Source organism: Rhodanobacter sp. UC4451_H18, from assembly GCF_052978225.1.
This window is the reverse complement of sequence record NZ_CM129663.1, coordinates 3,234,984-3,292,654: the sequence shown is the minus strand read 5'-3', so window position 1 is coordinate 3,292,654 and position 57,671 is coordinate 3,234,984. Positions and strand designations below refer to the sequence as shown.

Here is a 57,671-nt window from a genome sequence, read left to right as displayed (position 1 = left end):
CGGACATCCTCACCATCGGCAACTTCGAGATCCAGTCGCGCGCCTACATCGGCCGCTTCAACTTCAAGGGCACCGACCAGCAGAAGATCGTCGGCAGCCTGTCCGGCGGCGAGCGCGGTCGCCTGCACATGGCCAAGACCCTGCTGCAGGGCGGCAACGTGCTGCTGCTCGACGAGCCGTCCAACGATCTGGACGTGGAAACCCTGCGCGCGCTGGAAGATGCCCTGCTGGAATTCCCCGGCTCGGCGATCGTGATCTCGCATGACCGCTGGTTCCTCGACCGCATCGCCACCCACATCATCGCGTTCGAGGGCGACTCGCACGTGGAGTTCTTCCCCGGCAACTACAACGAGTACGAGGCCGACAAGAAGCGCCGCCTCGGCGAGGAAGGCGCGCGGCCGCACCGCGTGAAGTACAAGAAGCTGGCCTGAGAGCAGGAGTGAGTGGAGAGGAGTGAGAAAAGAGAGATAAAGCGTCGACGAACCCGCCTTCTCTCGTTTCTCACTCTTCTTCACTTGTTTCTCGAACGGAGATCCCGATGCACTTCATGCAGTCACTGCAGCAAGCCTGGACCCGCAACGACTCGCTGGTCTGCGTCGGCCTCGATCCGGAACCGGCGAAATTCCCCGCACATCTGCGCGACACGCCCGACGCGGTGTTCGATTTCTGCCGCGCCATCGTCGACGCCACCGCCGACCTGGTCTGCGCGTTCAAGCCGCAGATCGCGCATTTCGCCGCGCTGCGTGCGGAGGAAACGCTGGAACGGCTGATCGCGCACATCCACGATCGTCATCCCGGCGTGCCGGTGATCCTGGACGCCAAGCGCGGCGACATCGGCAGTACCGCGCAGCATTACGCGACCGAGGCGTTCGAGCGCTACCGGGCCGATGCGGTGACGCTGAACCCGTACCTCGGCCGCGACTCGATCCAGCCGTTCCTCGATCATGCCGACAAGGGCGTGATCCTGCTCTGCCGCACCTCCAACCCCGGCGGCGCGGATTTCCAGGCACTGGATTGCGGCGGCCAGCCGCTGTATCTGCGCGTGGCCGAGACGGTCGCCCGCGAGTGGAACGCCAACGGCAACTGCGCGCTGGTGACCGGCGCCACCTGGCCCGAGGAAATCCGCCAGGTACGTGCACTGGTCGGCGACATGCCATTGCTGGTGCCGGGTATCGGCGCGCAGGGCGGCGACATCGAGGCGGTGATGCACGCGGGCCGCACCCGCGAGGGCCTCGGCCTGATGATCAACTCCTCGCGCGGCATCATCTACGCCGGCTCCGGCGAGGACTTCGCCGCCGCCGCGCGCGCCGCCGCCAGCGAGCTGCGCGGGGCGATCAACCGCTGCCGCTGAGCGGCGTCACTCTCGCATCGGGACGCGAAGCGACCGGCAACCAGCGAAGAAAAGCGCCGGGACGCCGGTCAGCCGGTCGCCATCTTCGCCGCCTGCAGCGCCTTCGCCTTCAGGTCGAGCGTATCGGCCGCATCCAGCAACGCCCGCGCAAAGCTGCGCACCTCGGCCGGACGCAGGGCGTACCAGCTGCCGCCCGTGCTGGCCTCGCCCACGTTGCGTCCCGCGCGCGACACACAATGCGGCCGGAAAATCACCATGCCGGTCAGCGGCTCCGAACTGATGTCCGCAGACACGATCTGCAGGTGTGTGTCGTCTTCTTTCTTCACCGAAGCTCTCCCGGACGGATAGCCGTCTTCCGGACACCTTACGCCGCCGGGCATTCAGGGATTGTTGGCCGCCCCGCCAGCGAACCGAACCGACGGGAACCGGCGTCGACAGGCGCTGCCATATCCGGCGCGGCGTGGGCGCGCGCCGGTCGGACCGGCGCATGTGCCATGGGCGCTCCCGCAACCGGTTGCCGAGCTGGCCGCACTGGCGGCCATGAGCGAACGCAGCTTCATGCGCCACTTCAAGCAGGCCACCGGCACGAGTCCGGCGCATTGGCTGATCTGTGCGCGGGTGGATCGTGCGCGCGAATTGCTGGAAAGCTCGACGCTCTCCATCGACGCGATTGCCGTGCACTGCGGCCTCGGCAGCGCGATCACTTGCGCCATCATTTCCGGCGCAGGCTGGCGATCAGTCCGACGGCTTGTCGGTCGCGCTTCGCGCAGACTCGCCGCGGCTGATCGGTCGCAGGCACCGCCCCCGCACGTTTCAGCGCACGTGCACCCAGTACACGCGGGTGCCGTTGGCACGATCCTCCGCACGGTGACCTTCGCGACCTTCCACCACGGTGCCCCAGTTTGAGCGCAGCGAACCCAGCACGATGCGGTCGATGCGCAGCTTCTCGCCGGCCTGGATGAGAAAGTTCGCCTCGATCACCATCACGCCCTCGCGCTCGAACACCAGGGTGGCGCCGCGCACCGCGCCCGCGCCCCAGCCGATGTGCAGCTCGCACGGTACCGGCGAGAACACACCGCGGTTGTCGAGGCTCCAGCCTTCGGTCTTGCCCAGCAGCGATTGCAGCTCCGGGTGGCTCCAATCGACGTTGTTGCCCGATGGGGGCTTGGCGTGATGGTTCATGAGCATGGCTCCTCGCACGCGTGGGCAGCCACCGGGAAGGCGAGGCTTCCCGGCCGGTCGGTTCCGCCATGCAGATGGCCAAAGCGTGGGCTCATGGCCTCGGTAACGGCAGGCCCGCCCGCCACTTGAGCGGCGCGTTCAGGCATCTGCTGGCGGCTGACCCGGAAACAGCACGTCGGTGTAGCCGAACTTGCTGAAATCGGTGATGCGCGAGGGGTAGAGGCGACCGATCAGGTGGTCGCATTCGTGCTGCACCACGCGCGCGTGGAAACCCTCGGCGGTGCGTTCGATGCGCTGGCCGCGCGGGTCGAGGCCCTGGTAGCGGATCAGCGAAAAACGGCTCACCGCGCCGTTCAGCCCGGGCACGGACAGGCAGCCCTCCCAGCCCACCTCCATGTCCTGCGACAGCGGGGTGATCACCGGATTGAGCAGGATCGTCTGCGGCACCTCGGGGGCGTCGGGATAGCGCTCGGAATGCTCGAAGCCGAAGATCACCAGCTGCAGGTCCACGCCGATCTGCGGCGCGGCCAGGCCCACGCCGTCGGCAGCGCGCATGGTCTCGAACATGTCCTTGATCAGCATGTCGAGCTCCGCGCTGCCGAGCATCGCCGGGGGCACCGGCGGCGCGATGCGCAGCAGCCGGGGGTCACCCATCTTGAGGATCTCGTGGATCATGCCTGCCTCGCTTTCGCCATGCCGACCATCCTGCCCGCGTCCACGTGAACGCGGCATGTGTTGCCGCGGTCGCGGCTGCCGTCAGCGGCCGAACACTTTCTTCAGCAGGTCAGTGGTGCGCGCGCCGGGGTTGGTCCGGATGGATTGCTCCTGCGCGCCGATCTCGGTGAACAGGCCATCGAGGGTCTTCGCGGTGACGTAATCGTCCAGGTCCAGCGCCGTGCCGCCGTGCGCCGACTTGTCATGGTCGAGCGCACCCAGCAGGCCGCCCAGCGCACCGCTGCTGCTGCCGGACATGAACGCCTTGTATTTCTGGGTGACGCCGACGCTGTCGGTGGCCTTGGCGACGATCGGATGGATGCGCGCCGTCAGCGCCTCGCCGGCGACGCGGCGGAAGTAATCGGTGGCTGCGTGGTCGCCGCCAGTGAGGATGCCGCGTGCGTCGTCGAGCGTCATCTTGCGGATGGCGTCGCCGAAGATCTCGGCCACCTGCGGCACCGCCTTTTCCGCCGCGCGGTTCATGCTCAGCTCGAACGCGTCCACCTTGGCGCCCTGGCCGAGCTGGCGCGCCAGCTTGCCAGCCTGCTCCAGCTTGCCCGGGAGCGGGATGCGCACCTTGGCGTTGTTCCAGAAACCGCCGTCGCGGCCGAGGTTGTTGATCGCGCTGGTGGTGCCCTTGGCCAGCGCCTCCTTGAGGCCGGCGGCGATGTCGCTGCTCGGCAGGTTGCTGCCCTTCGCCGGCGTGGCGTGGGTGGATTGCCTGGCCTTGTTCAACAGGTCCTTGAACTGGCTGGCGTTGGCCGCGGGGGTGCCCGCGGCGAGGAGGAATACGGCCAGGAAACTGCAATGTGCCAGGACGCGCATGACGAACTCCTCGCAATCGACAGGGCGGCCAGTGTAGCGCCGCCATGCCTCCCGCAACGAAGCCGGGCGCGCCTGCCATTCGACCAATGGCTAATGCCGGCGCGCGGCTTCCGGGATTGACCCCCGCCGCCGGCAGGACGATTCTTGCGGCATTGCCGAGGAGAACCGCCATGCAAGTCGCCGTGCGCAGATCCGGTGTCGCCAGCAAGCTGGTATGGACCGTCGTCGCCATCATCGGTGCAACCTGCCTCGGCGTGGTGGCGCTCAGGCGCGGCGAACCGGTCAACGCGATCTGGCTGGTGGCCGCGGCCATCGCGGTGTTCTCGATCGGCTTTCGCTTCTACGGCAAGTTCGTCGAGCACTCGGTGCTGCGGCTGGACCCGACGCGCGCGCCGCCCTCGGTACTGCGCAATGACGGGCTCGACTACGTGCCCACCGACAAGTGGGTGGTGTTCGGCCATCACTTCGCCGCGATCGCCGGCGCCGGCCCGCTGGTCGGACCGGTGCTGGCCGCGCAGATGGGCTATCTGCCCGGCACCTTGTGGATCCTGTTCGGCGTGGTGTTCGCCGGCGCGGTGCAGGACTTCATGATCCTCGGCCTCTCGCTGCGCCGGGACGCCCGCTCGCTCGGCCACATGCTGCGCGAGGAACTCGGCCCGTTGCCCGGCCTGGTGGCAATGATCGGCGTGCTGGTGCTGATGATGATCGTGCTGGCGGTGCTGGCGCTGGTGGTGGTCAAGGCGCTCACGCACAGCCCGTGGGGCACCTTCACCGTGGCCTGCACCATCCCGATCGCCTTCCTGATGGGCGGCTACATGCGCTGGTTCCGGCCGGGACGCATTCTCGAAGTGTCGATCATCGGCCTGATCCTGCTGCTGCTCTCGATCTGGGCCGGCAAGTTCGTGGCGGACTCGGCCACGCTGGCACCGCTGTTCGACATGGATGCCAAGGCGCTGGCCTGGTGGCTGATCGGCTACGGCTTCGTCGCCTCGGTGCTGCCGGTGTGGCTGCTGCTGGCACCGCGCGATTACCTTTCCACCTTCCTCAAGATCGGCACCATCGCGCTGCTGGCGCTGGCCATCCTGATCACCGCACCGGACCTGCAGATGCCGGCGGTGACGCGTTTCATCGACGGCACCGGCCCGGTGTTCGCCGGCGACCTGTTCCCGTTCCTGTTCATCACCATCGCCTGCGGTGCGGTGTCGGGCTGGCACTCGATCATAGCCTCGGGCACCACGCCCAAGCTGCTGGCCAACGAGGGCCAGGCGCGCATGGTCGGCTACGGCGGCATGCTGATGGAGGCGTTCGTGGCGATCATGGCGCTGATCGCCGCCACCTACCTGCACCCGGGCGTGTACTTCGCGATGAACTCGCCGAGCGCGATCATCGGCAGCACGGTGCAGGACGCGGCCACCACGATCAGCCAGTGGGGCTTCGTGGTGACGCCGGAGCAGTTGCTGCAGACCGCGAAAGACATCGGCGAAAACAGCATCCTCAGCCGCGCCGGCGGCGCCCCCACGCTGGCGGTGGGCATGGCGCAGCTGCTGCACAACATCATGCCCTCCGGCGGCCTGATGGCGTTCTGGTACCACTACGCGATCCTGTTCGAGGCGCTGTTCATCCTCACCACGGTGGACGCCGGCACGCGCGTGGGCCGCTTCATGATCCAGGAGATCGCCGGCCTGATCCACAAGCCGCTGCAGGAAACCGATTCGTGGGCCGGCAACCTGCTGGCCACCGCGATCTGCGTGCTCATCTGGGGCTACTTCCTGTACCAGGGTGCGGTCGACCCGCTGGGCGGCATCAACACCTTGTGGCCGCTGTTCGGCATCGCCAACCAGATGCTCGCCGCGATCGCGCTGATGCTGGCCACCGTGGTGGTGGTGAAACTCAAGCGCGAGCGCTACGTGTGGGTGCCCGGCATCCCCGCGCTGTGGCTGATCGTCTGCACGCTCACCGCCGGCTACCAGAAACTGGTCGGCCCGATCAGCTTCACCGCGGCGGCCAACAAGTACGCCGACGCCATGCAGCAGGGCCAGTTGCTGGCGCCGGCCAAGACCACCGCCGCCATGCAGCAGATCGTCACCAACAACTACGTCGACATGGTGCTCACCGGCCTGTTCATGGCGCTGGTCGTGGTGATGGTGCTGTTCTCCCTGCGCTCGCTGGTCAAGGCCTGGCGCACCAACCACCCGACCGCGCACGAGGAACCCTACGTGGCGCTGAGCAGCGTGGCCGGCTGAGATGAACGCGACGTTCCGGTCCGTGCGCAAGTGGGCGGTGCAAACCGCCCGCCTGTGCTGCGGCATCCCCGACTACGACGGCTACGTCAAGCACCTGCGCGAACACCATCCCGAACGCAAGGTGCCGAGCTACGGCGAGTTCTTCCGCGAGCGCCAGGAAGCGCGCTACAAGGGTGGCGGCGGGCGCTGTTGCTGAGCGTCCGCGCGGCACGGCGTGCCGGCTTCAGGGTTTGCGCGCCACGACGATCTGGCTGATCGGCATGAACTCGTCCAGCTGCTGCTTGAGCTGCGCGCCCTGCGGCATATCCAGCAGCGCCTGCCAGGCCGCGGTCCAGTGATCGAGTACCGGATGCGCGGGGTCATGCAGCTCCACCCGGCAACCCCAGAACAGCGCCCACCAGATCGACCAGAAAAAGCCGTGCTGGGTGTGCTCCACCACCACCAGGCCAGCCTCGCCGATCCATTGCGCGAACTCGTCGCGTCCGATCACCCGCAGTGCGCCACCGGGCAGCTCGCGGTACTCCGGCGGCAACACCTTTTCCTGCAGCGTCTCCTGCAGCGCGCCGGGCACGCTGAGCAGGTAGATGGCGCCGGATGCGCCGACACGGAACAGCTCGGCCAGCACCTGACGCGGGTCGTCGACGTGCTGCAACACCTCGGTGCAGATCACCCGCGTGGCGATGCCGTCGTCCAGCGGCAGCGGGTTTGCGTCGCTGACCAGCGCGGTCTGCGTGCCGCGGCCCTCGACGCTCAGCCGGGCGCGCACCTCGCGGATCACCTGCGGCTCGCGGTCGATGGCGTAGACGCGGGCACCGTGGCGCGCGCAGAACACGCTGTTGACGCCGGCGCCGCAGCCGACGTCCACCACCACGTCACCGGCGCCGATCGGCACGCCGCGGAACAGCTCGCCGCTGTCCTCGCGATACCAGCCGCCGAGTTTCGCGTCGCGCAGGCCGACCGCCGACGGGCCATGCGGCGCGGGCTCGTCCACGGCGGTGGAATGCTCGACGGGATGGGGCATGGCTGGCCTCCGGAACGGGTAAACGAAGAGTGGAGCGCGCGCGCACATCCTCCACGAACGAACCCGGTGCGCCACCCGGTCCGCGCAGTGTGGCACTGCGAAGCGTGCAAGGCATGCCGCCGGCACGCGCCGGACCGGCGACAATTCCGGCCGCTCCCCCCGCTGCCACCCGATCTCCGCCTGGCCACGGCGAGTTCTTCCGCGAGCGCAAGGAAGCGCGCTGCAAGGGCGACGGCGGGCGCTGTTGCTGGAGGAAGAACCCAGTCGGGTCCCTTGTGCCGGAAACCCCGGCAGACCCGGCACCTATTCCGACTCGCGTCAGCGGAACAGGACTCCGGGCGTATCGAACGATGCCGCCCTGCGCTGGATCAACTCCGTCTTGATGACCCGCTCCAGGTCATCCGCAAACCCGCGCATGGCACTCTCGCTGCCGAAGGAGGCGGTCATGGCGTTTCTACGGGTGCCGGGCCCGCCGGCCAGCGCTTTCGCCACCACGACGCTTCCGACATACGCGTTGAACTCCTGCTCAAGCCAGCGGCACACGATCGCCGTTTCCTTGGCCTGGATATAGTCATTGGCGACGTCAATACGCGCCGATGATCGCCCCGACCATTTCGGCGACGGCGGATACAGCCCCTCGACCGCGGCGCTCCCCGGGCGCGCCATGCTCCTCGCAGTTCGTTGGTCGCGCCCGGCTTGCCGGTTGACCCAGGCTGCGGGTGCAGTGTCGTTGGCCGTGTTGGTCTCCCCACTCCAGGCAGGGTCGCCCAGACGGGACGGATGGACGAACGCACGCTGGAAAGTGAAGTGCTTGCCATGTGCCGTTGGAGTCGGTGCCTGGTACTCCGTCCCCATCAGGTCGAGCATCATCAGTCCCATCATCCAGGCACGGGCATTGCGCATCGGCTCGGCTATGAACATGACGGCAGACAGCAGCGGCAAGGCCGAGATGGTGTCAGCCGCACCAGCTGTCTGCGGGGCCGAGGCCTTCTGCGGAGCCTTGCGTTTCAACTCGTCGGGGTTCATGTCGACTGTCCAGCGCGTACCCTTCGCCTGGAGTCCGCCGCCGGTTCTGGGGGCGGTTCCCTTGAGCACGCCGCGCAAGGACGCCGCGATACGCTGCGACCAGACGACGCCTTCCATGCCGGAGACCGTATTGCCTTCGTGCATGAACTTGCCGAACTCGCGATAGCTCGCACCATCGGCCCGATTCCAGATGGTGCCGGCGCGGGCGTCGGTGCCCGAATAGCCGACATCACACATGTAACACCCATCGGCGAAGCCGCCACTGCGCCCATCCTTGATCTTGTGGATCAGGCGACCGGCGATGGAAAAGTACAGGTCCTGCGACCGACGGCTTGCCGCGGCCTGCCAAGCGCCGGCGTAACTGCCGTACCCGCCAAGGACGTAGGGATCAGCCTGGGAGCCGCTCCCCGGAGGTGCGCTGGCACCGGCCTGCACGGCACGGGCAGCGGCATCCACCCACTCCAGCAGCGTCGAGCCGGGAATGTACAGGCTGTGCTGTTGTCGGCGTCCGGTGCTCCAGTCGGCCAGGTAGTCCACGTCGATAGCGAGATGGTCGAACATCCGTTTGTCTCCCTTTTGTCGTTCCAACAGGTGCCGGCAAGCATGCTCCGGAACTCGCATGGACTGCTCGAGTCAGAGCGGCTCCGGTCCGGGGTTGCCGGGCGCTTGTCCGTTCGTGCCGGGCTGAGTCGGCGCCGCCATGCTTCCCCCGAAGCGGCAGCCAGCGACGACCGTAGCCAATCACGACCAGCACCGACATCCGCCCGCTCAATGCCACACATCCCAAGCTCGACCGGAAAAAAGACAGGCCGACCCGAGGCGCCACGTGACCTCGGCAAGCGACCGCCCCATCGGGGGTGAGCAAGTGCTACAGGGTTGGATGATCCTCGTCGGCTGTCAAGATCGCACACAGCTCCATTTCCGCGAACTCGTGCCATCACGCACAGGCGGCACCACGCCTGATCGGCGAGAATGTCTGCTGCCCATGTCTTCTCCGCCCATGCCCAACTCCGAATCCGGCGACGCAGCCACCCCCGCGGCAACCGCACGCGGCCAGCACCACGCCGGCCTGCGCGTCATCGCGATCTACGAGATCATCAAGACCGCGTGCCTGCTGCTGGTGGCGCTGGCGGCGTTCCACTTCTATCGGCAGCAGAACTTCGAGCAGCTGGTGCACTGGCTGGAGCACCTGTCGCTGGCCGACAGCAACGGCCTGCGCTGGAAACTGGTGGAACTGCTGCACCAGCTCGGCCCCGGCAAGTTCGAGGCGGTGGGGCTGGTGGCGCTCGGCTACGCGGTGCTGTTCGGCATCGAGGGCGTGGGCCTGTGGCTGGGCAAGCACTGGGCCGAGTGGTTCACCGTGATCGCCACCGGCTCGCTGATCCCGCTGGAACTGTACGAGACGCTGTACCACTTCGGCTGGATCAAGCTGGCCACCCTGGTCGGCAACGTGGCGATCATCGTCTACCTGGTACGCATCGCGCTGCAGCCGGGTGTCGCCCCGCCCGCAGGGGAACGCCCTCACACCTCGTGATGCACCGCCTCGGCCGGCAGCTCGTCGCGCCGCGGCATCAGCTCCACCAGGTACATCGCTGCCAGCACCAGGCCGCCGCCGGCAAGCATGCGCCAGGTCAGCGCATCGACGCCCAGCAGTACGGCGAAGGCGGCGGCGAACACCGGCTCGGTGGTCATCACGATGGCGGCACGTGCCGCCGGCAGATGCGATTGCGCCCAGGTCTGCATCACCATCGCGCCGGCGCCGGCGATCAGCGCCATGTACAGCACGACGAACCAGGCGCCGGGGTCCGGCGGCAACATCGGACCGTGCGGCAAGGTGGCCAGCGAGCAGACCCCGGCGATCGCCACCATCTGCACGGCCGACAGGCCGAACGCCTCGCCGCGGCGGGACCACTGCCCAAGCAGCACGATGTGCAGCGCGTAGCACGCCGCCGACGCCAGGGTCAGCCACACGCCCAGGTTGATCTCGAAACCGTCGAGCGTGAGCAAGGCCAGGCCCGCGGTGGCCACGGCGATGGCCAGCCACACGCTGGCCGCGACGCGCTGGCGCAGCACCAGCAGCGCAAGGATCGGGGTGAACACCACGTACATGCCGGTGGCGAAGCCGCTGACGCTGGGCGAGATCAGCGCCAGTCCCCAGGTCTGCACCAGCTGGCCGACACCGTAGATCACGCCGAGCAGCAGGCCGCGCCGGATCTGCAAAGCGCCGAGCCGCCACGCCTGCCGCCCGAACAGGAGCACCATCGCCAGCGCCGCCATGACGAAACGCACGGCCAGGAAATCGGCCACCGGCATGCGCCCGAGCACGTCCTTGATCAGCACGAAGGTCGAGCCCCACACCGCCGTCATCGCGATCAGGCCGAGAGTGGCGAGGATGGTCAGGGTGCGTGGGGTCATCGGCGAGAAGTGCGTGGAGAGGAGTGAGGAGTGAGAGAACGACAGCGGCGCGACGAGGCGATGTTGCCTCTGGCTTTCCTCACTTGCTTCTCGTTTTCAGCCGCCACCACTGGCCGGGGACCTGCAGCACGAAGTGCGTCCAGATGCCCAGCCACACCACCGCCGACACGAACGGGTTGCGCGCGGCCGGATCATGCTGGCGGAACCAGCGCCACATGCCGCGGTGCTTGTGCCGGCTGACGAACACCGGGCGATGGCGGCTGGAGCTGCCCTTGCCATGGGCCACGCGCACGTCGCCGGCAAGCAGCACCTGGTAGCCGATGTCGCGCACGCGGCGGCACAGATCCAGATCTTCGCAATGCAGGAAGTATTTCTCGTCGAAGCCGCCGAGGCGCTCGAACATCTGGCGAGTCAGCAGCATCAGCGCACCGGAAACCGCCTCGCACTCGATCAGCTCGGCGGGAATCTCGCCGCCGACTTCCACCGTCTCGCCGGGCCGGCCGAGCAGTGTGTTGAGCGACCGGCGCAACAGCGGATCGCGCCGCCGCGAAGCCGGGTCGGGCCGACCCTCCGCGTCGCACACCACCGCGCCGATCAGGCCGGCCTTCGGATGCGCGGCCTGCACCGCCAGCAACCGCCTGAGGTCGTCCTCGCCGATCAGGCAATCGGGGTTGAGGATCAGCAGCGCGCGGCCGCCGGCCTGCTTCGCGCCCAAGTTCACCGCCGGGCCGAAGCCGATGTTGCGATGGCTGTAGATCAGCTTGAGCCGCTCGTCGTGCTCGTACGCCCGCGCGATCGCGGGCGGCACGCCATCGTGCGAAGCGTTGTCGACCAGGATCAGTTCCAGCGGCAGCCGGCAGGCCAGCACCTGGCGCACGCAATCGCGCAGATCCGGGCCGCTGTCGGCCGCCACTACGATCACGCTGAGCGCCGGCGAGGACGAGGACGGAGGAATGGCAGGCATGTTCACCGCGCGAAGTATGCGCGGAGACGCGCAGCACGTGAACCTCCGGTTCCCCGCGCGCAGGAGCCCGCTTGCGGGCGATGCCCTTGGACCGGGAATGGGGAATCGCAAAAGCAAGAGCGAAAGCATCGCCCGCGAGCGGGCTCCTACGGGGTGTGGGGAGGGTCTGGTGGTTCGTCGGCGTCGTGGCCCAGCACGGCGGCCAGCGCCAGCGGCATGGTGCCTTCGCGGCGGCTGAGCCAGGGTTGCTCGCGGTGCCAGCCGCACAGTTGCCAGCCGCGCAGGCGGTGCCGTCGATCGCGCTGGCGATCCCACAGCAGCACGCCGCGCTTGCCGCTGCAGGCGACAAACCAGCGACCGGCGGGACTGAAGGCGATGCGGGTGACGCCGTCCCGCATTTCGACGCGGGTGCCATCGTCGAAACGACAGCCGCCGGGCTCGCCATGCACCGCCCCGCCGAGGGGGTCGGGCAGCTCGCCACGCGCTTCATGCCATTGCGGCGGCGACAGCTCGATGATCTCGGCCGGCGGTCCGATCGGTGCGTGGGCGAGTTCGGGCCATTCCGCGGCGGGCGGCCCGGCGGGCGCACGGCGCAAGTCCCGATCAAGCCAGGCTTCCAGCCCGGCCAGCAAGGTGTAACCGACCAGCGCGCCGAGCAGGGCCGCGCCCCAGGCGAAGGCATCGCCACCCAGGATACGTTGCAGGGCAAACAACACGCCCGGCAGGCCCCAGCGCAAGGCGCTCCGGATCAGCGCGGCATGCGCAGTTGCCAGCCGATGCTGCAGCAGCAAGACCGCCGCGGCGAGCGCCAGCAGGATCGGCAACCCCAACCACCACGGCAGCAACGCCAGCAGCACCACCCACAGCGCGGTGCAGCCGGCGAACATCCACGCGGGGCGACGCCGAGTCATCGCTGACGCCAGCGCCACATGCCGTCGATCAGCCGCACCACACGCGTGCGTTGCGGAACATCCGCATCCACGGCGAATCCTCGCCCCACGACTCCGGGTGCCAGCTCATCTGCACGCTGCGGAACACCCGCTCCGGGTGCGGCATCATGATCGTCACGCGGCCGGCGGCGGCGGTGAAGCCCGCCAGGCCGCCGGGCGAACCGTTGGTGTTGAGCGGGAAGTTCTCGGTCGGCTTGCCGCGGTTGTCGACGAAGCGCACCGCGCCATGCGATTTCGACGGGCTGCACGCCTGCGGAAAACTCACCCGCCCCTCGCCGTGCGCCACCGCCACCGGGATGCGCGAGCCGGCCATGCCCTGGAAGAAGATGCTGGGCGAATCGAGCACCTCCAGCGTGGCCACGCGCGACTCGTACTGCTCCGACGCATTGCGCAGGAACTTCGGCCAGTGCTGCGCGCCGGGGATGATCTTCTTCAGTTGCGACAGCATCTGGCAACCGTTGCACACGCCCAGCGCGAACTTCGTCTCGTCGGCGAAGAACGCCTCGAACTGCGCACGCAGCATGTCGTTGTAGAGGATCGACGTGGCCCAGCCGCGACCGGCGCCGAGCACGTCGCCGTAGGAGAATCCGCCGCAGGCGGCGAAGCCGCGGAAGTCGGCCAGCTTCACTCGGCCGCTGGCGAGATCGGACATGTGCACGTCGACCGCCTCGAAACCGGCACGCGTGAACGCGGCGGCCATCTCGACCTGGCCGTTGACGCCCTGCTCGCGCAGGATCGCCACGCGCGGCCGCGGGCCCTTGGCGATGAACGCGGCGGCCACGTCCTCGGCCGGGTCGAACGCCAGCCTGGGGCTGATGCCGGGATCGGCGTCATCCATCCGCCACTCCAGCTCGGCATCGGCGCTCTGCGGGTTGTCGCGCAGGCGCTGCATGGCGTGGCTGGTTTCGTTCCACGCCTTGTACAACTTGCTCCAGTTCCACTTGACGAAGACTTCGTCGCCGAGGAACAGCTTGATGCCTAGCTTCTCCTTCGGCCGGCCGACGCGATGGCTGATGCCGGCCAGGCCGAACTTCACCAGCAGCGACTCGAATGCCTCGCGGTTGGCCTCGGCCACCTGCACCACGGCGCCCAGTTCCTCGCTGAACAGCGCGCGCAAGGTGGCTTCGGCCCAGCCGTCGAGATGCAGCTCCAGGCCGCAGTGGCCGGCGAAGGCCATCTCCAGCAAGGTGGTGATCACGCCGCCGTCGGAGCGGTCGTGGTAGGCCAGCAGCAGGCCATTCGCATTGGCCTGCTGAACCAGTTCGAACAGCGCCTTGAGGCGCTTGGCATCGTCCAGGTTGGGCGGGATGCCGCCGGAGCGATTGAACACCTGGGTCAGCGCCGAGCAACCGAGGCGATCGCGCCCGGCACCCAGATCGATCAGCCACAGGTCGGTAGCGCCGCGGTCGAGCTTGAGTTGCGGCGTCAGCGTGCGGCGCGCGTCGCCGACGCGGGCGAAGCCGGTGATCACCAGCGACACCGGCGACACCGTGCGCTGCTCCTGCGCGCCGTCCTTCCACACCGCCTGCATCGACAGCGAATCCTTGCCGACCGGGATCGAGATCTGCAATTGCGGACACAGTTCCATGCCCACCGCCTTCACCGCGTCGAACAACGCGGCGTCCTCGCCCGGATGATTCACCGCGGCCATCCAGTTGGCCGACAGGCGCACCTCGCCGAGGCTGGCAATCGGTGCGGCAGCCAGGTTGGTGATCGCCTCGCCCACCGCCAGGCGCGCCGCGTCGGCGCTGTCGAGCACGGCCACCGGCGCGCGCTCGGCCATCGCCATCGCCTCGCCGGCATAGCCCTCGAAATCGGCGAGCGTCACCGCGCAATCGGCTACCGGCACCTGCCACGGACCGACCATCGGGTCGCGGTGGTTGAGCCCGCCGACGGTGCGGTCGCCGATCGTGATCAGGAAGCTCTTGCTGCCCACGGTGGGCAGGCGCAGCACGCGCAGCAGCGCCTCGTCCAGGTCGATGCCGGTGAGGTCAGGCAGCAGGTCCACCCGCGGCGTTACCCGCACGGCGTCGCGATGCATGCGTGGCGGCTTGCCGAACAGCACGTCCATCGGCAGGTCGATGACGGTCAGCTCGCGGCGCGGATCGGTCAGCAGCAGGCGGCGCTCGCGCGTGGCCTCGCCCACCACGGCGTACGGGCAGCGTTCGCGGATGCACATGGCCTCGAATTCGGCGAGGTTCTCCTGCGCGATGGCGAGGACGTAACGCTCCTGCGATTCGTTGCTCCACACTTGCATCGGCGACAGCGAGGGGTCGTCGCAGGGGATTTTCGACAGGTCGATCACGCCGCCGACGCCGGCGTCGTTGAGCAGCTCGGGGATCGCGTTGGAGAGGCCGCCGGCGCCGACGTCGTGCACGCTGACGATCGGGTTGTGCTCGCCGCGCGCCCAGCAGGCGTCGATCACTTCCTGGCAGCGCCGCTCCATCTCGGCGTTGTCGCGCTGCACCGAGGCGAAGTCCAGCTCCGCGCTCGACGCGCCGCCGGCCACCGACGAGGCGGCGCCGCCGCCCAGCCCGATCAGCATCGCCGGCCCGCCCAGCACGATCACCGCGTGGCCGGGCTGCACCGCGCGCTTCAGCACATGGTCGGGACGCAGGTTGGCGAGGCCGCCGGCGAGCATGATCGGCTTGTCGTAGCCGCGGCGGACACCGGCCTGGCCCGGCACTTCGCTTTCCCAGGCGCGGAAATAGCCGCCCAGGCAGGGCCGGCCGAACTCGTTGTTGAACGCGGCCGCGCCCAGCGGGCCGTCGCGCATGATCTCGAACGCGCTGGCCATGCGCGGCGGCAGCGGGCGGTCCACTTCCCACGGCTGCGGCGCGCCCGGGATGCGCAGGTCGGACACCGAGAAGCCGGTGAGCCCGGCCTTGGGCTTGCCGCCGCGGCCGGTGGCGCCCTCGTCGCGGATCTCGCCGCCGGCGCCGGTGGCCGCGCCGGGCCAGGGCGCGATCGCGGTGGGATGGTTGTGCGTCTCCACCTTGATCGCGTAGTCGATGCGCTCCTCGTGCCCGCGCCACACGCGGTCGGCGGGGTCGGCGAAGAAGCGCTTGCCCGTGCTGCCCTCGATCACCGCGGCGTTGTCGCTGTAGGCAGACAGGGTATGTGCGGGCGACTGCTGGTGGGTGTGCTTGATCATGCCGAACAGGGTCTTGTCCTGTTCCTCGCCGTCCACCGTCCAGCTGGCGTTGAACACCTTGTGCCGGCAATGCTCGGAGTTGGCCTGGGCGAACATGAAAAGTTCGGCGTCGGTGGGGTCGCGACCCAGCTCGGCGTAGCGTTCGACCAGGTATTCGATCTCGTCCTCGGCCAGCGCCAGGCCCAGGCGCCGGTTCGCCGCGGCGAGCGCCGCCTGCGGATCGGCGCCCAGCGCCACGTGCACCAGGTCGCCCGGCGTGCCGGCCAGGAACAGGCCTTGCGCATCGTCCAGGCGGGCCAGCACCGATTGCGTCATCGCGTCATGCAGCACACCCATGATCGCCGCATGATCCGGCGCGCCGGGTTCGGGCAGACCGCTGAGCTGCCACGCCAGCCCGCGCTCGACGCGGCGCACGTCGAAACCCGCGCCATGCAGGATGTCGGTGGCCTTGCTCGACCACGGCGAGATCGTGCCCAGCCGCGGCACCACCCACAACGTGGCCGGCTGCGGCGCGGCGTCCTTCGCCTCCAGCACGGCCAGCAGGCGTTCGCGCAGTGTGCCCTCTGGCGCCGCGTCCATGTCGAGCACGAACACATGCCAGGCGGATTGCACGCGCACGCCCCGGTGCACGGCGTCGAGTCGTGCATTGAGTCGTTCGAGGCGGAACGGCGAGAGGGCGCTTTGCCCGTCGAATGCGATCATGCGGGAAGGGGGCGCTGTGCGGAGGAAACGCCCATTCTACCCCAATGCTGCAATACGGCATAAGGCAACGCCAAGCCGCTGCCGGAAGGCCGGTTCACGGCGATGCATGTGCACGAACGCACCGCCTCCGGTCTCGGGTCGAGGCGCGGACAAGTCGTTTCGCCGCGGCGTGGCTGCCCGGCAACCGCCACGCCATGCGGATTGTTCCTGGCACCGCTATCGTTCCTTATTTGTTGCATTCTTGCAGGGCAATTGACGCAACCGCCGCCGTCCCTCGACATGCCGCAGCCATGACCGACCAGCCCACCCTCGAGCACCTGACCGCCCTGTTCAATCAGCGTGCATGGCCGCAAGCGCTGGCCCTGGCCAGGACACTGAAGGCCGACTTGCCGCCGCACCCGATGCTGTACTACATCGCAGGCATCGCCAGCCTCGAGATGCAACAGCTTCCCGAAGCCATCGACAGCCTTGGCCGGGCCGCGACGATGGCGCCCGACAATGCCGAATTCGCGGTACACCACGCCAAGGCATTGGTCCTGGCACGCCGCACGCGGGACGCGCGGCAGGAAGCCGATCGCGCGCTCGCGCTCGCGCCCGGGCGCGCGCAGACGCTGGATACGCTGGGCGTGGTCTATACGCAGATCGCAGCCCATGGCCAGGCCGTCGAGGTATTTCGCCAGGCCGCATCCAGCGCGCCCGGTCACGCGGTCTACCACTACAACCTGGCCACCGCGATGGTTGCCGTCGGCGACATCGATGGCGCCGAGCGCGAGATTGAAGCCTGCCTTGCACTGGAACCGCGCTACTGGCGGGCGCATCTGACGCTGGCCCAACTGCGGCGCCAGACCCCCGTGGCCAACCACGTGGCGCGCTTGGAAGCGGTGCTGGGCGAGGTTGGCCCCGACGCGGGGCAAACGCAGGCCCAGGTGTGCCTGAACATGGCGCTGGCCAAGGAGCTGGAAGATCTGGGCGAGTACGCCCGGGCGCTCGACCACATGGCCAGGGGCAAGGCTGCCGCAGGCAAGGGCCGCGATTACCGGATCGCGCGCGATGAACAGCTTTTCTCCGCGCTGCAGGCACGGTTTCCGGAACCGCCCCCGCCGAGCCGAGGGTGCGCCAGCGAGGAGCCCATTTTCGTCGTGGGGATGCCCCGCACCGGCACCACCCTGGTCGAGCGCATCATATCCAGCCATCCGGACGTCCATTCGGCGGGCGAGATGCTGAACTTCGGCATGGCGCTGAAGTTCATGTCCGGCACCCACACCCGCTCGCTGCTGGATATCGAGACCGTCGCCGGTACCCGTCACGTTGATTTCCGCACGCTGGGGCAGACCTACCTGGACAGCACCCGGCCGGCCACGGGCAGAACGCCGCACTTCGTGGACAAGCTGCCGCACAACTTTCTCTACGTGGGCTATATCGCCCAGGCATTGCCCAACGCGAAGATCGTGTGTCTGCGCCGCAACCCGATGGACACCTGCCTGAGCAATTTTCGGCAGTTGTTCGCGCCCAATTCGCCGTATTTCGATTACTCCTTCGACCTGCTCGATACGGGCCGCTACTACATCCTTTTCGACGCGATGATGCGCCACTGGCAGCGCGTGTTTCCCGGGCGGGTGCTCGAGGTGGATTACGAGGCCCTGGTGGACGACCAGGAGCGCATGTCCCGTCGCATCATCGAGTTCTGCGCTCTGCCGTGGCACGAGGACTGCCTGCGATTCGAGGCCAATCCGTCGCCGGTGGCCACCGCCAGTGCCGTGCAGGTGCGTGCTCCGATCTATCGCAGCGCGCTGCAGCGCTGGCGGAAGTACGGCGAGGCGCTGGCGCCGCTGCGCGAGTTGCTGGTCGGCGCGGGCATCGAGGTCTAGCGCCCCCCCCGCTGCCCGAAAAAAAACGGCCCCGCCAGGGCGGGGCCGTCGCGTTTTGCATCCGGGTGCGGCTATCGGCCGAACTTGTAGCTCGCCTCGACGTAGATCGCGCGCCCGAACACGTTGTAGTTGAAGATGTTGTACGGCTCGGCGGTGAGGCCGCTGTAGCTGGTGTCCCTGGGCGGCATCTTGTCGAACAGGTTGTTCACCATCAGGGACAGCCCAAGCGCCTTGGTCGGGTTGAATGTGACGCTCGCGTTGTACAGCGTCCACGGCCCCAGCCGGCCGGTGCCCGGGGAGGTGTAGTTGTCGAGCGAACTGGCCAGGTAGTTCGGCGTGCTTCCGAACCGGTTCGCGTACAGCGTGGTGCTCCACTTCGCGTTCGACCAGGTGATCGAGCCGTTGGCCTTGGACTTGAAATCCGTGCTCCAGTTGGGGTGGCGCAGCAGATCCACCGGCTCGTCGGTCGGGTAGTCCTGGTAGGTGTGCTTGAACATGTCCGAGTAGGACAGGTTCAGTGCCAGCTGGCCGAAGCGGCCGATGTCCTGCACGTAGTTCACGCCGGCGGTGAGTGCGTTGACCTTCTCGTTCGCCACGTTCTGTTTCGGCGTGGCGATCGAAATGATGTGGCCCAGCAGATTGCCCTGGCCCGGCCCGCGGGTAACCAGGCTGAATGCCATGCTGCAGGTGGTCGAGTTCATGTCCAGCGTGCCGATATCACACAGGTACTGGGTGTTCGACAGCTGGTCCGCACTGACTTGGGCGACCTCGTTGCTGATGTCCCAATGCAGATAGTCGACGTTGAAGGACAGCTTTGGAGTGGGAGCCCACACGAAGCCGTAGGTCCACACCTTGGCGGTGATCGGCTTCAGCGCCGGGTTGCCGGAGGTGTGGCCGTTGAACTGCTCGTTGTCGTAGGGCGTCGGGCATTGGTCGATGTTTGCCCCGGAGAAGCCGAGGCGACCACAGTTGAGATAGTCGGTGACGCTGCTGTAGTAGCCGCTGAGGCCCTGGAATTCGTCGCTCAGGGTGGGCACCTTGAAGGCGGTGCCGTAGCGGCCGCGCAGCAGCAGGGTTTCGAACGGCCGGTATTCGATGCCGAAGTTGTAGGTCTTGTGGCTCACGCGGCTGGACGCCACCTTGTAGCTGTCGTAGCGACCCGAAACATCGAGCGTGAGCTGGCTCAGCACCGGCAGGCGAAGCTCGGTGGTGGCCGCGTAGCGCGAGCGGTGGCCGGCACCCGGCGTGGCGCTCCAACCCCAGACATACGGAACCTGGTTGCCGTTGTAGTCGATGTCCTGCAGCAGCCGGGGGTCCGGGGTGCTGTCCCAGCCTTCGTTGCCACCCTCCAGCACCATGGCAATGCCTGCGTCGCCGCCGGGGAGGGAGAATAACGACCCGTTGGTCAGCTGGGCGCGCAGCAGGTTGTCCCAGGTCTTCGCGTTGTCTTCGGTGTAGCCGGTGAAGGCGCGGAAGTCGGCATTGGAGACGGGATGGTAGAGCGCCTCGTAGTCCGGCTGGAACACGGGATAGCCGTAGTAGGTACCCATCTGCGGCCCCATCACGTGGGAGGCGAAGTAATCCTCTATCGGCTTGGTGAAGCGCTGGAATACGCGACTCTGCAGCTTGTCGTCCGAATGCATGAAGGACAGTTCGTAGTCCCAGGCGGACTGGCCGAGCGTGCCCTTGGCGCCGAGCGTGAGCATGTAGGAATTTTCGGTGTCCTTGCTCATGATGTTCTTGTAACCGCCAACTTCTTCCGGGGAGAAGTTGCGCTGCACCAGCATGTAGTCACCGATGCGCGGATCCCAGAAGTAGCCGCCACCCGCAGCGGCGGTCACCACGTTGGTACCCCACCAGGTGTAGTCGGCGCCGTTGGTGTATTTCTGCTCCTGGTAGTTGTAGAGCAGGTCGCCGTACAACTGCAGGTTGTCGTTCACGTCGAACGTCGCATGCGTGTAGAAGTTCGCCTGCTTGTTGTCGGTGGTCAGCGTCGCGTAGCCGGGGCTGGTGAAGGAGCCGCAGTAATCGCCCTTGCCGGCGCGGTGCCGCTTGCCCTCGTTGCCGTACCACTGGTCGGTCAGGCCGCTGCAGTTGTCGGGGTCGAAAAAATGGTAGCCGGTGAAGTAGCCCAGTACCAGGTAGTCGCGTGACGCCACCGCGGGACTGGTGCCGTGGGTGTAGTAGTGGGCGGTCAGGTCGCGATCGCGGCGCCAGATCGGCTGGGTGCTCTCGAACTGGCCGCCGACCAGCAGGTTGAAACGGCCTGCGCTGAAGTTGTCCGCCACGCTGATGCGACGGCTCGCCCCGCCGCCGTCGCTGTGCCAGCCGTAGCGCGCATCGACGACCGGCCCGCCATCCAGGTGCTTCTTGAGGATGATGTTGACCACGCCGGCGATCGCGTCCGAGCCGTACAGCGAGGATTGTCCGCCCGGCAGGATCTCGATGCGATCGACCATCTCGGTCGGGATGCCGCTGAGGTTGTTGAAGACATCGCTGCCGTTGTAGAGGCCCGGGAAGTTGCCCATCGGGCGCCCGTCGATGAGGTACTTCACGAAGCCTACCGGCATGCCGAACATGCTCAGGGTCTGCGCCGTCGGCGTAAAACCCGCCGAGAACTGCGAACCCTGCACCGAGCCGGTCGCGAACGAGGACTGCTGCAGGGCTTCCGCCACCGTGGTGAAACCACGAGCCTTGATGTCTGCGGCCGTGATGGTGGTGATCGGTGTGGCGGTCTCGATCTCGGTCTGCGGGATCAGCGAACCGGTCACCGTGACTGCTTCGAGCTTCTTGGCCTTGGTGCTGTCCGGCGTTGGATGATTGCCGTCATCGGCGGACTGCATGTTGTCCTGCTGCACGCCGGACGTGCCTGCTTGTCCCGTCGCATCATGCGCGTCGCGCCCATGTGCGAACGCTGCGCACGGCCCGAAGCTCAACGCGACCAGCACGGCGGCCGCGAGTTTGGTCTTAAGCATGGATTTTCCTCCCCGTGTCATTTTCGAAAGACGACCGCCCGGTACCACCGGGCTTCCCCTGCGGCCAAGGCTTGCCTGGCCGGGTACGGCTGCGCGCTCCGGCAGGTACCTCGCCGGACGTGGAGGTTCATTGGCGGCTTTCTTTACGTCTCGAACCGTTGGCGCGGACACGTGCCAACAATGGGCGGGCGGATCAAATCCACTCATTCCTCGCGCCACGCCACGCTCTGTGGTCGTGGAGCGCCCCCGGGAACAGCCAACGGACCCCTCTGTCACCGCCATGATGGGCGGGAATTTCCGCGACGGTCTTGTCTTTTGACGACGCGAGGGGTGCGGATTCAAGCACAATCACGCAAACGCCGGTCGATCACTCGATCCGGCGCCACGACCCCGCACACCATCGGCTATCGACTGCCGCCTATTTGAAGGATCGGAAGCCGTCTGCGGGAGACTGTTTCAGCGGTGCCCCAAGCCGCCGCGGGGGATCAACCGCCCGCTTGCAGCGCCTGCAGCAGTTGCTCCGGCGTCACGTAGCCGCCCAGCACGCTGCCGTCCGGCCCGATGATCGTGGGCGTGCCGCTCACGCCCAGCTTCACGCCCAGGTCGAATTGCTGCTTCACCGGGTTGGTACAGGTCGCCGCCGGGGGCGCGTGGCCCTTGGTGGCGGCAGTGAGCGCGGCCTTGGGGTCCTTCGCGCACCATACCGAGACCATTTCCTTGTAGGTCGGGGTGAGGTTTCCGGCGGTGGTGGTCACGCCCTCGCGCGGCCAGGCCAGGTATTCCACCGCGATGCCCGCCTTGTTGAACGCGGCGATGTGCTCGTGCAGCGCGCGGCAGAAGCCGCAGTTGACGTCGGTGAACACGGTCACCGTGTACTTCGGCTGCGCCGGCGCGAACACCAGCCGCTGCGACGCCGGCACCTTGGCCAGCGCGGCCACGCGGAACTTCGCCCAGGCATCGTCGCTGAGGTTCTCGCGGCGACTCAAGTCGACCACGTCGCCGTGCATCAGGTACTTGCCGTCGGTGCTGATGTAGACCATCTGACCCGACGCGATCACCTGGTAGAAACCCGGCAGCGGTGCCGGCTGGATCGAGTCGACCACCACCTTCGACGACAGCTTGGCGATGGCCTGCTGCACCATCTGCACCGCCGCCGGCGTGATCGTGGGGCCGACCACCGGCGCGTTCGCCGGCGCGGTGGCGGCCAGCACCTGGCCGGCCCAGGCCAGCCCACCCAACAACAGCAGCTTCTTCAACATCCGACGGCCTCGGCACGTTCAGCATCGCCCGCAGGACGCGTGCGACAACGCGGCATTCTCGCACGGCGCATGGGCCGCCTTGCCCAACTGCGGCGAAACGGCGCGTACGATGGTTCAGTAGCGCAGCAAACTGTGCAGCGGGCCACGTTCCGCCCAGCGTGCGCGTCCCGCCAGGGCGTCAAGCTCGATCACCACGCCGGCGCCGACCAGCGTCGCGCCGGCCCGCTCGATCAACTCCGCCGCCGCGCACAGCGTGCCGCCGGTGGCCAGCACGTCGTCCACCAGCAGCACGCGCTGCGCCGGCTGCAACAAGCCATCGCGGATCTCCAGCCGATCCTCGCCGTACTCCAGCCGGTAATCCACCGCCTGCACCGGCGGCGGCAACTTGCCCGGCTTGCGCAGGGGCACAAAGCCGGCCTCGAGCCGCAGCGCCAGTGCCGCACCGAAGATGAAACCGCGTGCCTCCACGCCGCCCACCACCTGCACGCCGCTGTCCCGCCACGGTGCGGCCAGCGCCTCGATGCAGCGCGCGAAACCGTCGGCGTTGGCCAGCAGCGGGCTGACGTCGCGAAACATCACCCCGGCTCGGGGGAAATCGGGCACGTCGCGAATCAGCTCGGCCAGGTCTCGCATGCACGCCTCCGGGAATCGCCATCGAGGCACCCACAGTAGCAAGCGCACCGCCGGCTCGCGCTTGACCGCAGCGCAACGGGCCCGCAAGGCTGACCGCCCTGCCGCCCGCGAAGGAGAACCCCATGCACCGCAGCCGCCTGTGCAGCCTCATGATCGACTGCCACGCCGACGACCTCGACGAAGCCGCCCGCTTCTGGTCGCGGGCACTGGGCCGCCCCATCAAGGAAGGCGCCGATCCCGCGCAGGAGAAATACGTCGGCCTGGTCACCCACGACGACGAGCCCGTCATCGAACTGCAGAAAGTCACCCACCCCAGCCGCGTGCATCTGGACATCGAGAGCGACGACATCGAGGCCGAAGTGCACCGCCTGGAAGCCCTCGGTGCGAGGAAGGTCGAAGCGATCCGCACCTGGGTGGTGATGGAAGCCCCCACCGGTCACCGCTTCTGCGTGGTGCGGCCGCAGCGCGGGGAGATGGGGGCGCATGCGAACGAGTGGCCGTGAGCGGCCGATGGCTCAGCGCAAGCTGGACTTGCGCACCATCAGCTTCACCGGCAGCACCTCGCTTTCCACCGATTCGCCGCGGATCAGGCCGAGCAGGCTGTCGACCAGGACCGCGCCGGCCTGGCCGGTGTCCTGCAGCACGGTGGTCAACGGCGGGTTGACGAAGCTGGCGGTGGCGATGTCGTCGAAGCCGGCCAGGGCGACGTCCTGCGGCACGCGCAGCCCGTGGTCGCTGAGCGCGCGCATGGCGCCGATCGCGATGAGGTCGCTGGCGGCGAACACGGCATCGAAGCCGGCTTCCTGCAGGATCAGCCGGCGCATGGCCTCGTAGCCGGAGTGTTCGGTGCTCTCGGCGTTCTCCTGCAGCGCGGGGTCGACCTCGACGCCGGCGGCGGTGAGTGCGTCGACGTAGCCGTTGTAACGGCCGAAGAACTCCGGGTAATGGCTGGAGGCGTCGCCGAGGAAGGCGATGCGCCGGCAGCCGCGTTCGAGCAGGTGCTCGGCCACCTGCCGCCCGCCGTAGACGTTGTCGCTGCCGAACGACACCCCGGGCTGGTCCGGCAGCACCGCGCCCCAGCGCACGAAGCGGGTGCCCTGCGCGACGAGCTTTTCCAGCTTGTCGCGGTAGGCGAGGTAGTCGCCGTAGCCGAGCAGGATCAGCCCATCGGCCTTCTTGCTGTCGGCGAAGTCGGCGTGCCAGTCGTCGGACAGCTGCTGGAACGAGATCAGCAGGTCGTGGCCCTGCAGGGCGCAGGCGCGGGTGATCGAGCCGAGCATCGACAGGAAGAACGGGTTGATGTGCGACTCGTCGGCAGTCGGGTCCTCGAAGAACAGCAGCGCCAGCGTGCCGGTATGCATCCGGCGCAGGTTCGAGGCGTTCTTGTCGAGCTTGTAGTTGAGCTGCTCGGCGGCGGCCTGCACGCGCCGCCGGGTTTCCTCATTGACCAGCGGGCTGCCGCACAGGGCGCGCGAGACCGTGGCCTGGGACACTCCGGCCAGGTGTGCAATGTCGATCGATGTGGCCTTGCCCTTCATCCGCGACCCGATCCGTCAGCATCTCGTTCAATCGCGCGCGATGAACCGTGGCCGGGCCATCGCCGTTGCCGCATCGTAGCTGCTTTGCGCGCCGCGCGTCGTAGACCGCCCGGCGCGCTTCCACGCCGAGGCAGGCGCTGGCCGGCGGCCGCGCGCCGGTACCGCCGCTGAAGCCGTGCTCCATGATCCTCATGCCTGCATGTCCTCCAGTTCCACGCCCTTGGTCTCGCGCACCGCGCGCAACACGAACACCAGCGACAGCACGGCGAACGCCGCGTACAGGCCGTAGGCAAAGGTCAGGCCCAGTTCGGCCAGTGCCGGGAAAGTGCTGGTGATGGCGAAGTTGGCCAGCCACTGCGCGGAGGCGGCCACTGCCAGCGCGGTGGCACGGATGCGGTTGGGGAACATTTCGCCGAGCAACACCCACACCACCGGCCCCCAGCTCACGCCGAAGAACACCACGTAGGCGTTCGCCGCGACCAGCGCCACCATGCCGACCGCGCCGGGCAGGCTCAGTTCCGCGCCGCTGCCGACCGCCTGCGAGAAGCACCACGCCATCACGCCCAGGGTGATCGCCATGCCGGCCGAGCCGACCACCAGCAGCGGCTTGCGCCCGATCTTGTCGACCAGCGCGATCGCCACCAGCGTGACCAGCACGTTGACGATCGAGGTGACCACGGTGATGGTGAACGAATCGGCCTCGCTGAAGCCCACCGAGTGCCACAGGGTGGCCGAGTAGTAGAAGATCACGTTGATGCCGACGAACTGCTGGAACACCGACAACGCGATGCCGATCCAGACCACCGGCAGCAAACCCGTGCCCTTGCTGCACAGGTCGCGCAGGCGCGGCTTGTGTTCCGAGCGCAGGCTGGCCTCGATGTCGCCGAGTTTCTTGTCCAGCGCCGCGGTGCTGTGCATCGACAGCACCTTCTGCAGCACCACCCGCGCATCGGCCAAGCGGCCCTTGGCCACCAGGTGGCGCGGCGACTCGGGCACGCCCAGCACCAGCAGGCCGTAGATCAGCGCCGGGGTGACCGCGGCGAGGAACATCCAGCGCCACGCCGGCAGGCCCAGCCACAGCACCTCGGCTGCGCCGCCGGCCGCACCGGCCAGCCATGCATCGCTCAGCAGCGCGGCGAAGATGCCCAGCACGATCGCCAATTGCTGCATCGAGCCGAGCCGCCCACGAATCCGCGCCGGCGCCACCTCGGCGATGTAGGTCGGCGCGATCACCGAAGCCACGCCCACACCGATGCCGCCGACCAGCCGCCACAGGACCAGGTCCCACACCGCCATCGCCAGGCCCGAACCGGCGGCAGCAGCCACCAGCAGCACCGCGGCCACCTGCATCGTGCGCACGCGGCCGAAGCGGTTGGCCAGCATGCCGGCGTACCACGCCCCCAACGCCGAACCGAGCAGCGCGCAGGACACGGTGATGCCGATCTCGCCCGCATTCAGCCCGAAATGGGCGCGGATCGCGTCGACCGCGCCGTTGATCACCGCCGTGTCGAAACCGAACAGGAAGCCGCCCAGGGCGGCGGCAGCCGAGATCAGGATCACCCGCAGCGTGGCGTGCTGGCCCAGCCCATCTGTCGCGCTCGTCGAACTCATTGCCTTCCCCAGGTCATGACAGGTCGCCGTGCCCCCGATTCTGCGGTGCACGCATCGCGCTGTCCGGTTGAATACGTATGCAGCGCCGTCAGCCCGCCATCGCCTTGCCCCACGGGCCGGTAAACGATTACGGTCGCCCCGTGGTTGCAGTATGACAGCGCTGTCAAACACATCCAGCATAACCCGCCCGTTTCACCCTGGGAACCACCCGGGATGACCGTCGGCGCGCGTACCGGGCGCACGCCCGCATCCAGGCGCCGAATCACTGGGGAGTATTGATCACCGCGAGGAAATCGCGCCCATAGCGTTTGAGCTTGGACTCACCGACGCCGCTGATGGTGGCCAGTTCGTCCTCGTTGGCGGGCATCGCGCGCAGCATCGCAAGCAAGGTGGCGTCGTGGAACACCACGTAGGGCGGCACGCCCTGCTGCTTCGCCAGTTGCGTGCGCAGGGCGCGCAGCGCGTCCCAGGTGGATTGCTCGTAGGCCTCGATGCCCAGGCTGCCACTGGCCACCCGCCTGGCTTCGCGCTTGCGCCGGCTGGCACGTCCGGGGCGGGCGTCCTCGCGCAGTTTCACCAGCCGCTCACCGCCGAGCACGGCACGGCTGGCGGTGGTCAGGCGCAAGGTGCCGTAGCCCTCGGCGTCGGCCTCCAGCAGGCCGGCGGCGAGCAACTGGCGGAACACCGAGCGCCACTGTTTCTCGTCCATGTCGGCGCCGACGCCGAAGGTGCTCAGGCGATGGTGATCGAGACCGAGCACGCGCTCGGTCTCCTCGCCGCGCAGCACGTCGATGACGTGGCCGGAGCCGAAGCGCTGGCCGGTGCGGTACACCGCCGACAGGGCCTTCTGCGCCACCACGGTGGCGTCCCAGGTCTTCGGCGGCGCCACGCAGTTGTCGCAATGGCCGCAGGGGCCGGGATAGGTTTCGCCGAACGCGCCCAGCAGCAGCTGGCGGCGGCAGTCGGTGGCCTCGGCGTAGGCGAGGAGCGATTCCAGCTTCTGCCGCTCGACGCGCTTGCGGTCGTCGGCCGATTCGGACTGCGCGATCATCTGGCTCATCGTTACCACGTCGGACAGGCCGTAGATCATCCACGCCTCGGCCGGCAAGCCATCGCGGCCGGCGCGGCCGGTTTCCTGGTAGTAGCCCTCGATGCTGCGCGGCAGGTCCAGGTGCGCCACGAAGCGCACGTCGGGCTTGTCGATGCCCATGCCGAACGCCACCGTGGCCACCATCACCACGCCGTCCTCGCGCAGGAAGCGCTGCTGATTCTTCGAGCGCGTGGCCGCGTCGAGGCCGGCGTGATACGGCAGCGCCTCGATGCTCGATTCGGCCAGCCATTGCGCGGTGTCGTCCACCTTGCGCCGACTGAGGCAGTAGACGATGCCGGACTCGCCCTCGTGCCCGAGCAGGAATTCCCCCAGCTGGCGCTTCGCGTTGTGGCGCAAGCCCACGCGATAGCCGATGTTCGGGCGATCGAAGCTGGAGATGAACTGACGGGCGTCCTGAAGCGCCAGCCGCTCGACGATCTCCTCGCGCGTGCGCGGGTCGGCGGTGGCGGTGAGCGCGATGCGCGGCACGGCGGGAAAGCGCTGCGGCAGGATCGCCAGCTCGCGATATTCGGGGCGGAAATCGTGGCCCCACTGCGACACGCAGTGCGCCTCGTCGATGGCGAACAACGCCACCTCGGTGCGTTCGAGCAGGTCGAGGAAGCGCGCCGTCAGCAGCCGCTCCGGCGCCACGTAGAGCAGGTTCAGTTGGCCGGCCAGCAGTTGCTTCTCCACCTCGCGCTGCGCGTCCGCGGCCAGGCTGGAGTTGAGATACGCCGCCGCCACGCCCGCCTCGCGCAAGGCGTCGACCTGGTCCTGCATCAGCGCGATCAGCGGCGACACCACGATCGCCGTGCCCTGCCGCAGCAGCGCGGGAATCTGGTAGCACAGCGACTTGCCGCCGCCGGTCGGCATCAGCACCAGCGCGTCGCCGCCCTCGCCCAGGTGCTCGACGATGGCTTGTTGCTGGCCCCGGAAACTGGGGTAGCCGAAGATGTTGCGCAGGATGTCGAGGGCGGCGGAATGCATTGGCCGAATGCTAGCAAATGGGGACGGCGGGGTCGGGCGCCGTCGGTGTAGGCCCGGAGCGCGCGCGGATGCCGGAAAGATCAAGCTGCGTTCGTGCGCCGTGGGTGTCGGCGTTTGCCGCACGGCCTGCGTCGCGAAGCTCACTCCATACCGCAGCCAACCCCGACGCAACTGACCGTGTTGAAGTCATACAGGGTCGAGTGACCGAGTTTGCCGGTGGGCCGCGGTACGCCCTTGGGCACGAAGAAGGTGGCCGAATTCGCGCCGTACAATCCGGCCGGCAAGGTGTACGCCTTCAGCACCACGTAGGCGCGGAACATCGAGGGCATGCGCGGTGCCGGGGCGCCGCCGGCAATCGGCGGCGCATCGACCGGAGCGTGCTGCCGGGCGCGTCGGGCAGCGATCCACGCCGCACCGTCGGAAGCGTCCGCTTCGCGCAGAAAACCGTCGCGCACGCCCTGCTCCAGCCCCGCCGGCCCGGCCAGCGAGCTGTTCGGCAAGCGGAACGCGGAGGCCGGCCTGGCGCTTCCATCGGTGACCAGCGCGCTGCCTGCCGGCAGCGGTGATCCGACCACCACCTCGCCGCCCTGGGCGGGATACAGCATGTCGACCGGACGGCCAAACATGCGGCGTGCGATCGGGTTGAGCTTGCCGGCATTTTTTGGCGCCACGTAGAAATATTCGCAGCCGCTCCTGTTGTCGTACGTGCTTGTCCGCACCGGCACGTCGGCGGGCAGGCCGGTGATCTCCTGCCGGTGATAGCCGCTCACCAGCACCGCCAGAATGCGCGTGCCCGGCGTCCAGCCGACGCTCCACACGGTGGGTTCGTAGGCACCCAGCATCAGTACCACCGGCGCATCCGGCTGGTTGACCGCCACTCGCATGGCAGTGGCCTCGTGTCCGCTCTGGTCGATCTGGAAATCCTGCCGACTGCCGCCGTAGGCACCGGCGGCGTAGACCCTGGTCGACGGCGGCAACTGCAGGCCGGTGAACGCGCAGCCCGCAGTGGCCGACGCGGCATCGGCAGCAAATGCGAATGGCTTGGTCGGCGCCGACACCGGCGCGGCTGGCTGCGGCGCCGGACCGCTCGCCACGGGCGGCGTCCGCGCCGCAACGGAAGCGGTCGCCGCGGGCGCCTGCGCGAGGTCGGCCGAGGGGGCCTCGGGGAGACAACCGGTCATCGCCAGACAGGCCAGCGCGAGCAGCAGGGAATGCGTGTTGGTCACCGGAGAAATCCTTGTCGTGGTTGCGCGCGGGCCGCTGGCGTTCAATGCGATTTGAAGAATGCCGCAAACGCCGCCGCCGTGCGCTCGATGCCGTCGTCGTCGACGTCCAGATGCGTCACCAGCCGCAAGGTCGGCAGGTACCCGATGCTGATGCGGATGCCGGCCTCGCGCAGATGGACGTCCAGTTCGCGCAGGCGCGTGGCCGGCACGTCGACGAAGACCATGTTGGTGTGCTGACCGAGCAGGTCGATGCCGGCGATCTCGCGCAGGCGACCGGCGAGGTAGGCCGCGCGCCGATGGTCGTCGGCCAGCCGCGCCACGTGATGATCCAGCGCGTGCATCCCCGCCGCGGCCAGCATGCCCGCCTGGCGCCAGCCGCCGCCGCAGACCTTGCGCCAGCGGCGCGCCTTGTCGATCAGCGCATGCGAGCCGAGCAGCACCGAGCCCACCGGCGCGCCCAGACCCTTGGACAGGCAGATCGAGACGGTGTCGAAATGCCGCGCGAGATCGCGCGCCGGCACGCCGCAGGCCACCGCGGCGTTGAACAGCCGCGCGCCATCCAGGTGCAGGCCCAGCCCGTGCGCGCGCGCCGTGTCGTGCGCGGCGCGCAGGTAATCCAGCGGCAGCGGGCGGCCATGCCAGGTGTTCTCCAGCGCCAGCAGGCGGGTGCGTGCGAAGTGCGGGTCGACCGGCTTGATCGCCGCCTCGATCCGCGCCAGCGGCAGGCTGCCGTCCTCGTCCTGCACGATCGGCTGCGGCTGGATCGAGCCCAGCACCGCCGCGCCGCCGCCCTCGAACTTGTAGGTGTGCGCATCCATGCCGACCAGGTACTCGTCGCCGCGCTCGCAGTGCGCCAGCAAGGCCAGCAGGTTGGACTGGGTGCCGCTGGGCACGAACAGTCCGGCATCGAAGCCGAGGTCGTCGGCCAGCTGCTGCTGCAGCGCGTTGACCGTCGGGTCCTCGCCATAGACGTCGTCACCCACCGCCGCCGCCAGCATCGCCTCGCGCATCGCCGCCGTCGGCCGCGTCACCGTATCGCTGCGAAGATCAACGTCTTTCATTCCTCACCCCGAAGCATCACAGCCGCTCTCCCGAATCCCGAATCCCGAATCCCGAATGTACCGTCCCGAACTTGTCGAAGAACCGGATCCCGGCCCCTCACACCCTGCGCCTGAAATACAGCCAGGCAATGCACGCCAACAGCATCGCCGGCAGCAGGTTGGCGAGGAATGGCGGCAGGCCGTAGACGGTGCCGAAATTCACCATCGCCTGCTGCATGAAATACCAGCCGATCGCCAGCAACATGCCGATGAACAGGCGCTTGCCCAGGCCGCCGGAACGCAGCGTGCCGAACGCGAACGGCATCGCGCACAGCACCAGCACCAGCACGTTGAGCGGATACAGCGCGCGGCCCCAGAACGCCACCGCGTAGCTGCCCGGGCTCTCGCCGTTGCTCTCCAGGTAACTCATGTTGCGGCGCAGGTCGCGCATCGACAGGTATTGCGGTTGCACCACGGATTGCGCCAGCACCTGCGGGTTGAGGCTCGACGGCCACGACTCGTTGGCGGTGGTGGTGGAATGCGTACCCTGCGCATCCAGCGTGGTGCTGCGCACGCCGTGCAGGATCCATTGGTGGCCGTCGTGCGTGGCGCTCTGCGCCAGGCGGAAGCGCTTGAGCTGACCGTCGGGCGTGAAGGTGAACACGCGCACGTCGCTCAGTTGCACCTCGCTGACCCCGTCGTGCTCCTTGAGCGAGGTGCCGCGTGCGTTGATGATGTCGTTGCCGTCGCGCGCCCACAACCCGCTGCCGTCGCCCAGGCCCAGGTTGCCCGAGCGCACGCGCAACTGCATCGCCTGCGCCTGCTGGTCGCCCCACGGCGCGACGGTTTCGCCCAGGATCACCACCCCCACGATCAGCACCGCCACCACGCCTGCCGCCGAGCCGGCGATGCGCAATCGCGACAGGCCGGCCGCGCGCAAGGCGGTGAGTTCGCCACTGCCGGCCAGGCCGCCGAGGCCGAGCAGGCCGCCGATCAGCGCGGCGTTGCCGAACATCTCGTAGGCGCGGCGCGGGAACGTCACCAGCACGTAGACCGTCGCATCGGTCACCGTGTAGCCGTGCTTGCCCACGTTGCCCAGCTGGCGCAGGAACTGGGTCACCGCATCGAAGCCGGTGAGCACCAGCCACACCGTCAGCAGCGAGCCGAGCACGCTGAGCGCCACCAGCCGATCCACCCGCTTGATGCTGAACATGCCCATCACGCGGCACTCGCCGCCGTGCGCACGCGCCGCGGGGAATACTGTTTCCACAGCAACCAGCCGGCCAGCCCCAGCGCGAGCAGGTGCAGGCCCCACAGCGGCGCCTGGCTGTGCCAGTGATCCTTGCCGATCTGCGCGCGCCCCAGCGCCAGCAGCAGGTAGTAGAGATAGAACGCCAGCATCGCCAGCAGCAGCCGGCCGTACTTCGGCTCGCGCGGACTCTGCCGCGCCAGCGGCAACGCCAGCAGCACCAGCACCAGGGTCAGCGGCGCCGCATTGCTGCGCCAGGCGAACTCGGCGCGATCCTCCGGATTGTCGGACTGAAACAGCGCCCAGCTGGTCTTGGAGTGCGCGGGATCCTCATCCTCGTCGGCCTGCACGCTGGACAGCGACGTGTCGTTCTGCCGGTACTGCATCTGGCGCCAATTGTCGGCACCCAGCGGGATGTCGTATTGCCAGCCATCCTTGAAGGCGATGAAACGGCCCTCGCCGTCGCTCTCCTGGTACAGCTGGCCGCTGGCCGCGCTGACCACTTTCAGGTGGGCCCCGCCTTCCTTGCTGTTGCGCTGGGTCGCGACGAAGGTGCGGCCCAGTCGCGTGCCGTCTCGGCTCAGGCTGTCGACGAAGATGATGCCGCCCTGGGCGGGCAGGCTGGTGAAGCGCCCGGCGTCGAGGCCGGCGGCGATCACCGAACGGTTGGCCGCGGCCACCAGCGCATCGCTGGTGCGTACCGCCCACGGACCCAGCCACAACGCCACCACCAGGGTGATCGCCACCAGCACCGCGGCCAGCACCGCGACCGGACGCAGCAGGCCCGCCGGACCCATGCCGGAGGACGACAGCACGTGCATCTCGCTCTCGCGGTACATGCGGCCCAGCCCCATCAGCACGCCGATGAAACTCGCCAGCGGCATCAGGTTGGTCAGGCCGTCGAGCGTGCGCAGCCCCAGCACCTGAAACATCACGCTGGCCGGAAAGCTGCCGCTGGCCACCTGCTGCAACACCTTGGCGAACGCGCTGCCGGCCACGATCACCAGCAGGACCACCACGGTGGCGGCGACGGTCTGCGCCAGCTCACGCAGGAAGTAGCGGTCGAGGATGCTCAGCATGCGATAAACTTGATGGCTTGTGCGGTGACACCCCGGGAGCGTGGGCGGCAGAAACTTCCGAGGCGAAAAATGTGGATGCGCGAGGACGGGTTTTCGACGGTTCGCCGGCCCATGGTGGTTCCATGGGTCAAGAATCGGCGGAAATACGGACCGCGCAGCCGCTTTTGCAGCCCGGAAGATTTCTGCCGCCCACGCTCCCAGGGGCGGCGAACCGCAAGTCTAGCCTGTCCGGCCACGACCGGGCCCACACGGGAACGCATCCGATGACTCTCCAGTTCAGCCTGACCAACACTGCCGCCACTGCCGTCGACAGCCCGTGCATCGTGGTCGGCGTGTACGAGCAGGCGGTGCTGGGCAACGCCGCCGAAGCGGTGGATCGCGCCACCGGCGGGTTGATCCGCCAGCAACTCGAAAGCGGCGACATCAGCGGCAAGGCCGGCAGCACCAGCGTGCTGTTCGCCCCGCCCGGCATCGCCGCCAAACGCGTGATGGTGGTCGGCCTGGGTGCGCAGAAATCGTTCGACGGCGCGCGCTTCCAGAAGATCCACATCGAAGCCGCGCGTGCGCTCGGCCGGTTGCCGTTGAACGCGGCGGTGTCCTATCTCACCGACGTGGACGTGCCCGGCCGCGACGCCGCCTGGCGCGTGCGCGTGGCGGCGCTGGCCAGCGATTTCGCCGCCTACCGCTACACCGCCACCTTCAAGCCGCGCGACAAGGCCAAGCCGGCGGAACTGGCCACGCTCGCCTTCGCCGCGGGCGACGAGGCACACGCCGCGCTGGAGCAGGCCACCGCCATTGCCGAAGGCGTGCGCTTCGCACGCGAGCTGGCCAACCTGCCGCCGAACATCTGCAACCCCGCCTACATCGCTGCCCAGGCCCAGGCCTTCGCCGACCTGCACGACAAGGTCAACTGCCAGGTGCTGGACGAAGCGCAGATGGCCGAGCTGGGTTTCGGCTCGCTGCTCGCCGTGGCGCGCGGCTCGGCCAACAAGCCGCGGCTGATAGCGCTGGAATACAAGGGCGGCGATCCGGACGACAAGCCGTATGCCCTGGTCGGCAAGGGCGTCACCTTCGACTCCGGCGGCCTCAGCCTCAAGCCCGGCCCCGGCATGGAGGACATGAAGTTCGACATGGGCGGCGCCGCCGGCGTGATGGGCGCGTTCGTGGCCGCGGTGAAGATGGGCCTGAAGCGCAACCTCGTGTGCGTGGTGCCGAGCGTGGAGAACATGCCCGGCGGCGACAGCTACCGCCCCAGCGACGTGCTCACCAGCCTCTCCGGCCTCACCATCGAGGTGCTCAATACCGACGCCGAAGGCCGGCTGATCCTGTGCGATGCGCTGACCTGGACGGCGAAGACCTACCAGCCGCACACCATCGTCGACGCCGCCACCCTCACCGGCGCCTGCGTGGTCGCCCTGGGCAAGCATGCCAGCGGCCTGATGAGCAAGCACGACGACCTCGCCGCCGAGCTGCTCGCCGCCGGCGAGGAAACCCTCGACCGCGCCTGGCGCCTGCCGCTGTGGGACGACTACCAGGTGCAACTGGAATCGGGTTTCGCCGACGTCGCCAACATCGGCGGCAAGACCGCCGGCGCGATCACCGCCGGCTGTTTCCTCTCGCGCTTCACCGACGGCCAGCGCTGGGCCCACCTCGACATCGCCGGCACCGCCTGGGAAGACGGCCGCAAGGGCCTCGCCACCGGCCGCCCGGTGGCGTTGCTGGCGCAGTGGCTGTTGAGCCAGAGCGAGAAGTGAGTGAAGAGAAGTGAGGAGTGAGAGGTGGCGGTTTGAGGCATCATGCCCTTGTCTTTCTCTCGTTTCTCACTCCTCTCCACTCACTCCTGCCTTATGCGCGCCGACTTCTACCTGATCGCCAACAAGCCACGCTTCATCGAGCAGCCGCTGCTGCTGGTGTGCGAGCTGGCGAAGAAGGCCTACGCGGCGCAGCAGCCGACGCTGATCCTGGCGCGCGACCACGAGCAGGCGCACGAAATCGACGAACTGCTGTGGGCGTTCGACGACGACGCGATGATCCCGCACCAGCTGGCCGGCGACGACGACGACGAATTCACCGCCGTACTGATCGTGCCGCCCGGCGTCGACACTCCCGACCGCCCGCTGCTGATCAACCTGCGCGACCGCTGCCCCGACCAGCCGTGCGAACGGGTGCTCGAAGTGGTACCCGCCGACCCCGATGCCCGCGACGGCTCGCGCGAACGCTGGCGCGAGTACCAGCGGCGCGGTTTCGAACTCCACAAGAGCGACCAGTAGGAGCCCGCTCGTCGTCAGGCCGGGGGCGCTTCGGCCGGCGTCGCCAGTGCACGCGCCAGTGCCGCCGCCAATTGCTCGCCGCTGACCGGCTTGCGCAGGAAGCCGTCCATGCCCGCTTCGCGGGCGCGCGCCTCGTCGCGGCCGCCGGAGCGGGCGGTGACCGCGATGATCGGCACGTGGCGGGCGTCACGTTCGCGCTGGCGGATCAGCCGTGCGATCTGGAAGCCGTCGACGCCGGGCAGGTCCAGGTCCAGCAGCACCGCGTCGAAACTCACGTGCGCCAGTTCGGACAGTGCGGCCAGCCCGTTGACCACGTGCACCACCGCGTGGCCCTCGCGCTCCAGCAGGCCCCGGATCACCACCGCCACGATGGTGTCGTCCTCCACCAGCAGCAAGCGGTAGCTGCGGGCGGTGCGGGTCGGCGTCGGCGCTTCGACCGGCGGCTCGGCCAGCGGCAGGCGCACGCGGAAGGTGCTGCCGTGGCCCACGCGCGATTCCAGCTCGATGCTGCCGCCCATCATGTCCACCAGCTCCCGGCAGATCGCCAGGCCCAGGCCGCTGCCCGCCGCACGCTGCGGGCCGTCGGCCTGCTCGAAGCGCTGGAACAAGCGCGCCTGGCTCGCCTCGGGAATGCCCGGCCCGGTGTCGCTGATGCCGAACTGCAAACCGTCGGCGGTGCGCTGCGCGCTCAGCGCGACGCTGCCGTGCTCGGTGAACTTCAAGGCATTGTTGGCCAGATTCAGCAGGATCTGCTTGATCCGCACCGCGTCGCCGAGCAGTTGTGCCGGCAGATCGTCGGCCAGTGCCAGCTCGAAGCGGATGCCCTTGGCGTGGGCCAGGCCCTGCTCCAGCTGCGCCACGTCCTCCAGCAACTGGCGCGGGCTGAACGGCGCCGGCTCCAGCTCCAGCCGGCCGGCCTCGATGCGGGCCAGGTCGAGCGCGTCGTTGAGCAGCTTCAGCAGCATGCCGCCGGAGCGTTGCATTGCCTGCGTGTAGTCGTGCTGCTGCCGGTTCAGCGGCGTGCTCAACAGCAGCTCGGCCATGCCCATCACGCCGGTCATCGGCGTGCGTATTTCATGGCTCAGGGTGGCCAGGAACTGCGTCTTCGCCGCGCTGGCCGCCTCGGCCATCTGCCGCTGCTGCTCGGCCAGCTGGATCTTGTGGCGCTGCGCCAGGCGACGGCGCCAGGCATGCAGGATCAGAGCCACCAGCGCCGCCACCAGCAGCACGTAGATGGCCCACGCCCACCAGCGCAGCCACGGCGGCGCCTCGACCTGGATGCGCAGCGGCGTGGCCAGGTGCACCCATCGGCCATTCGCGCCCGCGGCCATCACGTCGAGCGTGTAGTCACCTGCGCCGAGGCCGCTGAAATCGCGCTCGCCGCGGCTGCCGGTGTCCACCCAGTCGCTGTCGAAGCCGTACAGCCGGAAACGGTAGCGGTTGGCAGCCGGCGCGACATAGGAGAACACCCGCGCCTCGATCGCGAGCTGGCTGTCGTGCCAGTCCATGTGCAGCGGCTGCGTGCCGATCGGCAGTGCCTGGGTGGCGCCGCGGTGGCGCACCCTGGCCTGGGTGAGCGCCATCTGCGGCACGCTGGTCTGCCGGTTGCTCCGGTCCGGGTTGAACGCCACCACGCCGCCCAGGGTGGCGGCGTAGATGTAGCCGCTGGGCATCCGCGCGTAGCCGCGGAAGAACTCGCCGTTGGTCAGGCCATCCTGCAGGCCGAACGAACGGAACGTGCCGGTGTCCGGCTCGAACCGCCACAGGCCGTCGTGGCCGAAAACCCAGACCCGGCCGGCCGCATCGACGCGCAGGTCGGTGACGTTGACCGACGGCCAGCCATGCACCGCGTCGATCCGGCGGTCCGCCACGATGCCGTCGCCGCCGCGGCGGTAGTGGACCAGCCCGTCGGCATTGGCCATCCACAGTCCGTCGGCGGTGAAATCGAAGGCGTCGACGGATTGCCCTGCCGGCCCGCCCGGCACCATCACGAAGCGGCCCCGGGTCGTGTCCAGCCACATCATGCCGCCGTCGCTGGCGTACCAGAAGATGCCGTCGTGCAGCGTCATCTGGCTGCCCCAGCGCACCTTGTCGCTGGAGCCGTCCATCGGCACCGGCTGGACCGCCAGCGTCTCCGGGTCGATGCGGAACAGGCCCTGGCCGAAGGTGCGCGCATACATCTGGCCATCCGGCCCGGACTCGACCTCCAGCGGCCGCTGCAGCATCGCGCCGGCCGGGTCGACCCGGTCGAGCCGCCCGTCGGTGTCGCGGTACAGCGCGCCCTGCACCACCACCCACAAGCGGTTGCTCGCGTCCTCGGTCATGCCGACCACGTCGCCGCGCAGTCCCGATATCGCGTGCTCGACCGCGCCGGTCACCGGATCGAGCCGGTCGACCCGGCCGCCGCGCTGGCCCACCCACACGTGGCGACCGTCCTTGCCGCGCGCCATGGTGGTGGCGATCGCGTCGCGCAGGCTGGACGGATCGTCCGGCGTGTGGGTGAAGCGGCTGAAGCGGTTCCAGCCCGGCCCCAGGTACGCCACGCCGCCGTCGTACAGCGCCGCCCACATGCCGCCTTCGCGGTCGACCATCAGCTGCCATACCCAGGTACCGGGCAGGTTGCCGTAGAGCACCGGCTGGTCGGCCACCGCGGTCACCGGCCCGCCCGGGCGCGCCTGCAGGAACAGGCCCTTCTGCGTGCCGACCCACAGGCGGCCGGCGGCGTCGCGCACGCTGCTCATCACGTTGGTGGCGGGAATCACGCCGGCGCCGAAGCGGCGCGCCACGCCGTCGGCACCGACGATCCACAGGCCGTCGGTGGCGGCAAGCCGCACCTCGTCGCCGCTGCCGTCGATCCGCCACGCGTCGATGGTCCGCTGCGGCTCGGCCGACGGTACACGGCGGATCGCGCCGTCCGTCTCGCGCACGAATACGCCGTGGCTGCTGCCGATCCACAATCGGCCGCGCCCGTCCACATACAGTGCGGCAACGGTGCCGACCGCGGCTGGCGTGGCACCAAGCTGCGGATCGACCACGTGCTCGAAGCCGCGCTCGTCCGGGTGCATGCGGTCGAGCCCGCCGGCGCTACCTATCCACAAGCTGCCGTCCGGTGTTTGCGCGATGGCCCAGACCCGGTCGCTGGACAGGCTGGCCGGGTCGGCCTGATCGTGCCCCCAGTGGCGGAAGCTGCCGCTGGCCTCGTCGTAGCGGTTCAGGCCAGCGTTGAGGCCGGCGGCCCACAGGCGTCCGCGGCGATCGACCGTCAGCGTGGCAATGCCGTTGGCGTACAGCGAGCCCGGGTCGTTCTCCGCATGCCGGAACACCTTGAAGCCGACGCCGTCGAAACGCGCCAGGCCACCCTTGGTGCCGAACCAGATCGCGCCCTTGCGATCCTGCGCCACGGCGTAGACATTGGTGCTGGGCAAGCCATCCGAGGTGTCGTAGCGGCGAAACTGCGGCGTCGGCAGCGGATCGGCCCGACTCGCGGCCGTCGGGATGGCCGGCATGCCCGCGACGGGCAGGGCCAGCCCGAGGGCCAGGGTCAGCAAGGCTGCCGAAAACATTCAGGTCGTCCCCTTCGGGCTTCCATGCCGGCCAGCACCGCGTTGCATGCGAGCGACGCGCCATGGCGGCAGCCTGTCCCGTAGCGGCCATGATGCCAAAGCCTTCCTGCCAGCGCGAGCACAGGCGCCCGTCCGCGGCTCAGGCCGTGGCATCGCTCGCCGAGGCGATGACCCGGGCCAGCGCACCAGCCAGTTGTTCGCCGCTGACCGGCTTGCGCAGGAAGCCGTCCATGCCCGCTTCGCGGGCGCGCGCCTCGTCGCGGCCGCCGGAGCGGGCGGTGACCGCGATGATCGGCACGTGGCGGGCGTCGGGTTCGCGCTGGCGGATCAGCCGCGCGATCTGGAAGCCGTCGACGCCGGGCAGGTCCAGGTCCAGCAGCACCGCGTCGAAGCTGGCGTGGGCCAGCTCGGCCAGCGCGGCCAGCCCGTTGATCACGTGCACCACGTGATGGCCTTCGCGTTCGAGCAGGCCGCGGATGACCGCCGCCACGATGGTGTCGTCTTCCACCAGCAGCAGGTGATGGCTGCCGCCGGCGGCGAGCGGTGCCGCCAGTGGCGCCGGCTCGGCCGGTTCGGCCAGCGGCAGGCGCACGCGGAAGGTGCTGCCGTGGCCCACGCGCGATTCCAGCTCGATGCTGCCGCCCATCATGTCCACCAGCTCGCGACAGATCGCCAGGCCCAGGCCGCTGCCCGCCGCACGCTGCGGGCCGTCGGCCTGCTCGAAGCGCTGGAACAAGCGCGCCTGGCTCGCCTCGGGAATGCCCGGCCCGGTGTCGCTGACGCCGAACTGCAAACCGTCGGTGGTGCGTTCGCCGCGCAAGGTCACGTGGCCGCGTTCGGTGAACTTGAGCGCGTTGTTGGCCAGGTTCAGCAGCACCTGCTTGATCCGCACCGCGTCGCCGACAACCTGCGCGGGAAGATCGTCGGCCACCTCCAGCACGAAGCGGATGCCGCGCGCGTGCGCCAGGCCCTGCTCCAGTTGCGTCACGTCCTCCAGCAACTGGCGCGGGCTGAACGGCGCCGGCTCCAGCTCCAGCCGGCCGGCCTCGATGCGGGCCAGGTCGAGCGCGTCGTTGAGCAGTTTCAGCAGCATGTCGCCGGAACGTTGCATCGCCCGGGTGTAGTCATGCTGCAGCGGATCGAGCGACGTGCTCAACAGCAATTCGGCCATGCCCATCACGCCGGTCATCGGCGTGCGTATCTCGTGGCTCAGGGTGGCCAGGAACTGGGTCTTGGCTGCGCTGGCCGCCTCGGCCATCTGCCGCTGCTGCTCGGCCAGCTGGATCTGGTGGCGCTGCGCCAGCCGCCGGCGCCAGCCGCGCAACGCCAGCGCGACCACGGCTGCCACCAGCAACAGGTAACCCAGCCATGCCCACCAGCGCAGCCACGGCGGCGCCTGCACCGTGACCAGCAGCGGCCGCGCCTTGCCCCACTGGCCGTCGGCACCATGGCCGTGCACTTCCAGCGTATAACTGCCGGCGCCGAGCCCGACGAACTCGCGCTGGCCCTGGTTGCCGGTGCTCACCCAGCCGCTGTCGAAACCGCCCATGTGGAAGAAGTAGCGGTTCGCTGCCGGGTCCACGTAGGACGACATGCGCGCCTCCACGCGCAAGTCGCGATCGCGCCAGCCCAGGTGCACCGGCTGCTCCGGCGACAGCGCGACGGTCTTGCCGTCGCGGCGCACGCTGACCTGGGTGAGCGACAACAGCGGCAGCGGGCCGGGCCGTTCCAGCCGCGCCAGTTCGGCCGGCTGGAACGCGGTGACGCCGCCGCTGCTGGCGGCAAGCATGGTGCCGTCGGCAGCGATCACCGCCGAGCCGTTGGTGAACTCTTCATTGCTCAGGCCCTGCGCCGCACCGAACTGGGTGAACGTGTGGGTCAGCGGGTTGAAGCGGCGCAGGCCCGGGCTGCTGAACAACCACAGTTGCCCTTGCCGGTCGACCAGCATGGTGCGCAGGTCCGCGATCAGCCCCATCCGGCTGATGTCGACGCTGTCGTCGCGCGTGGCACGCCCGTCCGCCAGGCGGTAATGCTCCAGCGCGGTTTCGGTGGCGATCCAGAAACCGTCGTCATCGAACGCGAAACTGTAGATCTCCCGCCGCGACACGCCCGGCACGAACGCCAGCGGCTGTCCGGGCCCTTCGCTGCGCATCAGCCCGGCCATGCTGGCGTACCAGACCGCCCCGTCGTGCGCCCGCAACTGGTCGAAGAAGCGCGCGCCGTCGGGCGCATCGGCCGGCAGCAGCGGCGTCGACACCAGCGTGTCGGGGTCGATCGCGAACACGCCCTCGCCCCACGACGCCCCGTAGATATGGCCGTCCATGCCGGCGACCAGCGCGAGCGGCCGTTTCATGTGCGTCTGCTCGGCGCCCAGCGTCAGCAGCTTGCCGTGGTCGTAGCGGTAGATGCGTCCGGGCCCGGTGATCCACAGGCGGCCGCGCGCATCCTCCGCCAGCGAGGTGAGGTTGCCGTGCAGGCCGCGCAGCACGTGGCTGACCTCGCCGGTCGCCGTATCCAGCTTGTCGACCCAGCCGTTGTAGCCGCCCACCCACAGCTCGTGGTCGCGCCCGGTCAGCACCGACAGCGCGGCGGTGTTGGACAGGCTGTCGGCATTGTCCGGGATATGCGTGAAACGCGCGAAACCATTCCAGCTCGGCGGCAGGTACGCGATGCTGGACTGGTCGAAGGTGAACCACAGGCCGCCTTCGCGATCGCGGAAAATCTGCCACAGGCGATCGCTGGGCAGGCCGCCAGGCAACAACGGCGCGCCGGTGATGTGCTGCAGCGGGCCCTGTTCCGATTCGAGCCAGACGCCGTCGAGGCTGCCCAGCCACAACCGCCCCTGGCTGTCGCGCACGCTGCTCAGGATGCGCGTGTTGGCCAGTTGCCGATTTGCCAGCGGCCGCGCCACGCCGTCGGCGCCGACCACCAGCAGGCCACCGCTGACCGCCACGCGGATCTCGTCGCCATCGCCCTCGATGCGCCACACCGCGCCGACGTCGCCGCCGAACGCGGGGTCGACCGCCACGCGGCGCACCTTGCCGTCGGTCGAGCGCACGTAGAGGCCACGCTCGCTGCCGATCCACAACCGCCCCTGGTGGTCGGCCAGCAAGGCACGGATGGCGCCGAACGGGGCCGCCTGCCCGCTGTCGGCATCGAGCCGCACGGGTTCGAAGCCGCTCTCGTCGCGGCGCATGCGGTCGAGGCCGCCCTGGGTGCCCACCCAGATCTGGCCGTCGGGGGTCTGCGCGATGCTCCACACCTCGTCGTTGCTGAGGCTGTGCGGATCGTCCGCTGCGTGCGTCCAGTGGTGAAAGCGCCCGCTGTCCTGGTCGTAGACGGTCAGTCCCGCCGAGACGCCGCCGGCCCAGATGCGGTCCGCCTTGTCCACGAACAGGGTGTAGATCTGGTTGCTCGGCAGCGACAGCGGGTCGCCGCTGGCATGCCGGAACACCTTGAACGTGACGCCATCGAAACGCACCAGGCCGCCATCGGCACCGAACCACATCATGCCGCGATGATCCTGCGCCACCGCGTAGATCGAACCACTGGGCACGCCGTCGGCCACGCCATAACGACGGAACTGCGGCGTCGCCGGCATGCTCGCGCCGCCGGCCGGCATCGTCGTGCTGGCGCCGCCGGCGGCCGCGGACCCCGGCGTGGCCATCGCCAGAACCGCACCCAACATGAGCGATGCAAGCATGCGCAGATTCCCCCGACCCGCCCCATCATGCCAAATCGGGCCCATGTCGGCGAGCGTCGCACCGGCCCGCAGCGATGCGTTTTCACGCCTCGTGCGTTATTCCGCCGCGTCGGGCGCCGCCAACGCCTTGCTGTAGAAACCCGACGGATCGAAACAGCACACGCGCCGCTTGCCGGCGGCCAGCATGTCGCAGGCGGCGGCGATGCGCTGCGTGCGGGTCTTCGCCTGCCTGGCCGAGACGATCCAGTGGATCCAGTCCACGCGCGCGATCGTGGTGGTGGCGTCCCAGCCGGCGCGGGCGGCGGGTGCATCGTCCAGCGCCTGGCGCAGGTCGGCCGGCAGCGCGGGTTCCGGCTCATGCTTCACCGGCGCGATCTCCAGCGCCACGGTGTCGCCCGCTTGCGCACGGACGGTCTTGAGCAGGCGGCTGTCCAGCTTCAGCCAGTGGCTCAACTGGCCATCCGGCTCCAGCGTGGCCTGGAAACGATGGCCGTTGATGCTGGCGTCGACCGTGGTGCGCCCGCGGCGCGGCAGCTTCTCGCTCGCCGGCCGCGGCAACAGCACGAAGGCCCACGCGGCATCGTCGGGTATCGCCGGGCGCAGCACTTTCGCCTTGAAGCGGGAGATGGTGTCGGCCTTGGTCATGTCGCATCGTCCTCGGGGAAGGGGCTTGCCGCATGCCTGGGGCAAGGCAGCCCGGGGATCGTACCGCGCATGCCGTGGCGCGGCGAAAGGGCCATCGGCCATGGGCGTGTGCGGCGCGCGAACCCCTACAATCGCCGGATGTCCCGACGCCTGCGCCTGCTGTCCGCCGCCCTGGCCATTGCCGCGCTGCTGTGGCTGCTGTTTGCCGCGGCGGAACGTTTCCTCGCGCTGGCCCAGCGCTTCCTCGCCTTGCCGGCGCCGTTGCAATGGACGCTGGGCCTGGTGCTGGCGATCTTCGCCGCGGCCGGCCTCGCCGTGTTGTGGTGGCTGCTGCGCCCGCGCCGCCGGCGCCGGCCATTGCCGGTGCCCGACCGCGCCAGCCTGGAGCAGCGCATCGACAAGTTGCGCGAACACGGCGCCGACACCGGCGCGCTCGCCACCGAGCTGGGCGAACTCGACCAGCGCCGGCTCGGCGCGCGCCTGTACGTCGCGCTGTTCGGCGAGATCTCCACCGGCAAGTCCAGCCTGATCCGTGCGCTGGCGCCGCAGGCCACACTGGCCAGCGAGGCGCGCGGCGGCACTACGCGCGCGGTCGGTCACTACGACAGCACCTTGCCCGACGGCCGCAACCTGGTACTCGCCGACGTACCCGGCAGCCGCGAGAGTGGCGGCGAAGCGCGCGAACGCGAGGCACGCGAAGAAGCCCTGCGCGCCCACGCGGTGATCTACCTGTGTGCCGGCGACCTCACCCGCAGCCAGGTCGACGAACTGCGCTGGCTCGCCGATTTCGGCAAGCCGCTGCTGCTGGTGTTGAACAAGGCCGACCAGTGGGGCGAGCCGGAGCTGGCGCAGCTGCTGGACAAGCTGCGCGCGCAATCGCGCGGCATCGCCAACGCGGTGGTGGCGATCAGCGCCGGCGGCAGCGAGCGATACCAGCGCCGGCTCGCCGACGGCAGCACCGAATCGGTCGAACGCCAGCGCAAGCCGGCGATCGAACCGCTGCTGCGCGCACTCACCCGCCTCATCGCTCCCGGTGCCGAGGGACTGGAGCCGCGTCGCGAGCAGGCCGTGCTCGCCGGCCTGCACCAGCGCACCGGCACGCTGGAGGCGCAGACCCGCGCCGAAACCGCCGAGCGCATCGTGCGCCAGTACGCCCGCCGCGCGATCGTCGGTGCGATGGCGGCGGTGGCGCCAGGCAGCGACCTGGTGATCCAGGGCGTGCTCGCCACCGGGCTCACGCGGGCGCTGGCCGAGCTGTACGGCGTCGGGCTCAGCGACGTGCAGATCGAGGATTTCGTGCGCCAGGCCAGGCTGACCCTGCGCACCGGCAGCTCGATCGTGCTGGCGGTTGCCGGCAATGCACTGAAGGCGTTCCCCGGCCTGGGCACGCTGGGCGGCGGCGTGCTGCACGCGTTCGCCTACGCGCTGATCTTCGACTCGATGGGCCGCGCCCTGGCCGCCTCGCTGGCCGAGCGGCAGACGCTGGACCAGGACGATGCCGACGCGCGGCTGAAGACCCTGCTCGCCGATGCCGGCGGCGCCCGCCTGCGGCAACTGGCGACCCTGACGATGGACACGCTGCGCGAACCGCGCGGGGAGTAACCCGTGCTCACTGGTAGGGCGGGCACCGCCCGCCGGCTCTTGTTTCGTTTCACGGAAGGCGGCGGGCAGTGCCCGCCCTACCCCGCCGTTGCCGCTGCCGAATCCCGGCCTAATGAAACTGATCGCTCGCCGGCACCCACGAACTGGAAGCCGGGGCCGGCAATCGCACTGGCGTGGCGGGCGGCAATTCCGACGCGCAACCCGGCGGCAACGGGCCGCCGGCGACGCGGGCGGCAGCGCATTCGGCGGCGTTGTCGAACTTCACCATCGGCGTGGAGGTCGCCGGCGTCGGCGTGCTGGCGGCCGCGGGCGGCGCCAGCGGGGCGGCAGGCGCCAGGTGCAATGGCGCATACGCGCTGGCGGCGACCGGTGCCGGCGGCGGGTCGGGGTTGCGGCAGCCGAACAGCGCGATCGGCAGCAGTGGTTTCACCGCGCACTCCACCCGCACGCCACGCGGCAGGTGGAAGGTGTGCTTGACCGTGGTCTTTTCCACCGCGCGGCGCAGCGCGGTGTCGACCGAGCTTTCGTCCTCGGGCGTCCAGTCCTGCTCGAAGCGGGTGGGCCGGTAGCCGACGTCAGGCGTGCGGTGACGCATGATTTCGGTATCGCCGCTCGGCTTCAGCTGCACGTAGTCGCCCACCACGCCGTGCTCCCCGCCTTGCGCTGCGCCGGGTCGATTGCCGCCGAGCTTGCCCGCAGCCAGCGAGGGCGCGTGCTGGCTGCCGGTACTGGCGGCGGCACGAACCGCCGGCGCAGGTGCCGAAGGCGGCGCGACGCTGGTGGCGCCGGCCGGCTCGCCGACCGTGGCGGTGTCGCTGCCTTGCGGCGAGGCCTCCGGCGCGCGGCTGACCTCGGCGGTGGCCGGCAGCGGCAGTGCGGAGGCGGCGGGCGCAGGCGTGATCGCGGCCACGGCGGTCGGTGCCTGCAACACCGGGCGCAGGGTCGCTGGCGTCATCGCCGGCGCCGGTGCGGAGCGCTGCAGGTCCACCTGGGTCGGTGCCAGCGCGCGCGGGGGCGCGACAACCTCGGCCGGCACGGCTTCGGCCAGTTGCGCGGTTTGGGTCAGCTGCGGCACCAGGCGCGGGGCGGGCGGCGCGATCGGCGTGAGGGGCACCAGCGTTTGCGGCTGCGGACGCGGCAGTTGCGGTGGCGCTGGCGCGGGTTCCGGCGCTTCGCTGAGCGGGGCCAGCGTGGTCGGCGCCGCGACTTGCAGCGTGATCGCCGGCGGTGCGGCGACCGCAGGCACGCTCGCCTGCGGCAAGGCCAGCGCGGTCGGCGGCAGGATCGGGCGATTGCCTTCGGCCTGCGGCGGACGTTGCGGCTCGGGCTGGGGCGCCGGCAGCGCGGGAGCCACCGGCGCCGGCAGGGTCAGCGCCAAGGGAGGCGCCGGCACCGCCGGTGCCGCCGGTTTGGGTAGCGGCAGCGGCGTCGGCGCCGGCGCCGGCAGGCTCACTGGCGGCTGCGGCGCGGCGACCGGCGCGGCTTTCGCCGGCTTCGCGGGGGTGGCGGCGGCCGTCAGCGCGACGGCATTGGCGCTCGGTTCGACGCGCGGTGCGGGATGCTGCCGACCCTGCTGGCGCGGCCCGCGCTGCTTCGGTGGCGTGCCATGCACCGGCGGCGGTGGCGGCGGTTCGGGTGGCTCGATCAGGCGCACCTGCAGCAGCGGTTCGCGCGAATGGTCCGGCAGCACGGTGGGTTCGTAGGCCGGGCCGAGCACGAACGCGAACAGGCACAGCAGATGCACCAGCAAGGTGCCGAGGAAGGCCAGCGCGCGACGACCCCGCGACGGCGGCGGCGCGTGCCGACGCAGATGATAGACGCGGCCGCGCGTGGCCGCCGCCAGCGGCGAGTCCAGCAAGACTCGCGCGGGGTTGGCGGCACGACGGGGTGGGACGGAATCCGGGGACGGCGCGGGCATGCGGCCAGTGTAGCGGGGGCCATCAGCGGCCGGCGCCGCGCGCGGCCTTGCGCTCGCGCAACTCCTCGTCCACTGCGCGGTCGGGCGTATCCACCGGGCAGCCTTGCGCCAGCGGCTTGCCGGCGCGATACATCGCGATGCAGGCCTCCACGCCGGGCGGGGTGAAACCGTGCGTGCGACCGTCGGGCGTGCTGGCCGGCGCCATGTTGAGGCGCATGTCGCCACTTTTCGCCGACGGTGGCGGCGGCGGGTCGCCACCGCAACCACCGGCGAGCATCGCCAGCGACACGGCGCAGTGGATGCGGATGCCGCCGGGCAGGTGGATCGTCGTTTTCTTCGTGGTCTTGTCCACCAGCTTCTGCAGCGCGCTGTCGACGGAGCTGCCGCCCTTGTCCCAGTCGTCCGCGAAACGGGTGGGCTTGTACTTGACCGGGCTGTCGTGACGCATGACCTGCGTATCGCCCTGCGGCATGCGTTGCACGTAGCCGGGCACGGGCGCACTGGAAACAGGCGCCGGCGGCAGCAGTGGCTGGCCATGCTCGTCGTACAACCGCAGCGGCGGGGCCTGCACCACCATGGCGCCCTTGGCCGGCGGCTCCGGCCGTGCCCGCGTCGGCGGCGGTGCGGCGGGCGGCGCGGGCGGCAAGGCCAGCGGCGGCGGCGCGTGGCTTGCCGGCGTGTCCTCGATCAGGCGGATCTGCAGGAACTGCTCGGGTGGCGCCTCCTCGTGCGGTACCGGCGGGCGCGTGCCGTACCACGCCACCAGCGCGAACAACGCATGCAACAGCAGTACCGCGGCGAGCGTCCAGCGATGCGTGGCCCGCTCGACCGGCGGCTCGTGCCAGCGATGCCGTTGCCGCGTGGCCCGCGCACGCCAGTCGCCAGCCGCGGGCACGAGCTCGCGCCGCTCGGGTTCGGGCGGCTCGGGCGTGGCTGGCTGGGGCTGCGGCGCAACGGCGATGGCGGTGCCTCGTGGAAATCGGTGGGCGGTCGCAGCATGGCCGAAGGCGATTGAACCCCGCTAGACCGGCGTGACGATCGCGTCGCCGGGGCGCGCGACACCTGGGACAGACAGCCGCCGGCGCCGCGCGGTTCCCCGCAGTGCAGCTTGACCCCACTTGCGCATGGCACAAGGCTAGGCCGATCGACGCCCCGCGCCGATCCCCCGCCATGACCGCCCTCGCCGCCGCATCGCGCAGGACGACCATGACGGCCCGCTTTTCCAGCCGCCCCGCGCGGCCTCGGGCGGTGCCGTTCATGCCACGAGGCTGCGCCCCCGCATGAGGAGGGTCGCATCGTGTCCGAACTCGTCACGGAACATATCCGCAACATCGCGCTCGCCGGTCACGCCGGCGCCGGCAAGACCACGCTGTTCGAGGCCTTGCTGCATGCCGGCGGGGCGATCCAGTCCATCGGCACCGTCGAGCGCGGCAATACCGTGTCGGATACCGACGCGCAGGAACAATCGCGCGCCCATTCCATCGACAGCAGCATCGCCCAGGTCGAGCACGGCGACTGCCGCATCAACCTGATCGACACCGCCGGCTACGCCGATTTCCGCGGCGGCACGCTGTCCGCGCTGGCTGCGGTGGAGAGCGTGGCGATCGTGGTCAACGCGATCAACGGCATCGAGCACGGCACGCGCCGCATGATGATGCACGCCCACGAGCGCGGCCTGGCGCGCATGCTGGTGATCAACAAGATCGACTTCGACGGCGCCGACCTCGCCGCCCTGGTCGACGCGCTGCGCGAGGAATTCGGCAGCCAGTGCCTGCCGGTCAACCTGCCGGCGCAACGCGGCAACCGCGTGCTGGATTGCTTCTTCCACGACGACGGCGCCACCGATTTCTCCTCGCTGGCCGCGGCGCACCAGCAGATCATCGACCAGGTGGTGGAGGTCAACGAGGCACTGATGGGCCGCTACCTGGACGAGGGCGAGCAGGCGCTGGGCGCGCAGCAATTGCACGACGCCTTCGAGCAATGCCTGCGCGAAGGCCACCTGGTGCCGATCTGCTTCACCAGCGCGCGCACCGGTGCCGGGGTGAAGGAACTGCTCGACGTCGCCGCGCGACTGCTGCCGAATCCGGCCGAGGGCAACCCGCCACCGTTCGTGCGCGGCGACGGCATGCCGCTGCGCGTGACCGGCGATGCGCGGGCGCCGGTGATCGCCGACGTGTTCAAGATCATCAACGACCCGTTCGTGGGCAAGCTGGGCGTGTTCCGCGTGTGGCAGGGCACCGTGCGGCGCGACAGCCAGTTGCTGGTCGACGACGGCCGCAAGCCGTTCAAGGTCGGCCACCTGTTCCGCCTGCAGGGCAAGAACCACGTGGAGATCGAGGCGGCGATCCCCGGCGACATCGCCGCGGTGGCCAAGGTCGAGGAAATCCACTACGACGCGGTGCTGCACGATTCGCACGACGACGATCGCATCGCGCTGGCGCCACCGCGGTTTCCCACGCCGATGGTCGGCCTGGCGCTGGAGCCGCGGCACAAGGGCCAGGAGCAGAAGCTCTCCAACGCGCTGGCGCGCCTGGCCGAGGAAGATCCCTGCTTTCGCGTCGAGCACCACAAGGAACTCAACGAGACCGTGGTGCGCGGGCTCTCCGAGCTGCACCTGAAGGTGATGCTCGAGCGCATGCGCGAACGCTACGGCGTGGAAGTGGAGACGCGCCCGCCGCGCATCGCGTATCGCGAAACCATCGCCGCCCTCGCCGAAGGCCACCACCGGCACAAGAAGCAGACCGGCGGCGCCGGCCAGTTCGGCGAGGTGTTCCTGCGCATCGAGCCGCTCGATCGCGGCGCCGGCTTCGAATTCGTCGACGCGATCAAGGGCGGCGTGATCCCCGGCCAGTTCCTGCCGGCGATCGAGAAAGGCGTGCGCCAGGCGATGGAGCGCGGCGTGGTGGCCGGCTACCCGCTGCAGGACCTGCGCGTGACCGTCTACGACGGCAAGTACCACTCGGTCGACTCCAAGGAGGTGGCCTTCATCAGCGCCGGCAAGAAGGCCTTCCTCGACGCCGTGGCCAAGGCGCATCCCGTGCTGCTGGAGCCGATCGTCAACGTCGAGGTGGCGATCCCCGAGCGCCACGTCGGCGACGTCACCGGCAGCCTCGCCGGCAAGCGCGCGCGCATCCTGGGCACCGATGCGCAGCGTGGCGGCGAGCTGGTGATCAAGGCGCAGGCCCCGCTGGCCGAACTGATCGATTACCCCACCGAACTGAAATCCATGACCGGCGGCCGTGGCCGCTACAGCCTCGACCTGAGCCACTACGAAGCCGCCCCCGCCACCGTGCAGAAGCAGTTGGGAGAGGCTTGGAAGCCGCGCGCGGAGGAGGATTGAAGTGCATCGGGTGGCCTCTTGCCGGCGCGCCACGCTACGATGCCGGAGCACTATCCAGTTCACCACCAGCCAAGGGAATTGCTGATGAAGCCACTGTTGCTCGTTCCGACATGCCTGCTGCTGGCATGCGTCTCCACCCTTTGCCTGGCGGGTCAGTCGGCCGACGGCTCCAACGCACGGCCGGCTTCGACCCATGTCGCGCCCGCGGACGCGCCGCCACCGACGCCACCGCCACGGCAGACGCCTGACATCGAGCGCACCCTGCGCGCCATGGACGACGCCTCCACCCAGGGACACCCGGATCTCTTCGGCCAGTTTGCCGGCATGCGGCGCCTGTTCGAGGGCGATTACCAGGGCGCCATGAAGTACTTCCGGATCGGTTCGCGCTACGCCGACAAGATGTCCCAGCTCAGCATCGCGATGATGTATCTCAACGGCCGGGGCGTGAGGAAGGACCGGGCCAGTGCCTGCGCCTGGATCACGCTGGCCGCCGAGCGTGGCTACCCTTCCTACGTCAACGCGCGCGACCGGATCTGCGCCGCGCTGGCACCCGCACAACGCACGCAGGCGAACACGATGCTGGCCGCGTTGATGGCCGAGTTCGGCGACGCCGTGGCCAAGCCGAGGATGAAGCTGGCCCTGATCTCGGCCAGGAACTCGCTGACGGGATCGCACCTGGGCCACGACTCCGGCGTCAAGGTCATGGGGTTGAACGCCGACAATCCGACCCGCTGCGGCGGCAACCGTCTCGTCCTCGGCGGCGTGGAGATTCCCCGCGAAGGATGCGGCAGGTACAACCCGTCGCTGCTGGACCCAAACCGTTATTTTGCCGCGCGGGACGCGCAATGGTTCGGCACGGTGACCGTCGGCAAGATGATCAAGGCGGACCCGCCGCCGTCCACCGCACCGGGTGCAAGCGATCACTCCCACTGAGTGGGTCGCCCGAAGCCGCTCCGGTATGACTGTCACTGCCCGATGGCGCGCGCCTTTCAGCGCGCGCCTGGAGGGCAGCCCAGGTCGAACCATGCCGTCTTGGCACGCGTGACGCCGAACCCGTGAGGTTCCGCGCCAACCGGCAGCCTAGTAATCCCTGGCCCCGAGCAGCCCCACCGCGTAACCGGCCTGGCGCAGCCGCGAGGTGGCCCGGGAACTCAGCATGACCAGCACGAGCAGGCCGACCAGCGGGACGAGCATCAGCACCAGCAGCACGATGCGCCCCCAGACGGGGTAGTCCAGGCCGCGGGCGATCTTGTAGATGCCGGTCCAGGACATCCCCAGGCAGACCAGCAGGGCGAGCAAGGCGATCGGGCCGACCGCGGCGCGCAGCGCGGCGGCGAGGAAGTACAGCAGGATGGCGTAGATCACCAGCTTCTGGCCGGAAGCGACATCGTCCAGCGACGCGCTGCGCTTTTCGCGAACCTCCAGCACGGCACCGGGACTCTGGTACGGATTTTCCATGATTTCCCCCTGATCGGTTTTGAACGACGTTTGCCCGGCGACAAGCGCAACGCGCCGGGATTTCCCCTACAGCCGATTCCCCCGCTTGATCGCCAGGTAGCGCTCGATCAGCGCACCGGACAGTTCGCCGCAGCTCACGTCCAGCGTGTTGATGCCTTCGCGACGCAGCGCTTCGTGGGTGCGTTCGCGATCGGCCAGGTAGTTCATGGCGGCGGCGCTGCGGATGCTGCCTTCCAGTTCGTCGCCGGGGTCGGCGGCGGCGTAGTCGAGGGCCAGTTCGCGCAGGCTGACCAGCATCACCAGGTGACGCCGGGACAGCATGCTCACCGCGGCGCGCAGTTCGGCGTCGTCCTCGTCGCGCACGTTGGTGATCAGCACCACCAGCGCGCGACGTTGCTGGTGCGCCTGCAGGGCGCTGGCAGCGGCGAGGTAGTCGGTGGCCAGCGGCATCGCGTGCAGGTCGTAGCCGGCGCCGAGCAGCATGTCCATGCCGCCGCTGCCCTGTTGCGGCGGCAACCAGCGTTGCTGCTGGCCGGTGCAGGCCAGCAGGCCGACCGCATCGCCCTGGCGCAGCGCGATGCTGGCCAGTGCCAGCGAGGCGTTCAGCACGTGGTCGAAATGCACCCGGCGATCATCCTGCGCCAGCAGGCGGCGACCGCAGTCGAGCATCAGCACCACCTGTTGGTTGCGCTCGTCGCGGTACTCGCGCGAGATCAGCCGGCTGCTGCGCGCGGTGGCCTTCCAGTCGATCTTGCGCAGGCTGTCGCCGACGCGGTAGTCGCGCAGCTCCTGGAACTCGGTGCCTTCGCCGCGACGCCGTTGCAGCCGCGCGCCGACGCTGCGCGAGGCAAGTTCCACGCTCAAGCCCGCCAGCTCGACCAGCGCGGCGAAGTTCGGATACACACGCACCGTCGACGCGGCGCCGAGCACGCGGCGCACCGACCAGCAACGCCACGGCGAATGCAATTGCACGTGGCAGCCGTCGAAGGCGAACTGGCCGCGTGCGTCGGGCGTGACCGCGTACTCGAGTCGCACGTCGCCGCCCGCCGGCAGCAGCAGCGTGCGCGGCATGCCGCGCACCGCCCAGCCGCCCGGATGCAGGTCGTGCAGGCGCAACTTCTGCGCGCGCCGCGTGGTGCCGCGCACGCGCAGGCCGATCCGCGCCTCCGGCCCCAGCGGCAGCACCGGCGCCAGCTCGCGCGACACCTCGGGCGACGGCATCCGGCGCAGGCGCCAACCATCGACGAGCGCCAGCAACGCAAGCGCACCGCCGGCAGCCAGCCACGCCGCCAGCGGCAGCCAGCCGAGGCTGGCCAGCACGCCGAGCACGGTCCAGCCGAGCAGCAGCCACAGCAGCGCGGGCGCAGGCCTCATCACTGTCGCGGTGCCGGCACCTTGTGCAGCAGCGCCTTGAGCACGTCGTCGGGGCGCTGGCGTTCGAGCAGCGCCTCCGGCGCCAGCAGCAGGCGATGGCGCAAGGCCGGCAACGCCACTGCGCGCACGTCGTCCGGGGTGACGAAATCGCGGCCGTCGACCGCTGCCTGCGCGCGCGCCAGCCGCGCCAGCGCCAGGCCGCCGCGCGGACCGGCGCCGCCGATCACGCCCGGCCATTCGCGCGTGGTGCGCGCAATGCGCACCGCGTAGTCGGTGACCGCGGCATCCATGCGGATCGACGCCACCGCCCGCTGCACCGCCAGCAACTGCGCCTGGCTCAGCACCGGCTGCACCTGCGACACGTCGAGGTCGGCGGCAACCTTGCCGTCGATCACGCGCGCGACCATGCGCCGCTCGTCCTCCAGCCCCGGATAGCCGATCACCACCTTGATCAGGAAGCGGTCCAGCTGCGCCTCGGGCAGCGGGTAGGTGCCCTCCTGCTCGATCGGGTTCTGCGTGGCCACCACCATGAACGGTGCCGGCAGCGCGAAGCGACGACCCTCGATGGTCACCTGCCCCTCCTGCATCGATTCGAGCAACGCGGCCTGGGTCTTGGCCGGCGCGCGGTTGATCTCGTCGGCCAGCAGCAGGTTGGCGAATACCGGGCCGCGGCGGATCTGGAAACGTTCGGTCTTGGGGTCGTAGATCGCGTGGCCGGTGACGTCGGCCGGCATCAGGTCGGGAGTGAACTGCACGCGGCCGAAGGTGCAGCCGACCGACGCGGCCAGCGCGCGCACCAGCAGCGTCTTGCCCAGCCCGGGCACGCCCTCGATCAGCACGTGGCCGGTCGCCAGCAGCGCCAGCAACACCTGGTCGAACACCTCGGCCTGGCCGATGAAGGCGCGCCCGACCTGCTCGCGCAACGCGCGCACGTGGTCGCCGAGTTCGGCGGTGGAAGGCGGCGGCAAGGCCGGCGCGGCGAGCGTGTCGAGGGTCATGGACGATTCCTGAGTCGGGCCAGGGTGAGGATGGAAACGCGAAACGCCTGCGCGTTCGCCGGTGACTGGAAGGCCTGCGCGACGCGCGCGGCGTCCAGCGCGCTGCGCTCGGCCAGGCGCGCGTACAGCGCCTCGCCGTGCAGCATCGCGCAGGCCGGATCGCGGCGACGCAGGCGCGCCAGCACGGCCTGGCAGGCCAGCGCGTGCAGGCTGCGACCGCCGTCGCGGCGATAGATGAACTCGCCGGCGGCCTGCACGTGTTCAAGCAGGGCGCGGCGGTGCGCGGGCGGAGCCGGCAGCAATGGCCCGAGCCGTGCGCTGCGCATCGCCATCCACGCGGCCAGCAGCAACGCCAGCGCGAGCAGCGCGGGCCAGCCCCTGATCGCCAGGAATTGGAGGAAGGGCGGACCGTCCAGCGCGTAGACCAGGTAGATCGTGCCGCGGCCGCGATTGGGCTGCAGCAGGTTCCAGGCAAACTCCTGCGCCGCGGCCTGCTTCAGCGCGGTGTGCGCCAGCGGGGCAAAATTGGCCAGAACGCTGACCGTGCCCTGCCCCAGCGGCATGCGCGCGTACAGATAGCCGTCGTGCGGCGTGCCGATCGCGGCATCGAGTTTCGCCACCGCGCCGGGCTGCAGCCGGAAGCGCGAACCGCACAGGGCGACGTCGTCGCGCTTGCTCGCCGTCGCGCCGTGCAGGGCCGCGCACTCGAACGAGGCGGCGCGCGAATCGAGCACGCCGAGCGCATCGAACAGCGGCGTGTGCGCCACGCTGGCCGCTCCCGGCGACAGCAGCAGGTGGCCGCCGCCGCGCACCCATGCCACCAGCCGTGCCGCATCGGCGGCATCGACGCGGCCGGCATTTTCGCCCAGCAGCACGGTGTCGCCATGGCGCAACGGCAATCGCGCCGCACTCAATGTGGTCAGCGACTGCGCCGGCAGCTGCAGCTCATGCAGCATCAGTTCCAGCGCGAGGAAGCGGTTGCTGCGCGCCGCGCCGTGCGGCGGGATCGTCTCGGTGACGTCCTTGCGCTCGAAGGTGGCGAAGAACCCGGCGACCAGCAGCGCCAGCGCGGCCGCGACCAGGGCGGCGATCAGCAGCGTCTTGCGGTTCATGTCGACGCCCCGGGCTGCGCCGGCCAGCCCGCGAGCAGTTGCTCGACGGTGGCGTCGTCGGGATAGCGCCCGGCGTAGGCAGCGAACTGCCAGGTGCGCACGATCTCGATCACGCGGCGGCTGCGCTGCGGATCGTCGATGGCGCGCGCCTGGCGCAGCCAGTGCGCCTCGGTCGCATCCGCTGCGGGCGGCTGCCGCAGCTCGCGCGCGGTCTGCTCGACGCAGCCGCGATAGAGCAGCGCCAGTGCCTCGCGCCGGCGCTGTGCCTGCCACAGCGCGCGTGCCGCGCCGGCCAGGTCGGCGGGCAACGCGGCTGGCGCGTCGACGATCGACGATATCGGCGGCGACAGCGCCGGCGCGACCTCCTCATCCCGCAGCAGCCAGCGCCCGCGCCAGCGCCAGCCCAGCCAGATCAGGCCGCCCAGCACGCCGATCAGCAGCAGCCACAACAGCAGCTGGAAGAACCCGCCCAGCAAGTGTCCGAGCCAGGGGAACAGCGGATTGATCGACGTCGCGGCCGGTTCCGGCTTGTACTTGAGCTGCCAGCGCCGCACCGTGTGTTCGCCGCCGAAGCGCGGGTCGCGATAAGCCCGCGCGGCCGCTTGCGCCAAGCCCGGCTCGGGTGCCTCCGCGCGCGCGCCGAACAACGCGTCCAGCGACACGCTGGCGGGCTTGTCGACCGCCGCGGCGTGCACCTCGGCCGTCGCCTGCGCCTGCGCGGGAGGTGTCCATGCGCCGAAGCACAGCAACGCAACCGCCAGCAGCGCGGTGCCCTGCAGTCGCGCGCGCAGGCGCCGGAAGGCCAGGTCGATGTCCCACGCCTCCAGTTGCGTGCGCCGGTTGAGATACAGCGCAAAGCCGCAGGCGACGTAGAGCGGTTCGATCACGCTCATCGCCAGATAGGCCACGCCGGCGCCGGCCAGCACCCACGCGGTGGGGATCACCTGCGTGTCGCCGCGCACCAGCTCGATCAGCGATTGCGGCCGCCATTCGTGCGGGATCAGCAGCAGCGCAAACAACCACACGCTGAGGAACAGCACCAGCTCGAACAGCAGGCAGAAATAGGTGAGCAGGCTGGTTTCCCCCACCAGGCGCCGACGCAGCACTTTCCAGCGTGCCGAACGCTGCGCCCGCGTGCTGCCTTCGAGCAGATCGAGCGGCAGGCGCAGCGCGCGGTTGCTGTCGATGCGCAACCAGGTCAGCGCCGCCAACGTCCGTCGCCACGGCCAGCGCGCCTGGCCGCGCAGGGTCTGGCGCCAGCCCGGCGCCTGATCGAACACCGCCCGCGACAACACGTACAGCGGCAGCCGGTCGAACAGCGGCTTCAGCCACCACATCAGCCCCCAGCCCAGCCACGGCCAGCCGAGCGCGACACCGAGCCCGTTGCACAACACGAACAGCGGCAGGGTGAAGGCGAACCACGCCGACCAGACCGGCCGCGCATGCGCGCGCAACATCGCCGCGCCGAGATCCAGCGCCTCGCGCGTCACCCTGGGCCGCAACACCACGCCGATGCGTTCAAGCTCCATGCCGCACCGCCCTGCCGCCGCGCCACAGCCAAGCCAGCACCAGCACCCACAGCACGCCGGCCACGCCGAAGCGCAGCGGATCGGGCAGGCTGGCGATGGAGGACCAGTACGCCTCGATGAACGCCGCCACCAGCAGCATCGCGAATGCGCCCAGCGCCAGTTGCGCGCCGACCCAGCCGGCCGCGACCAGCGCCGGTCCGCGGCGCTGCCGGCCCGGCGCCAGCAAGGTCAGGCCCAGATGCAGGCCGGCGCCACCGGCGATCACCAGCGCGGTGAGCTCGAACGGCGAATGCCCCGCCACAAAGCGCCAGAACGGGCCGCCGTAGCCGATCGCGGTGAGATGGCCGGCGATGCCGCCGATCAGCACGCCGTTGGCGCCCAGCACGTAGACCGCGCCGACGCCGAACACCAGCCCCGAGGCGAACGTGCGAAACGCGATGCCGACGTTGTTCATCACGTAGAAGCCGAACATCTGCAGATCGGTGCCGCTGCTGCGGCCGATGTGCGGATTGGCCGGGTCGTACATCTTCTCGAACTGCGCCAGCTGGGCGCTGCTGAACAGCGTATGCGCCAGCTCCGGGCGCAGTTGCAGCAGCACCAGCAGGCACAGCGCCGGCACGTAGAACAGCACCGCCGCCAGCGCCATGCAGCGCCACTGCGCGCGCACCAGCCGCGGGAAACCGGCCAGCAGAAACATCGCCACCCGATGCCAGCGCGGCGGCGGCGGCCGGTACAGCACGCGGTGGCCATGCTGCACGAGTTGCTGCAGCCGGTCGGTCACCTCGTGGCTGTAGCCGCGGCCGCGGGCCAGCGCCAGGTGGTGGCAGACGCGCCGGTATTCGGCGGGGAAATCCAGCGCCTGCTCCTGCCGCAGCGTGCGTCGCGGCTGGCGGTCCAGCGCATGCAGCCAGGATTGCAGGCGATCCCAGGTCTTGCCGTGCAAGGCCACGAAGCGTTCCTGTTTCATGCGCGCCCCAGCAGCCAGTTCACGTGCGCCACCAGTTGCCGGATTGCCGCGGTGTCGCGCAGGCCGGTCAGCGGGGTCAGCAGGTTGGCC

The 57,671-nt window shown here is 69.5% G+C and carries 45 protein-coding genes (2 of these 45 cut by a window edge); 13 read left to right on the top strand and 32 right to left on the bottom strand.

Going from position 1 to position 57,671, the window contains the following annotated elements:
• Positions 1 to 431 carry the end of an energy-dependent translational throttle protein EttA gene (gene ettA, locus ACVCMG_RS14700; RefSeq protein WP_447114449.1) on the top strand. Its footprint begins 1,237 nt before the window's first position, so only the last 431 of its 1,668 coding nucleotides appear in the window; its start codon lies off the left edge, out of view; the stop codon is at positions 429 to 431.
• Positions 432 to 538: 107 nt separating this feature from the next.
• A complete protein-coding gene (gene pyrF, locus ACVCMG_RS14695; RefSeq protein WP_447106570.1) occupies positions 539 to 1,351 on the top strand; it encodes an orotidine-5'-phosphate decarboxylase in 813 nt (270 codons plus the stop codon).
• Between the two features lie 68 nt (positions 1,352 to 1,419).
• On the opposite strand, the gene ACVCMG_RS14690 is transcribed toward pyrF, so the two are convergent.
• Positions 1,420 to 1,677, bottom strand: coding sequence for a hypothetical protein (locus ACVCMG_RS14690; protein WP_395119932.1), 258 nt, complete (start codon positions 1,675 to 1,677; stop codon positions 1,420 to 1,422).
• A gap of 214 nt (positions 1,678 to 1,891) precedes the next feature.
• Between ACVCMG_RS14690 and ACVCMG_RS14685 the strand changes: the two genes are divergently transcribed.
• Positions 1,892 to 2,257: a helix-turn-helix domain-containing protein gene (locus tag ACVCMG_RS14685; RefSeq protein ID WP_447114448.1), complete on the top strand. Its 366-nt coding sequence runs from the start codon at positions 1,892 to 1,894 to the stop codon at positions 2,255 to 2,257.
• On the opposite strand, the gene ACVCMG_RS14680 is transcribed toward ACVCMG_RS14685, so the two are convergent.
• The 3 genes from ACVCMG_RS14680 to ACVCMG_RS14670 form a co-directional block, all read right to left on the bottom strand.
• Positions 2,165 to 2,533, bottom strand: coding sequence for a hypothetical protein (locus ACVCMG_RS14680; RefSeq protein ID WP_395119934.1), 369 nt, complete (start codon positions 2,531 to 2,533; stop codon positions 2,165 to 2,167). The two genes, ACVCMG_RS14685 and ACVCMG_RS14680, sit on opposite strands and share 93 nt — an antisense overlap.
• Before the next feature lie 138 nt (positions 2,534 to 2,671).
• The gene (gene def, locus ACVCMG_RS14675) at positions 2,672 to 3,208 is read right to left on the bottom strand and encodes a peptide deformylase (RefSeq protein ID WP_395119935.1); all 537 of its coding nucleotides are present in this window, start codon (positions 3,206 to 3,208) and stop codon (positions 2,672 to 2,674) included.
• A gap of 81 nt (positions 3,209 to 3,289) precedes the next feature.
• The gene (locus ACVCMG_RS14670) at positions 3,290 to 4,072 is read right to left on the bottom strand and encodes a DUF4197 domain-containing protein (protein ID WP_447106571.1); all 783 of its coding nucleotides are present in this window, start codon (positions 4,070 to 4,072) and stop codon (positions 3,290 to 3,292) included.
• A 170-nt stretch (positions 4,073 to 4,242) separates the two neighbouring features.
• Here ACVCMG_RS14670 and ACVCMG_RS14665 point away from each other — a divergent pair, with 170 nt between their 5' ends.
• Both ACVCMG_RS14665 and ACVCMG_RS14660 read left to right on the top strand, forming a co-directional pair.
• Positions 4,243 to 6,315, top strand: a complete 2,073-nt coding sequence (locus ACVCMG_RS14665; RefSeq protein WP_395136011.1) for a carbon starvation CstA family protein — start codon at positions 4,243 to 4,245, stop codon at positions 6,313 to 6,315.
• A gap of 1 nt (position 6,316) precedes the next feature.
• Entirely contained in the window at positions 6,317 to 6,511 is a 195-nt protein-coding gene (locus ACVCMG_RS14660; protein ID WP_395119938.1) for a YbdD/YjiX family protein, read from the top strand.
• 27 nt (positions 6,512 to 6,538) lie between these two features.
• On the opposite strand, the gene ACVCMG_RS14655 is transcribed toward ACVCMG_RS14660, so the two are convergent.
• Both ACVCMG_RS14655 and ACVCMG_RS14650 read right to left on the bottom strand, forming a co-directional pair.
• Entirely contained in the window at positions 6,539 to 7,336 is a 798-nt protein-coding gene (locus ACVCMG_RS14655; protein WP_447106572.1) for a class I SAM-dependent methyltransferase, read from the bottom strand.
• Between the two features lie 318 nt (positions 7,337 to 7,654).
• The gene (locus ACVCMG_RS14650; RefSeq protein WP_395119940.1) at positions 7,655 to 8,923 is read right to left on the bottom strand and encodes a hypothetical protein; all 1,269 of its coding nucleotides are present in this window, start codon (positions 8,921 to 8,923) and stop codon (positions 7,655 to 7,657) included.
• 439 nt (positions 8,924 to 9,362) lie between these two features.
• Between ACVCMG_RS14650 and ACVCMG_RS14645 the strand changes: the two genes are divergently transcribed.
• Positions 9,363 to 9,896: a DUF2127 domain-containing protein gene (locus ACVCMG_RS14645; RefSeq protein WP_447107150.1), complete on the top strand. Its 534-nt coding sequence runs from the start codon at positions 9,363 to 9,365 to the stop codon at positions 9,894 to 9,896.
• On the opposite strand, the gene ACVCMG_RS14640 is transcribed toward ACVCMG_RS14645, so the two are convergent.
• The 4 genes from ACVCMG_RS14640 to purL all read right to left on the bottom strand — a co-directional run bounded on the left by ACVCMG_RS14640 (position 9,884) and on the right by purL (position 16,547).
• Positions 9,884 to 10,777 (bottom strand): DMT family transporter, encoded by an 894-nt coding sequence (locus ACVCMG_RS14640; protein ID WP_395119941.1) that lies wholly within the window; start codon positions 10,775 to 10,777, stop codon positions 9,884 to 9,886. The genes ACVCMG_RS14645 and ACVCMG_RS14640 overlap by 13 nt on opposite strands.
• A gap of 79 nt (positions 10,778 to 10,856) precedes the next feature.
• Positions 10,857 to 11,741, bottom strand: coding sequence for a glycosyltransferase family 2 protein (locus ACVCMG_RS14635; RefSeq protein ID WP_447099825.1), 885 nt, complete (start codon positions 11,739 to 11,741; stop codon positions 10,857 to 10,859).
• Between the two features lie 146 nt (positions 11,742 to 11,887).
• On the bottom strand, positions 11,888 to 12,652 hold the full coding sequence (locus ACVCMG_RS14630) for a hypothetical protein (RefSeq protein WP_447114447.1): 765 nt from the start codon (positions 12,650 to 12,652) through the stop codon (positions 11,888 to 11,890).
• Between the two features lie 28 nt (positions 12,653 to 12,680).
• Entirely contained in the window at positions 12,681 to 16,547 is a 3,867-nt protein-coding gene (gene purL, locus ACVCMG_RS14625) for a phosphoribosylformylglycinamidine synthase (RefSeq protein ID WP_447114446.1), read from the bottom strand.
• 290 nt (positions 16,548 to 16,837) lie between these two features.
• Here purL and ACVCMG_RS14620 point away from each other — a divergent pair, with 290 nt between their 5' ends.
• Positions 16,838 to 18,415, top strand: a complete 1,578-nt coding sequence (locus tag ACVCMG_RS14620; protein ID WP_447106575.1) for a sulfotransferase — start codon at positions 16,838 to 16,840, stop codon at positions 18,413 to 18,415.
• Between the two features lie 71 nt (positions 18,416 to 18,486).
• On the opposite strand, the gene ACVCMG_RS14615 is transcribed toward ACVCMG_RS14620, so the two are convergent.
• The 3 genes from ACVCMG_RS14615 to ACVCMG_RS14605 form a co-directional block, all read right to left on the bottom strand.
• Positions 18,487 to 21,390: a TonB-dependent receptor domain-containing protein gene (locus tag ACVCMG_RS14615; protein ID WP_447106576.1), complete on the bottom strand. Its 2,904-nt coding sequence runs from the start codon at positions 21,388 to 21,390 to the stop codon at positions 18,487 to 18,489.
• 485 nt (positions 21,391 to 21,875) lie between these two features.
• Complete coding sequence (locus tag ACVCMG_RS14610) at positions 21,876 to 22,649, bottom strand: thioredoxin fold domain-containing protein (RefSeq protein ID WP_395119947.1); 774 nt, start codon at positions 22,647 to 22,649, stop codon at positions 21,876 to 21,878.
• Positions 22,650 to 22,763: 114 nt separating this feature from the next.
• Entirely contained in the window at positions 22,764 to 23,282 is a 519-nt protein-coding gene (locus ACVCMG_RS14605) for an adenine phosphoribosyltransferase (RefSeq protein ID WP_447106577.1), read from the bottom strand.
• A 122-nt stretch (positions 23,283 to 23,404) separates the two neighbouring features.
• Between ACVCMG_RS14605 and ACVCMG_RS14600 the strand changes: the two genes are divergently transcribed.
• Entirely contained in the window at positions 23,405 to 23,785 is a 381-nt protein-coding gene (locus tag ACVCMG_RS14600; RefSeq protein ID WP_447114445.1) for a VOC family protein, read from the top strand.
• Between the two features lie 12 nt (positions 23,786 to 23,797).
• Here the strand turns inward: ACVCMG_RS14600 and ACVCMG_RS14595 are convergent, their stop codons facing one another.
• The 7 genes from ACVCMG_RS14595 to lptF form a co-directional block, all read right to left on the bottom strand.
• Positions 23,798 to 24,820 carry a LacI family DNA-binding transcriptional regulator gene (locus ACVCMG_RS14595; protein ID WP_395119950.1) on the bottom strand — a complete coding sequence of 341 codons (1,023 nt, stop codon included), beginning with the start codon at positions 24,818 to 24,820 and terminating at the stop codon, positions 23,798 to 23,800.
• A 189-nt stretch (positions 24,821 to 25,009) separates the two neighbouring features.
• Positions 25,010 to 26,431: a sugar porter family MFS transporter gene (locus ACVCMG_RS14590; RefSeq protein ID WP_447114444.1), complete on the bottom strand. Its 1,422-nt coding sequence runs from the start codon at positions 26,429 to 26,431 to the stop codon at positions 25,010 to 25,012.
• Positions 26,432 to 26,693: 262 nt separating this feature from the next.
• Positions 26,694 to 28,508, bottom strand: coding sequence for a DNA helicase RecQ (recQ, locus tag ACVCMG_RS14585; RefSeq protein WP_447114443.1), 1,815 nt, complete (start codon positions 28,506 to 28,508; stop codon positions 26,694 to 26,696).
• Positions 28,509 to 28,648: 140 nt separating this feature from the next.
• Entirely contained in the window at positions 28,649 to 29,734 is a 1,086-nt protein-coding gene (locus ACVCMG_RS14580; protein WP_447114442.1) for a hypothetical protein, read from the bottom strand.
• Between the two features lie 41 nt (positions 29,735 to 29,775).
• A complete protein-coding gene (ltaE, locus tag ACVCMG_RS14575; RefSeq protein WP_447114441.1) occupies positions 29,776 to 30,795 on the bottom strand; it encodes a low-specificity L-threonine aldolase in 1,020 nt (339 codons plus the stop codon).
• Positions 30,796 to 30,892: 97 nt separating this feature from the next.
• Positions 30,893 to 31,993 (bottom strand): LPS export ABC transporter permease LptG, encoded by a 1,101-nt coding sequence (gene lptG / locus ACVCMG_RS14570; RefSeq protein ID WP_395119956.1) that lies wholly within the window; start codon positions 31,991 to 31,993, stop codon positions 30,893 to 30,895.
• Positions 31,993 to 33,102 (bottom strand): LPS export ABC transporter permease LptF, encoded by a 1,110-nt coding sequence (lptF, locus tag ACVCMG_RS14565; protein WP_395119957.1) that lies wholly within the window; start codon positions 33,100 to 33,102, stop codon positions 31,993 to 31,995. Before lptF ends, lptG begins: the two co-directional genes overlap by 1 nt.
• Before the next feature lie 263 nt (positions 33,103 to 33,365).
• Between lptF and ACVCMG_RS14560 the strand changes: the two genes are divergently transcribed.
• Positions 33,366 to 34,856: a leucyl aminopeptidase gene (locus ACVCMG_RS14560; RefSeq protein WP_447106581.1), complete on the top strand. Its 1,491-nt coding sequence runs from the start codon at positions 33,366 to 33,368 to the stop codon at positions 34,854 to 34,856.
• A gap of 93 nt (positions 34,857 to 34,949) precedes the next feature.
• Positions 34,950 to 35,372 (top strand): DNA polymerase III subunit chi, encoded by a 423-nt coding sequence (locus tag ACVCMG_RS14555; RefSeq protein ID WP_395119959.1) that lies wholly within the window; start codon positions 34,950 to 34,952, stop codon positions 35,370 to 35,372.
• Positions 35,373 to 35,386: 14 nt separating this feature from the next.
• Here the strand turns inward: ACVCMG_RS14555 and ACVCMG_RS14550 are convergent, their stop codons facing one another.
• From ACVCMG_RS14550 to ACVCMG_RS14540, 3 genes are all read right to left on the bottom strand, one after another.
• Positions 35,387 to 38,935 (bottom strand): ATP-binding protein, encoded by a 3,549-nt coding sequence (locus ACVCMG_RS14550; protein WP_447114440.1) that lies wholly within the window; start codon positions 38,933 to 38,935, stop codon positions 35,387 to 35,389.
• Between the two features lie 139 nt (positions 38,936 to 39,074).
• A complete protein-coding gene (locus tag ACVCMG_RS14545; protein ID WP_447114439.1) occupies positions 39,075 to 42,638 on the bottom strand; it encodes a two-component regulator propeller domain-containing protein in 3,564 nt (1,187 codons plus the stop codon).
• Positions 42,639 to 42,734: 96 nt separating this feature from the next.
• Positions 42,735 to 43,283: a YdeI/OmpD-associated family protein gene (locus ACVCMG_RS14540; protein WP_447114438.1), complete on the bottom strand. Its 549-nt coding sequence runs from the start codon at positions 43,281 to 43,283 to the stop codon at positions 42,735 to 42,737.
• 138 nt (positions 43,284 to 43,421) lie between these two features.
• Between ACVCMG_RS14540 and ACVCMG_RS14535 the strand changes: the two genes are divergently transcribed.
• On the top strand, positions 43,422 to 44,885 hold the full coding sequence (locus ACVCMG_RS14535; RefSeq protein ID WP_447114437.1) for a GTPase: 1,464 nt from the start codon (positions 43,422 to 43,424) through the stop codon (positions 44,883 to 44,885).
• Between the two features lie 109 nt (positions 44,886 to 44,994).
• On the opposite strand, the gene ACVCMG_RS14530 is transcribed toward ACVCMG_RS14535, so the two are convergent.
• The gene (locus ACVCMG_RS14530) at positions 44,995 to 46,743 is read right to left on the bottom strand and encodes a hypothetical protein (protein ID WP_447114436.1); all 1,749 of its coding nucleotides are present in this window, start codon (positions 46,741 to 46,743) and stop codon (positions 44,995 to 44,997) included.
• Between the two features lie 82 nt (positions 46,744 to 46,825).
• Complete coding sequence (locus ACVCMG_RS14525; RefSeq protein ID WP_447098254.1) at positions 46,826 to 47,698, bottom strand: hypothetical protein; 873 nt, start codon at positions 47,696 to 47,698, stop codon at positions 46,826 to 46,828.
• A 402-nt stretch (positions 47,699 to 48,100) separates the two neighbouring features.
• On the opposite strand from ACVCMG_RS14525, the gene fusA reads away from it, so the two are divergent.
• Positions 48,101 to 50,143 (top strand): elongation factor G, encoded by a 2,043-nt coding sequence (gene fusA / locus ACVCMG_RS14520; RefSeq protein ID WP_447114435.1) that lies wholly within the window; start codon positions 48,101 to 48,103, stop codon positions 50,141 to 50,143.
• Between the two features lie 39 nt (positions 50,144 to 50,182).
• Complete coding sequence (locus ACVCMG_RS14515; protein WP_447114434.1) at positions 50,183 to 51,076, top strand: sel1 repeat family protein; 894 nt, start codon at positions 50,183 to 50,185, stop codon at positions 51,074 to 51,076.
• A gap of 147 nt (positions 51,077 to 51,223) precedes the next feature.
• Here the strand turns inward: ACVCMG_RS14515 and ACVCMG_RS14510 are convergent, their stop codons facing one another.
• From ACVCMG_RS14510 to ACVCMG_RS14480, 7 genes are all read right to left on the bottom strand, one after another.
• Positions 51,224 to 51,601, bottom strand: coding sequence for a hypothetical protein (locus ACVCMG_RS14510; protein WP_447098251.1), 378 nt, complete (start codon positions 51,599 to 51,601; stop codon positions 51,224 to 51,226).
• A 66-nt stretch (positions 51,602 to 51,667) separates the two neighbouring features.
• Entirely contained in the window at positions 51,668 to 52,975 is a 1,308-nt protein-coding gene (locus tag ACVCMG_RS14505; protein WP_447114433.1) for a DUF58 domain-containing protein, read from the bottom strand.
• On the bottom strand, positions 52,975 to 53,973 hold the full coding sequence (locus ACVCMG_RS14500) for an AAA family ATPase (protein ID WP_395119970.1): 999 nt from the start codon (positions 53,971 to 53,973) through the stop codon (positions 52,975 to 52,977). Before ACVCMG_RS14500 ends, ACVCMG_RS14505 begins: the two co-directional genes overlap by 1 nt.
• Complete coding sequence (locus ACVCMG_RS14495; protein ID WP_447114432.1) at positions 53,970 to 55,085, bottom strand: DUF4350 domain-containing protein; 1,116 nt, start codon at positions 55,083 to 55,085, stop codon at positions 53,970 to 53,972. The genes ACVCMG_RS14500 and ACVCMG_RS14495 overlap by 4 nt, the downstream gene beginning before the upstream one ends.
• Entirely contained in the window at positions 55,082 to 56,614 is a 1,533-nt protein-coding gene (locus ACVCMG_RS14490; protein ID WP_447114431.1) for a DUF4129 domain-containing protein, read from the bottom strand. Before ACVCMG_RS14490 ends, ACVCMG_RS14495 begins: the two co-directional genes overlap by 4 nt.
• A complete protein-coding gene (locus ACVCMG_RS14485) occupies positions 56,604 to 57,581 on the bottom strand; it encodes a stage II sporulation protein M (RefSeq protein ID WP_395119973.1) in 978 nt (325 codons plus the stop codon). The genes ACVCMG_RS14490 and ACVCMG_RS14485 overlap by 11 nt, the downstream gene beginning before the upstream one ends.
• Positions 57,578 to 57,671, bottom strand: partial view of an RDD family protein gene (locus tag ACVCMG_RS14480; protein WP_395119974.1) — the final stretch only. 587 nt of this gene lie beyond the right edge of the window; only the last 94 of its 681 coding nucleotides appear in the window; the start codon falls outside the window, past its right edge — the gene reads right to left on this strand; it ends in the stop codon at positions 57,578 to 57,580. Before ACVCMG_RS14480 ends, ACVCMG_RS14485 begins: the two co-directional genes overlap by 4 nt.

Coding starts and splice junctions, on each gene's coding strand:
- ACVCMG_RS14495 (WP_447114432.1), bottom strand. CDS start 55,085: ATGAACCGCAAGACGCTGCTGATCGCCGCCCTGGTCGCGGCCGCGCTG.
- ACVCMG_RS14615 (WP_447106576.1), bottom strand. CDS start 21,390: ATGCTTAAGACCAAACTCGCGGCCGCCGTGCTGGTCGCGTTGAGCTTC.
- ACVCMG_RS14635 (WP_447099825.1), bottom strand. CDS start 11,741: ATGCCTGCCATTCCTCCGTCCTCGTCCTCGCCGGCGCTCAGCGTGATC.
- ACVCMG_RS14670 (WP_447106571.1), bottom strand. CDS start 4,072: ATGCGCGTCCTGGCACATTGCAGTTTCCTGGCCGTATTCCTCCTCGCC.
- ACVCMG_RS14665 (WP_395136011.1), top strand. CDS start 4,243: ATGCAAGTCGCCGTGCGCAGATCCGGTGTCGCCAGCAAGCTGGTATGG.
- ACVCMG_RS14550 (WP_447114440.1), bottom strand. CDS start 38,935: ATGTTTTCGGCAGCCTTGCTGACCCTGGCCCTCGGGCTGGCCCTGCCC.
- ltaE (WP_447114441.1), bottom strand. CDS start 30,795: ATGAAAGACGTTGATCTTCGCAGCGATACGGTGACGCGGCCGACGGCG.
- ACVCMG_RS14545 (WP_447114439.1), bottom strand. CDS start 42,638: ATGCTTGCATCGCTCATGTTGGGTGCGGTTCTGGCGATGGCCACGCCG.
- ACVCMG_RS14535 (WP_447114437.1), top strand. CDS start 43,422: ATGTCCCGACGCCTGCGCCTGCTGTCCGCCGCCCTGGCCATTGCCGCG.
- ACVCMG_RS14600 (WP_447114445.1), top strand. CDS start 23,405: ATGCACCGCAGCCGCCTGTGCAGCCTCATGATCGACTGCCACGCCGAC.
- ACVCMG_RS14515 (WP_447114434.1), top strand. CDS start 50,183: ATGCCGGAGCACTATCCAGTTCACCACCAGCCAAGGGAATTGCTGATG.
- ACVCMG_RS14510 (WP_447098251.1), bottom strand. CDS start 51,601: ATGGAAAATCCGTACCAGAGTCCCGGTGCCGTGCTGGAGGTTCGCGAA.
- ACVCMG_RS14650 (WP_395119940.1), bottom strand. CDS start 8,923: ATGTTCGACCATCTCGCTATCGACGTGGACTACCTGGCCGACTGGAGC.
- ACVCMG_RS14605 (WP_447106577.1), bottom strand. CDS start 23,282: ATGCGAGACCTGGCCGAGCTGATTCGCGACGTGCCCGATTTCCCCCGA.
- ACVCMG_RS14610 (WP_395119947.1), bottom strand. CDS start 22,649: ATGTTGAAGAAGCTGCTGTTGTTGGGTGGGCTGGCCTGGGCCGGCCAG.
- ACVCMG_RS14500 (WP_395119970.1), bottom strand. CDS start 53,973: ATGACCCTCGACACGCTCGCCGCGCCGGCCTTGCCGCCGCCTTCCACC.
- lptG (WP_395119956.1), bottom strand. CDS start 31,993: ATGGGCATGTTCAGCATCAAGCGGGTGGATCGGCTGGTGGCGCTCAGC.
- ACVCMG_RS14555 (WP_395119959.1), top strand. CDS start 34,950: ATGCGCGCCGACTTCTACCTGATCGCCAACAAGCCACGCTTCATCGAG.
- ACVCMG_RS14505 (WP_447114433.1), bottom strand. CDS start 52,975: ATGAGGCCTGCGCCCGCGCTGCTGTGGCTGCTGCTCGGCTGGACCGTG.
- ACVCMG_RS14680 (WP_395119934.1), bottom strand. CDS start 2,533: ATGAACCATCACGCCAAGCCCCCATCGGGCAACAACGTCGATTGGAGC.
- ACVCMG_RS14655 (WP_447106572.1), bottom strand. CDS start 7,336: ATGCCCCATCCCGTCGAGCATTCCACCGCCGTGGACGAGCCCGCGCCG.
- ACVCMG_RS14540 (WP_447114438.1), bottom strand. CDS start 43,283: ATGACCAAGGCCGACACCATCTCCCGCTTCAAGGCGAAAGTGCTGCGC.
- ACVCMG_RS14490 (WP_447114431.1), bottom strand. CDS start 56,614: ATGGAGCTTGAACGCATCGGCGTGGTGTTGCGGCCCAGGGTGACGCGC.
- recQ (WP_447114443.1), bottom strand. CDS start 28,508: ATGCATTCCGCCGCCCTCGACATCCTGCGCAACATCTTCGGCTACCCC.
- ACVCMG_RS14640 (WP_395119941.1), bottom strand. CDS start 10,777: ATGACCCCACGCACCCTGACCATCCTCGCCACTCTCGGCCTGATCGCG.
- def (WP_395119935.1), bottom strand. CDS start 3,208: ATGATCCACGAGATCCTCAAGATGGGTGACCCCCGGCTGCTGCGCATC.
- ACVCMG_RS14630 (WP_447114447.1), bottom strand. CDS start 12,652: ATGACTCGGCGTCGCCCCGCGTGGATGTTCGCCGGCTGCACCGCGCTG.
- ACVCMG_RS14485 (WP_395119973.1), bottom strand. CDS start 57,581: ATGAAACAGGAACGCTTCGTGGCCTTGCACGGCAAGACCTGGGATCGC.
- purL (WP_447114446.1), bottom strand. CDS start 16,547: ATGATCGCATTCGACGGGCAAAGCGCCCTCTCGCCGTTCCGCCTCGAA.
- pyrF (WP_447106570.1), top strand. CDS start 539: ATGCACTTCATGCAGTCACTGCAGCAAGCCTGGACCCGCAACGACTCG.
- ACVCMG_RS14645 (WP_447107150.1), top strand. CDS start 9,363: ATGCCCAACTCCGAATCCGGCGACGCAGCCACCCCCGCGGCAACCGCA.
- ACVCMG_RS14685 (WP_447114448.1), top strand. CDS start 1,892: ATGAGCGAACGCAGCTTCATGCGCCACTTCAAGCAGGCCACCGGCACG.
- ACVCMG_RS14620 (WP_447106575.1), top strand. CDS start 16,838: ATGACCGACCAGCCCACCCTCGAGCACCTGACCGCCCTGTTCAATCAG.
- lptF (WP_395119957.1), bottom strand. CDS start 33,102: ATGCTGAGCATCCTCGACCGCTACTTCCTGCGTGAGCTGGCGCAGACC.
- ACVCMG_RS14595 (WP_395119950.1), bottom strand. CDS start 24,820: ATGAAGGGCAAGGCCACATCGATCGACATTGCACACCTGGCCGGAGTG.
- ACVCMG_RS14590 (WP_447114444.1), bottom strand. CDS start 26,431: ATGAGTTCGACGAGCGCGACAGATGGGCTGGGCCAGCACGCCACGCTG.
- ACVCMG_RS14660 (WP_395119938.1), top strand. CDS start 6,317: ATGAACGCGACGTTCCGGTCCGTGCGCAAGTGGGCGGTGCAAACCGCC.
- ACVCMG_RS14560 (WP_447106581.1), top strand. CDS start 33,366: ATGACTCTCCAGTTCAGCCTGACCAACACTGCCGCCACTGCCGTCGAC.